Origin of the sequence: Claveliimonas sp., from assembly GCF_037273965.1 — a bacterium.
GTDB classification, from domain to species: Bacteria; Bacillota; Clostridia; order Lachnospirales; family Lachnospiraceae; genus Claveliimonas; species Claveliimonas bilis.
Genome location: NZ_JAYAZJ010000117.1, coordinates 1 through 42,155, shown reverse-complemented (window position 1 = coordinate 42,155; position 42,155 = coordinate 1). Strand labels below are relative to the sequence as shown.

Annotated in this window: 46 protein-coding genes and 1 tRNA gene; 33 read left to right on the top strand and 14 right to left on the bottom strand. The window is 45.6% G+C overall.

Annotated features, from left to right (window positions below):
- Positions 1-99 precede the first annotated feature (99 nt).
- Entirely contained in the window at positions 100-729 is a 630-nt protein-coding gene (locus WJ238_RS10645) for an ECF transporter S component (RefSeq protein ID WP_256195838.1), read from the bottom strand.
- Between the two features lie 97 nt (positions 730-826).
- Between WJ238_RS10645 and coaBC the strand changes: the two genes are divergently transcribed.
- The 14 genes from coaBC (at position 827) to WJ238_RS10575 (ending at position 10,765) form a co-directional block, all read left to right on the top strand.
- Positions 827-2,032: a bifunctional phosphopantothenoylcysteine decarboxylase/phosphopantothenate--cysteine ligase CoaBC gene (coaBC, locus tag WJ238_RS10640; RefSeq protein ID WP_337606920.1), complete on the top strand. Its 1,206-nt coding sequence runs from the start codon at positions 827-829 to the stop codon at positions 2,030-2,032.
- Between the two features lie 123 nt (positions 2,033-2,155).
- On the top strand, positions 2,156-2,794 hold the full coding sequence (locus WJ238_RS10635; protein ID WP_230105016.1) for a lactate utilization protein: 639 nt from the start codon (positions 2,156-2,158) through the stop codon (positions 2,792-2,794).
- A gap of 81 nt (positions 2,795-2,875) precedes the next feature.
- A tRNA-Cys gene (locus tag WJ238_RS10630) sits at positions 2,876-2,946 on the top strand.
- 244 nt (positions 2,947-3,190) lie between these two features.
- Positions 3,191-4,174: a helix-turn-helix transcriptional regulator gene (locus tag WJ238_RS10625; RefSeq protein ID WP_337606918.1), complete on the top strand. Its 984-nt coding sequence runs from the start codon at positions 3,191-3,193 to the stop codon at positions 4,172-4,174.
- Entirely contained in the window at positions 4,095-4,862 is a 768-nt protein-coding gene (locus WJ238_RS10620; RefSeq protein ID WP_337606917.1) for a hypothetical protein, read from the top strand. Before WJ238_RS10625 ends, WJ238_RS10620 begins: the two co-directional genes overlap by 80 nt.
- 229 nt (positions 4,863-5,091) lie before the next feature.
- Positions 5,092-5,265 (top strand): hypothetical protein, encoded by a 174-nt coding sequence (locus WJ238_RS10615; RefSeq protein WP_337606916.1) that lies wholly within the window; start codon positions 5,092-5,094, stop codon positions 5,263-5,265.
- Positions 5,249-6,013: a glycosyltransferase family 2 protein gene (locus WJ238_RS10610; protein ID WP_337606919.1), complete on the top strand. Its 765-nt coding sequence runs from the start codon at positions 5,249-5,251 to the stop codon at positions 6,011-6,013. Before WJ238_RS10615 ends, WJ238_RS10610 begins: the two co-directional genes overlap by 17 nt.
- The gene (locus tag WJ238_RS10605; protein ID WP_337606915.1) at positions 6,010-6,528 is read left to right on the top strand and encodes a hypothetical protein; all 519 of its coding nucleotides are present in this window, start codon (positions 6,010-6,012) and stop codon (positions 6,526-6,528) included. The genes WJ238_RS10610 and WJ238_RS10605 overlap by 4 nt, the downstream gene beginning before the upstream one ends.
- The gene (locus WJ238_RS10600) at positions 6,458-7,012 is read left to right on the top strand and encodes a phosphodiester glycosidase family protein (protein ID WP_337606914.1); all 555 of its coding nucleotides are present in this window, start codon (positions 6,458-6,460) and stop codon (positions 7,010-7,012) included. The genes WJ238_RS10605 and WJ238_RS10600 overlap by 71 nt, the downstream gene beginning before the upstream one ends.
- Entirely contained in the window at positions 7,012-7,263 is a 252-nt protein-coding gene (locus WJ238_RS10595) for a hypothetical protein (RefSeq protein WP_230105021.1), read from the top strand. Before WJ238_RS10600 ends, WJ238_RS10595 begins: the two co-directional genes overlap by 1 nt.
- Positions 7,264-7,433: 170 nt before the next feature.
- Positions 7,434-8,105, top strand: a complete 672-nt coding sequence (locus tag WJ238_RS10590; protein ID WP_337606913.1) for an immunoglobulin-like domain-containing protein — start codon at positions 7,434-7,436, stop codon at positions 8,103-8,105.
- Positions 8,106-8,265: 160 nt separating this feature from the next.
- The gene (locus tag WJ238_RS10585) at positions 8,266-8,880 is read left to right on the top strand and encodes a metallophosphoesterase family protein (RefSeq protein ID WP_230105023.1); all 615 of its coding nucleotides are present in this window, start codon (positions 8,266-8,268) and stop codon (positions 8,878-8,880) included.
- Positions 8,881-9,008: 128 nt separating this feature from the next.
- Positions 9,009-9,452 carry a MarR family winged helix-turn-helix transcriptional regulator gene (locus WJ238_RS10580; RefSeq protein WP_316267622.1) on the top strand — a complete coding sequence of 148 codons (444 nt, stop codon included), beginning with the start codon at positions 9,009-9,011 and terminating at the stop codon, positions 9,450-9,452.
- Positions 9,449-10,765 (top strand): MATE family efflux transporter, encoded by a 1,317-nt coding sequence (locus WJ238_RS10575; RefSeq protein WP_337606911.1) that lies wholly within the window; start codon positions 9,449-9,451, stop codon positions 10,763-10,765. The genes WJ238_RS10580 and WJ238_RS10575 overlap by 4 nt, the downstream gene beginning before the upstream one ends.
- A 7-nt stretch (positions 10,766-10,772) precedes the next feature.
- Here the strand turns inward: WJ238_RS10575 and bilS are convergent, their stop codons facing one another.
- On the bottom strand, positions 10,773-11,297 hold the full coding sequence (gene bilS / locus WJ238_RS10570; protein ID WP_230105026.1) for a flavodoxin family protein BilS: 525 nt from the start codon (positions 11,295-11,297) through the stop codon (positions 10,773-10,775).
- Between the two features lie 17 nt (positions 11,298-11,314).
- Positions 11,315-11,710: a hypothetical protein gene (locus WJ238_RS10565; RefSeq protein WP_230105027.1), complete on the bottom strand. Its 396-nt coding sequence runs from the start codon at positions 11,708-11,710 to the stop codon at positions 11,315-11,317.
- 482 nt (positions 11,711-12,192) lie between these two features.
- On the opposite strand from WJ238_RS10565, the gene srtB reads away from it, so the two are divergent.
- The 11 genes from srtB (at position 12,193) to WJ238_RS10510 (ending at position 19,801) form a co-directional block, all read left to right on the top strand.
- On the top strand, positions 12,193-13,020 hold the full coding sequence (gene srtB / locus WJ238_RS10560; protein WP_230107578.1) for a class B sortase: 828 nt from the start codon (positions 12,193-12,195) through the stop codon (positions 13,018-13,020).
- 22 nt (positions 13,021-13,042) lie between these two features.
- Entirely contained in the window at positions 13,043-13,234 is a 192-nt protein-coding gene (locus WJ238_RS10555; protein ID WP_230105028.1) for a DUF951 domain-containing protein, read from the top strand.
- 140 nt (positions 13,235-13,374) lie between these two features.
- A complete protein-coding gene (gene rpsF / locus WJ238_RS10550; RefSeq protein WP_230105029.1) occupies positions 13,375-13,662 on the top strand; it encodes a 30S ribosomal protein S6 in 288 nt (95 codons plus the stop codon).
- A gap of 18 nt (positions 13,663-13,680) precedes the next feature.
- Complete coding sequence (locus tag WJ238_RS10545; RefSeq protein ID WP_230105030.1) at positions 13,681-14,121, top strand: single-stranded DNA-binding protein; 441 nt, start codon at positions 13,681-13,683, stop codon at positions 14,119-14,121.
- Between the two features lie 43 nt (positions 14,122-14,164).
- A complete protein-coding gene (rpsR, locus tag WJ238_RS10540; protein ID WP_230105031.1) occupies positions 14,165-14,431 on the top strand; it encodes a 30S ribosomal protein S18 in 267 nt (88 codons plus the stop codon).
- Between the two features lie 318 nt (positions 14,432-14,749).
- A complete protein-coding gene (locus tag WJ238_RS10535; protein WP_316265757.1) occupies positions 14,750-15,589 on the top strand; it encodes an aminotransferase class IV in 840 nt (279 codons plus the stop codon).
- Between the two features lie 46 nt (positions 15,590-15,635).
- A complete protein-coding gene (gene pxpB, locus WJ238_RS10530) occupies positions 15,636-16,364 on the top strand; it encodes a 5-oxoprolinase subunit PxpB (RefSeq protein WP_230105033.1) in 729 nt (242 codons plus the stop codon).
- Entirely contained in the window at positions 16,365-17,294 is a 930-nt protein-coding gene (locus tag WJ238_RS10525; RefSeq protein WP_256196109.1) for a 5-oxoprolinase subunit C family protein, read from the top strand. It begins immediately after the preceding gene.
- A 2-nt stretch (positions 17,295-17,296) separates the two neighbouring features.
- Positions 17,297-18,082 (top strand): putative hydro-lyase, encoded by a 786-nt coding sequence (locus WJ238_RS10520; RefSeq protein ID WP_230105035.1) that lies wholly within the window; start codon positions 17,297-17,299, stop codon positions 18,080-18,082.
- A 25-nt stretch (positions 18,083-18,107) separates the two neighbouring features.
- Positions 18,108-18,899 (top strand): LamB/YcsF family protein, encoded by a 792-nt coding sequence (locus WJ238_RS10515; RefSeq protein ID WP_230105036.1) that lies wholly within the window; start codon positions 18,108-18,110, stop codon positions 18,897-18,899.
- A gap of 50 nt (positions 18,900-18,949) precedes the next feature.
- Complete coding sequence (locus WJ238_RS10510; protein WP_230105037.1) at positions 18,950-19,801, top strand: DUF4392 domain-containing protein; 852 nt, start codon at positions 18,950-18,952, stop codon at positions 19,799-19,801.
- A gap of 58 nt (positions 19,802-19,859) precedes the next feature.
- Here the strand turns inward: WJ238_RS10510 and WJ238_RS10505 are convergent, their stop codons facing one another.
- Both WJ238_RS10505 and WJ238_RS10500 read right to left on the bottom strand, forming a co-directional pair.
- Positions 19,860-21,245: a TrpB-like pyridoxal phosphate-dependent enzyme gene (locus WJ238_RS10505; RefSeq protein WP_337606910.1), complete on the bottom strand. Its 1,386-nt coding sequence runs from the start codon at positions 21,243-21,245 to the stop codon at positions 19,860-19,862.
- 127 nt (positions 21,246-21,372) lie between these two features.
- Positions 21,373-21,594, bottom strand: a complete 222-nt coding sequence (locus WJ238_RS10500; protein WP_337606909.1) for a hypothetical protein — start codon at positions 21,592-21,594, stop codon at positions 21,373-21,375.
- Between the two features lie 153 nt (positions 21,595-21,747).
- Between WJ238_RS10500 and WJ238_RS10495 the strand changes: the two genes are divergently transcribed.
- Together WJ238_RS10495 and murD are read left to right on the top strand one after the other, a co-directional pair.
- Positions 21,748-23,136, top strand: coding sequence for a MurL-like N-terminal domain-containing (locus WJ238_RS10495; protein WP_337606908.1), 1,389 nt, complete (start codon positions 21,748-21,750; stop codon positions 23,134-23,136).
- A gap of 1 nt (position 23,137) precedes the next feature.
- On the top strand, positions 23,138-24,535 hold the full coding sequence (gene murD / locus WJ238_RS10490; RefSeq protein ID WP_230105041.1) for a UDP-N-acetylmuramoyl-L-alanine--D-glutamate ligase: 1,398 nt from the start codon (positions 23,138-23,140) through the stop codon (positions 24,533-24,535).
- Here the strand turns inward: murD and WJ238_RS10485 are convergent.
- Positions 24,532-25,446: an AraC family transcriptional regulator gene (locus WJ238_RS10485; RefSeq protein ID WP_316267608.1), complete on the bottom strand. Its 915-nt coding sequence runs from the start codon at positions 25,444-25,446 to the stop codon at positions 24,532-24,534. The genes murD and WJ238_RS10485 overlap by 4 nt on opposite strands.
- 381 nt (positions 25,447-25,827) lie before the next feature.
- On the opposite strand from WJ238_RS10485, the gene WJ238_RS10480 reads away from it, so the two are divergent.
- The 5 genes from WJ238_RS10480 (at position 25,828) to dnaB (ending at position 31,940) form a co-directional block, all read left to right on the top strand.
- Complete coding sequence (locus WJ238_RS10480) at positions 25,828-26,754, top strand: sugar phosphate nucleotidyltransferase (protein ID WP_337606907.1); 927 nt, start codon at positions 25,828-25,830, stop codon at positions 26,752-26,754.
- Positions 26,755-26,872: 118 nt separating this feature from the next.
- Positions 26,873-27,889, top strand: coding sequence for a UDP-glucose 4-epimerase GalE (gene galE / locus WJ238_RS10475; RefSeq protein WP_230105044.1), 1,017 nt, complete (start codon positions 26,873-26,875; stop codon positions 27,887-27,889).
- Between the two features lie 186 nt (positions 27,890-28,075).
- A complete protein-coding gene (locus WJ238_RS10470; RefSeq protein WP_337606906.1) occupies positions 28,076-30,136 on the top strand; it encodes a DHH family phosphoesterase in 2,061 nt (686 codons plus the stop codon).
- Positions 30,137-30,586: a 50S ribosomal protein L9 gene (gene rplI, locus WJ238_RS10465; protein WP_230105046.1), complete on the top strand. Its 450-nt coding sequence runs from the start codon at positions 30,137-30,139 to the stop codon at positions 30,584-30,586.
- Between the two features lie 13 nt (positions 30,587-30,599).
- Positions 30,600-31,940, top strand: a complete 1,341-nt coding sequence (gene dnaB, locus WJ238_RS10460) for a replicative DNA helicase (protein WP_230107579.1) — start codon at positions 30,600-30,602, stop codon at positions 31,938-31,940.
- Here the strand turns inward: dnaB and WJ238_RS10455 are convergent.
- The 5 genes from WJ238_RS10455 to pflB form a co-directional block, all read right to left on the bottom strand.
- Positions 31,923-32,279, bottom strand: a complete 357-nt coding sequence (locus WJ238_RS10455) for a hypothetical protein (RefSeq protein ID WP_230105047.1) — start codon at positions 32,277-32,279, stop codon at positions 31,923-31,925. The two genes, dnaB and WJ238_RS10455, sit on opposite strands and share 18 nt — an antisense overlap.
- 190 nt (positions 32,280-32,469) lie before the next feature.
- Entirely contained in the window at positions 32,470-32,640 is a 171-nt protein-coding gene (gene fdxA, locus WJ238_RS10450) for a 4Fe-4S ferredoxin (RefSeq protein ID WP_022319077.1), read from the bottom strand.
- A gap of 127 nt (positions 32,641-32,767) precedes the next feature.
- The gene (gene pflA, locus WJ238_RS10445; protein ID WP_230105048.1) at positions 32,768-33,511 is read right to left on the bottom strand and encodes a pyruvate formate-lyase-activating protein; all 744 of its coding nucleotides are present in this window, start codon (positions 33,509-33,511) and stop codon (positions 32,768-32,770) included.
- Between the two features lie 3 nt (positions 33,512-33,514).
- On the bottom strand, positions 33,515-33,757 hold the full coding sequence (grcA3, locus tag WJ238_RS10440) for an autonomous glycyl radical cofactor GrcA3 (RefSeq protein ID WP_230105049.1): 243 nt from the start codon (positions 33,755-33,757) through the stop codon (positions 33,515-33,517).
- A 35-nt stretch (positions 33,758-33,792) separates the two neighbouring features.
- Positions 33,793-35,910 (bottom strand): formate C-acetyltransferase, encoded by a 2,118-nt coding sequence (pflB, locus tag WJ238_RS10435; protein ID WP_230105050.1) that lies wholly within the window; start codon positions 35,908-35,910, stop codon positions 33,793-33,795.
- A 252-nt stretch (positions 35,911-36,162) separates the two neighbouring features.
- On the opposite strand from pflB, the gene WJ238_RS10430 reads away from it, so the two are divergent.
- Positions 36,163-37,362: a substrate-binding domain-containing protein gene (locus tag WJ238_RS10430; RefSeq protein WP_316267604.1), complete on the top strand. Its 1,200-nt coding sequence runs from the start codon at positions 36,163-36,165 to the stop codon at positions 37,360-37,362.
- Here WJ238_RS10430 and WJ238_RS10425 read toward each other — a convergent pair.
- Genes WJ238_RS10425 through WJ238_RS10415 form a run of 3 tightly spaced genes read right to left on the bottom strand, consistent with a single transcriptional unit; the run spans position 37,359 to position 41,962 of the window.
- A complete protein-coding gene (locus WJ238_RS10425; protein ID WP_337606905.1) occupies positions 37,359-38,819 on the bottom strand; it encodes an ATP-binding protein in 1,461 nt (486 codons plus the stop codon). The two genes, WJ238_RS10430 and WJ238_RS10425, sit on opposite strands and share 4 nt — an antisense overlap.
- Before the next feature lie 47 nt (positions 38,820-38,866).
- Positions 38,867-39,568, bottom strand: coding sequence for a response regulator (locus tag WJ238_RS10420; RefSeq protein ID WP_230105053.1), 702 nt, complete (start codon positions 39,566-39,568; stop codon positions 38,867-38,869).
- Between the two features lie 15 nt (positions 39,569-39,583).
- Positions 39,584-41,962 carry an endonuclease MutS2 gene (locus WJ238_RS10415; protein WP_337606904.1) on the bottom strand — a complete coding sequence of 793 codons (2,379 nt, stop codon included), beginning with the start codon at positions 41,960-41,962 and terminating at the stop codon, positions 39,584-39,586.
- Between the last annotated feature and the right edge of the window lie 193 nt (positions 41,963-42,155).

Genomic DNA, 42,155 nt, shown 5'->3' with positions numbered 1-42,155 from the left:
GCTGGAAGGAGAACTGAAAGCAAAATTGCTGGAAATCAGACGTTAAAAAAATAACGGGACACGTAGTAAAATTCAATTTTACTACGTGTCCCGTTATTTTTATATCAAACTTCTTTTCATAAATTTTAAAAGTACTTTTCCCAGCGCCAGCACAAGTACAGCTGATGCGACGGCCTCCGGAATGCCGGATGCAGTGATGGTTCCCATGATGAGTCCCCACACGGCAGTCAGTCCTACGTCCTGTGCCTGGGCGTACTCTCTGGCAAAGAACAGATAAATGCTGCCCATGACGGTGATGGTATTTACCATAGATCCTGCAAAGCCCACAATCGGAAGACAGATTGTCTGATTCCAGTGGAAATGAAGGCACAGGCGCCAGAGCCAGCCGGCGGCGACGCCGATCAGGATACGGCATCCGATTGAGATCCACAGCGCTTTGGCAACTCCGGGAAATCCGGTCGTGCTCATAAAAGGTGAAAACGCAAAGGATAAAAGTGTAGGTGCCATGGTGTTGCTGATGACGGAGCAGATGCCGAATACGGCTCCCAAAACGCCTCCCGCAAAAGGCCCTAAAAGGATTGCTCCGATGATGACAGGAATGTGTACTGTTGTCGCCTTAATGATCGGAAGCTGGATCATGCCAAGCGGTGTGTTCGCAAGGACAATGACGATCGCTGCCATAAGTGCAACACAGACCATCCATCTGGTGTCATGTGTTTTTTCTCTCATTATTCAATTCCTCCTTGTTATCATTCCCTCTGTAGGGATATAATACAATTACGATGGAAGTATAGCACGAAAGGAAGGAATTTACAACATGTTGAAACTGTTAAAGGGCAAAACCATACTTCTGGGAGTAACAGGGGGGATCGCAGCTTACAAAAGCGCTTATCTTACCAGTCTTCTGGTAAAGGCAGGGGCTGATGTGCAGGTGATCATGACGGAACATGCGCAGGAATTTATTACGCCGCTGACATTTGAAGGACTGACAAATCAGCGGTGCCATACGGATACATTCGACAGAAACCATGAGTACAGCACAGAACATATTTCTCTGGCAGACCGGGCTGATGCAGTGATCATTGCTCCGGCAACAGCCAATGTGATCGCGAAGCTTGCTCATGGAATTGCGGATGATATGCTGACGACGACGGTTCTGGCCTGCACCTGTCCGAAAATCATTGTGCCTGCCATGAACACACGCATGTATGAAAATGCGGTTACGCAGGACAACCTTAGAAAATTAAAAGAGTACGGCATGGAGATTGTGGAACCGGCGGAGGGAAGACTTGCATGCGGAGATGTAGGAAAGGGAAAAATGCCGGAGCCGGATATTTTGTATCAGTATGTACTGAAGGCATGTGCATATAAAAAAGATATGGAAGGACTCAAGGTCCTTGTGACAGCAGGACCGACCCAGGAGAGCCTGGATCCGGTCCGCTATCTCACCAACCATTCCAGCGGGAAGATGGGATACAGCATTGCGCGTATCTGCGCACTGCGGGGAGCGGATGTGACACTGGTGAGCGGGCGCACCTCCATAGAACCGCCTATGTTTGTCAGCATTGTTCCGGTCGTAAGCGCACAGGATATGTACGAGGCCGTGACCCAAAGGAGTAGCCAGGCAGATATTATCATTAAAGCGGCAGCAGTGGCGGATTACCGTCCCGCCAGCGTCAGCAATGAAAAAATAAAAAAATCGGACAGCGATACCAGTCTTTCCCTGGAGCGTACAGAAGATATTTTGAAATTCCTCGGAGGCCATAAAAGAGAAGGACAGTTTATCTGCGGCTTCTCCATGGAAACCGAAAATATGTTGGAAAATTCCAAAGCAAAGCTGAAGAAGAAAAATGTGGATATGATCGTTGCCAACAATCTGAAGGTGGAAGGAGCCGGGTTTGGAACGGACACCAATATTGTAACCCTGATTACAGAAGACGCGGTAAAAGAACTGGAGATCATGAGCAAAGAGGAGGTGGCCGGATGCATTCTGGATGAGATCCTTGCCCGCCGCGCCGGCAATACCGTGTAAGAATGATAGCAATAGAAAAATAACGATAGAACAAACGGGAAAGGAATATATCACAAAATAAGAACATAGCGTATTTGGGAGAGAAAAAGCGAAACAGACAAAACATAAAGGAGGAGTTTGCAAATGGACAACAACAGAAAAAAGAGAAACCAGATGCTGGCACAAAAAGTAATGAAAGGGCTGGAATCCAGGGGGATGGAAGGCTATTATGCGGAGACGAAAGAGGAAGCGCTTAAGACAGCTCTGGATATGATCCCGGAAGGAAGCGTGATCGGCTGGGGCGGTTCCATGTCCGCACAGGAGATCGGACTGATCGAAAAAGTCTGTCAGGGAAATTATACGGTCTATAACAGGGATACCTGTAAATCTCCGGAAGAAAAACGGGAAGTGCAGCTTAATATTTTCCACAGTGATTTCTTCCTGGCAAGCACCAATGCCATTACAGAAGACGGGATCCTGGTTAATATTGACGGAGTAGGGAACCGTGTGGCCTGCATTGCCTGGGGACCGAAAAATGTTCTGCTCATTGTAGGGATGAATAAAGTTGTCAAAGAAGTGGACGACGCCGTATCCCGCGCAAGAAACGAGGCGGCGCCTATCAATGCTATGCGTTTTGATCTGAGCACGCCCTGCTCTAAGACCGGAGCATGTGCGAATTGCAAATCTCCGGACAGTATCTGCAGCCAGATCCTTGTCACAAGATTTTCCAAAGAAAAAGGAAGGATCAAGGTAATCCTTGTCAATGAAGATTTGGGATTTTAATTGACGAACAAGAAATGCTCTGCTATAATAAAAAAGTGCCCGGCGGTCGGCAGAAATGACCGGAGTAGGGCACTTATATACGGCGCCATAGCCAAGTGGTAAGGCAGAGGTCTGCAACACCTTCATCACCAGTTCAAATCTGGTTGGCGCCTTTTACAAAACCCGGAAAAGTTTATTTTCCGGGTTGTTTTTATTTGCTAAATCTTTTAGGCTGCCGGCTATAATACAATCCCCTCCTCTTTTACATTTTTATAAAATGGTATTATATTTGTAGAATACGCAATACTAAAACTATAAGGGAATCAACAATTGTTTCATTAAAACTTGTATTGTTTCAATATAAATGATACAATAAAAAAACAATGAAACTTATGAGGGATTCAAAGGAGATTGGATATGATGGAGTTTCTGAAATCAATATTTGGTGATAATATTATAATTACATCATATGAATACCCGAGGGATACGCCAGTGTATATTCGGGATAATTATAATGTCCAACTTTTATCGTGGGATGAACACAGATGCGCATTGCTGTCACCGAATAGTAATTCCTGGCGCCTTCCATCCTTAAAGAAGCAGTTTGTAAATTTTTGCAAACTGAGCACTGTTCCGTGTGCGCTGTATTTGGATAGGCTTACTGCGCAGCAGCGCCGAAATTTAGTAGAAAACAGGCTGCCTTTTATAGCTGAATCACAACAGGTTTTTTTACCTTTCTGGGGATGCTTTTTTAATGAAAAATGTGCGTCCGTCTCCCATATAGAGGAAACCATGGCACCGGGTACGCAGCTGGTATTTCTTTATTTATATTACCATACAGGGCACAACAGGACTATGAACCAGACAGAGTTGTCAAAAAAGCTTCGGCTCTCAAAAGCAACCTGCAGTAGGGCGATCAAAGATCTGGCTGAATCAGGAGTCATTGAAATAAAAAATGAAGGTACAAATAAGTGGATTATTTCCCGGTTTGACAAACCAGAATTTTTAAGGAAAGCATATAGTAGGATGAAGTCGCCGGTAAAACGTGTTATATATGTGAAAAACGAGCCACCAGGACCGCACCTTCTTCAGAGTGGTGTAAAAGCACTTTCTTCTATATCAATGGTGGGCGCGAAAGAATACGATAGAGGGATTGCTGTCTCCGCAAGGATAGCATCGACAATTCCTGCAGAATACATCATATCAAAGCGGGAATTTGAAGACTTTGGAGGATCGGTTATCGAAGTATGGAGCTATGCCCCGGAATTACTTTCTGATAATGGACGGGTAGATGATATTTCTCTCTTGCTTAGTCTTGACAATGATCCGGATGAACGGATACAGATGGGACTGGATGAGATCAGAGAGAAGCACGGACTTCCGGTTAAAGATTACGAATGATAAGGAGAAGAATATGGTAAATGGGATCGATCTTTTTAAGGAACACTTCAGCGATTACAAAGAGCAGTATACAATAATCGGCGGATTCGCCTGTGATCTTCTTATGACAGATGCCGGACTGGATTTCAGGCAGACCGTAGATATTGATATGGTTATCATTATAGAAGCACTTACAACAGAATTCGCGTCTGCTTTCTGGACTTTTATTGATGATGGGGGTTACCAGGCACGCCATCGCAGCAGCGGACAACCGGAATTCTATCGTTTTGTCAATCCGACAGATCCATCATATCCGAAAATGATTGAATTATTTTCGCGTCCTCAGAGCAATGTAAAACTGCAGCCAAATACTCACCTTATGCCTCTGCATATCGATGATGAGGTGTCCAGTCTATCAGCGATATTGTTGAATGATGACTACTATCATTTCCTGTTGAATGGGAGGATAGAGAAAGCTGGAATCTCGATTCTGGATGCAGAGCATATTATTCCGCTTAAAATGAAGGCGTGGATTGATCTCAAGAGTAAAAAGGAACAGGGAATTCATGTTCCCTCTTCTGTTTTGGCGGATATTCAAAATTTTATCTTGCAGATGCGGGAAACGGATATACGGTTGTCAGATATTGGTATTTCCCGGTCAAAGGAATCTATCCTTGATATATACAGTAGGATGTACATAGAGGAATAAATGCGAAAATATATTATGAATAGTTTCATTCCTATTTTTTTATTTAATAAAGGAAAGGCAGTGCAGATCAGACGAACAGGTTTATAAACCTCCCAGGCCGATAACCCGCAAACATTGAGTGCAGGTTATCGGTTTTTTAATATTTAAAATTTGTTTAACAAATCTATACGAAGTGATTAGAACTATTCTTCAGACTACATTTTAAAACAAAGATGAAAGAAGGGATAGGATGGAGAGAACTGTTATCATACCGGCGCTGAATCCTGATGAAGGTCTGCGGGAAATTGTGGAAAGAAACTGGGAGTTGGAAAATCAGATTATTCTTGTAGATGATGGAAGTGATAAAAAGTATGAGAGGCTGTTCTGGGAGTTAGGGGGAGAAGTGTATTGTTCTGCATCATGAAGAGAACAGGGGAAAGGGCGAGGCAATCAAAACGGCTTTGAAATATATCAAAGAAGAGCTATGGGAATGCAGAGTCGTTGGGATTATGGATGCAGATGGGCAGCATCTGCCTGATGATATGGAAAAGCTTCTGATGAAAGCAGCGGCAGAACCGATGGCGCTGATCGTGGGGAGCAGGACTATTGACAGGAATGTTCCCTGGAAATCCCGGATGGGAAATTTGATCACCCGAAGAATATTTCGGATGAAAACCGGAGTGGAGGTGTCAGATACACAGACCGGGCTTAGGGCCTTTTCGACGAGACTTCTTGATTTTATGCTGGATATAGAGGGGGAGCGCTATGAATATGAGATGAATGTACTGGTGACTTGCGCAAAAGCAAATATACCGATCATCGAAGTACCGATAGAAACGATTTATCACGATAAGGGAAATAGCTGTTCTCATTTTCGGAAAGTAAGGGACTCGGTGCGGATTTACAGGCAATTATTAAAGTTTTCTTTTGTTTCATTTTCCAGTTTTCTGCTGGACTATGTCATGCTTGCAGGTTTGATCCTGGTGCTGAACAATATACTGCTTCAGATTTTTCTGGCAGTGTACATTCCGCTGTATCCGGCAAAGATACTGACAGAATGCACGCTTTTCCTGATCAGCTGGCTCATCCAGAAAAAACTGATCTTCAGTGTGAGAAAAAGTGTCGGCATAAAATATCCTGTACTTATAAAGAAAAGTGGTGAACGCATATGAAAGGAAAAATAAAAGGGAGAATAAAAGGGAGAATACTTGCCTTTGTATCGGATCTGCTGATTGCAACGCTTCTGCTGGGAGGAATTTACGGTGTGAATTATCTGATTCCGCAGAAAGGCATTTCGGCAAGGCCAATGGAAGTGCGGGCAGCAGACGGCCAAAAAGAAAGCCGGAGGGACAGTCAAAGAGAAAGCCAATTGGCGAGTCAGAAAAAACTCAATGGACTTCCCACAACAAAGGTGTCTCTGGATACACAAGACTGGCATGAGAAGTTTGCAGATAAGTTTACAGACCGGATCGTTTCCACGGATACTTCATATACAAGTCCCAATGTATCGGTAAAACTTACCTATTATTCGTGTGATACCAATCGGCTGGATAAGACGCAGGACGGCAATCATGAAAAATACGGGACGAATATTTCCTATGTGCTTGCTGATATTTATGTCGGCGCGGATGAAATCTGTTCTTGCGGTAAACGGGGATTCCTACAGCAACAGCAGACACTGGGATAATGGAACGATCATCCGCAATGGAGTGATCTATCGTGCACAGCAGACAGACATGGAGACCTGTGTCCTGAATTGGGACGGAACAATGAAAATATATAATCCGGAGGAAATGGATACTCAGAAACTTATTGACAGCGGCGCCTATCAGAGCTGGATCTTCGGGCCAAGCCTTTTGGACGGGAATGGAAAAGCAAAAACAACGTTCCGGACATGGCCTTATATTGAGGAATCTCATCCGAGAACAGCTATCGGCTATTACGAGCCAGGACATTACTGTTTGCTGGTTGTAGACGGAAGGAAGGATAATTCAAGAGGAATGTTTCTGGATGAAATGGCGGGCCTTTTTGAACAGCTGGGATGCAAGGCGGCTTATAACCTGGACGGAGGACACTGTTCTTTTATGACATTAAAAGATCAGGTGGTGAATCATCCGTATAAGTCAGAGCATAAAGTAGAAGACGGAATATTTATTACGGAGGGAGTATAATGAAAGTAGTCGATCTTTTAAAAATTATAGCAGGGCATATTTGTATCATCTGCAGTATTTCATTGATGGTCATACAGATCCTGGACTGGTTCAATCCGTTAATGAATTTTATGGGTAACTCTATGTTTCTTTTATATGCTTTGTGTGCAGCGTCCGTCTTTCTCGGAGTATGTGAAATTTATCTGAGGAAGCCGGCGGAAAAACAGGGAGAGTATGGAGCAGGAGGATACGGAAAAATGAACCGGAGATAAATAAGAAAAAAGTAAGGGGATGGCCCCTTCTTTTTTATGCTTATTATTTATGAATCGTTTAAGAAATCGGAACCTGGTATGTCAAGGCGGCTGTAGCTGGCAACGAGAACTATACGGAACTGGAAGAAGTAAAGAGCTTTACCATCGCAAAAGCGATTCCGTCTTACACATTGCCGGAAGATCTGATCATCAAGCAGGGAGAGGCATTGTCAACAGTAGAACTCCCGGCGGGATTTACCTGGAACGACGAGACGCAGACAGCCGATGATCTTGGCACACATACATTCAAAGGAGTCTTCATGCCGGAAGATACAGCCAACTACCAGACGGTAGAGGTAGACATCTCGATTGAAGTTGTACCTGCTGTTACGCCGGTAAACCATGTACCGGTGATTACAGCAGAAGACAGGACTCTGACCGTGGGAGATACCTTCAACCCGTTGGAAGAAGTAACGGCAGCTGATACGGAAGACGGCGACCTTACGGAAAAGATTGAAGTCATCAATAATGAAGTGGATACTTCCAAGGCCGGCACATATGAAGTGACTTACGAAGTAACAGACAGCCAGGGAGCTGGCGCTGTGAAGACCATCACCGTTACCGTGAAGGAGAAAGACAACGCCCAGGGCTCAGGTGATTCAGGCGATACGGATTCGAGCGATACGACTACTGGAAGCAGTGCGGATAAAGGCAGCGGAGAGAAGGCAACCGCAAGCGGTGAGAAACAGACCGGTGTGGAGACGGGAGACAGCAGCAACATGATCGTGTGGGCTGCTCTGATGTTCGTATCTGTGCTGGGAGCAGCATTGTCCGTACGATCCAGGCGCAGGATGAGGAGATAATTCCGGGATAATTCCACAGATGGACGGCTGACAGAGAAAATTTTTGACAAAATGTGCGAAGCGCAAATATAATAGAAAAAGGACTATGGCAGAATTTATTTCAAGATGAAAGTCATAGTTCTTTTTCTGTGTACAAGGAAAAAGGCAAAGGAGTGATCTTATGAGATACTATATTGCAGACTGCCATTTTTTTCATGAAGCCCTTAATGAAAAAATGGACAAACGCGGTTTTGAAAGTGTTCAGGCAATGAATGAATACATGATAGAAAAGTGGAATCAGAAAGTACGACGCAATGACGAGGTTGTTATCCTTGGGGATTTTTCCTGGGGAAATGCAGAGGAGACAAATGATCTTCTGGACAGGCTTCACGGGAAACTATATATGATCCGGGGAAATCACGACTACTTTCTGCAAAAATCAGATTTCCGGGCGGAGCGGTTTGTGTGGATAAAGTCCTATGCGGAAATGCAGGACAATCAAAGAAAGGTAATCCTCTGCCATTATCCGGTGATGTGCTATAACGGTCAGTACCGGCTGGACAGAAAGGGGAATCCCAGAACCTATATGCTTTACGGACATGTGCATGATACGATGGATCAGAGACTGCTGGAACAGTTTCAGGAAATAACAAAAAGAACGACTGTACAAAGTCCGGATGGAGAGGAGAGGCCGATTCCCAGCAGCATGATCAATTGTTTCTGCATGTATTCGGACTATACGCCCCTTACGCTGGACGAGTGGATTGCCCTGGACAGAGAGAGGAGAAGTATTTAGTATTACGGATCCATTCAGATGTGTATGTCCGGTCAGGGTGATACAGCTCAATCAGATGCCACTTGACATAGTACGAAATAAAATATAAAATAGTACGACAAAAGACTAATTGGGAAGGGAGAAGGGAAATGGAACAGCTATTTAGAAAGCAGCAGAAAGATTTTTCTTCTGTGTGGAGCCATACAAATATTCTTTATCAAAAGTGGGCGGAATATATGGGGATCAGTTATGCGGCGTTTATGACGCTGTATGGGCTTGATGTCCGTGGAAGCATGACTCAGAAAAATATTTGTGATTTCTGCGGATTTACAAAACAGACGGTCAACGGGGTTGTCCATGACTTTGTGAAGCAGGGCTATGTATCTCTGGAAGCGGGCAGGAGAGACAGAAGAGAAAAGCTGGTTGTTTTTACAGAAAAAGGGGAAGCGTATGCGAAGAAACTGCTTGCATCGCTTTATCAGGCGGAACAGTATGTCTTTTCAACAATTGGAGATGAAAAGATTTCGCAGATGATCGATACGATCGATGCGTTTAATACCTTGCTTGAAAAGCGCCTGGAGGAAGCAAAATGAATCGGTATAAAGTATTTGCTTCATATGTAATTCCATCTGTTCTGGCATTTGCCTTATCAGGGGTTTATGCGATCGTGGACGGATTTTTTGTGGGAAGGAGCACAGGAGATGCAGGACTGTCTGCTATCAATATCGCCTTTCCGGTTGTATCGCTGATGCAGTCTTTGGGAACCGGAATTGGCATGGGAGGTTCCGTTTTGTGGACAGTAAAAAAAGCCTCCGGAAGCGAGGAGGCTGCGGGGAAATATGTCAGGGGGACACTTCTTTTGCTGTTGCTGGTAAGTGTGGCAACGACCGCGGGTATTTATTTTGTAACGGAGCCCATTTTGAGACTGTTTGGCGCTGAAGGAGAAATCCTGATTTTCGGGAAAGATTATCTTGATGTCATTGTTGTTGGCGCGGCTTTCCAGATTTTTGCAACAGGAATTGTCCCGATCATCCGCAATAATGGAAGCTCTCTTTTTGCGTTGGTAGTTATGGTGTCGGGATTTCTGACGAATATCCTGCTGGATTATCTGATGGTATGGGTGTTTGATATGGGAACAAAGGGAGCGGCGCTGGCTACTGTCCTGGGGCAATTGGTGACAACTGTGGAGGCGCTTTTCTATCTGATTTACCGGAAACTGCCGGTCATTGGCTCTCTGCCCGGATTCGGACGAATGTCATGGAATATTTTCAGGATTGGTATCGCCCCATTCGGCCTGACACTCTCTCCCATGATATCTCTTATGCTGATCAACCGCTTTTCTATGATGCACGGCAAAGAAGCGGCAGTAGCCTGCTATGCCTGTATCGCATATGTGCTTTCTGTTGTTCAAATGCTGATGCAGGGCGTTGGAGACGGAAGTCAGCCGCTTATGAGCAGGTATTATGGTGAAGGGAAAAGAGAAGAGGTCAGAAAAGTACAGAATATTGCGTATATCAGCGCGGTGGGGCTGGCGCTCATCAGCAATGCAGTACTGTTTTTTACCAGAACCAGCCTGGGAGAACTGTTTGGAGCGTCAGAAAGTACGGGGCGCTTAGTAGCGGATATACTGCCGGTATTTCTTGTCGGATTGATCTTTTATGCTTTTTCAAGAATTACAACATCTGGGTTTTATGCAACAGAAAATAACATTTATTCTTATCTGTGTGTCTATGCAGAACCGGTTCTGCTATTGATATTATTGTTTATCCTTCCGGGAATCTGGGGCCAGACCGGCGTGTGGTGGAGCGTGGTTGCTTCCCAGATTTTAACGGCATTTCTCGCCCTGATACTGCGAATATCCGAAGACAGATGCAGAAGGAGAACAGAGATGCACCTTCCCGAATAAAAACAATTTAAATGGAACTGTCAGCAGATGAAATACAGGCAATGGCAAATTCCTGGGCCTTCTGATAATCTTCTGTATCAGGATGGGTCATAGCCATATCGAAATTTCGGATGAACATATCAATTTGTTCGGAATTTTCATCAGTGCGCATAGTTTCATATTTGTTACGCACCTGAAGAGGCATTTTCCCCTGGCAGAGGTACGCGCCCAGATAGCGGCAGGTATCGTTGATCCAGATACTGACATTTTGCTCGATCATTTTATAGTATTCGGGAGAATTTCCCATACCGCAGGTGCCGAACAGAGCGATATCTTTTCCGGTGAGACTTTGGATAAAATTGCTCACTTCTAAAGCGCATGTGCCCCGGTGGACACAGAAGCCGATGAAATAAAGGCGCGCCTCTGGTATACTTTTTTCTGTCGTAATGTCGATGAGATCTTTTGAGTTCCCCGGCAGAGCAGAGAAGACAGAGGCCGCCAGATTTTTTGTATTGCCTGACTGGCTGTTATATAAAACAAGGTATTCCAGCATTTGTGAATCTCTCCTTTCTAACTCTTTTTAATAAAGCGTGTCTGACATTTGGGACAGCGGATTTCGATCTTTCCTTTTCCTTTCGGTACACGGATTTTCTGGCGGCAGGTGGGACATTTGTAGATATGATGTGTCTTTCTCTGTGCCAGAAGATTTTTCTGTGTAGAAAACCAGGTGCGGAGCCGGCGCGTTTTGGCAAGGTATGTCTGGTTTTCAGCAGAACGTTTGTAAATATTACGTGAAAACATACGGAAATAAGCATAAATAATCAGCGCCCAGGCCAGCCAGGACAGAACCGGAACGTCAAAAAGACTGGCGAGAACAACAGCAGCAAGAGCAGCAATTATAGTAGCTTTTCCTAAAGAATCAAAGCCGTAACGGCCTGCCATAAAACGGATCAGTTTTTCTTTCATGATATTATCACCCTCCTAACAGGAATGATACACTTACCATCGTCAAAGTCAATAAACTCCCCATTAAAAATATATAAAATAATAGAAGACCTCTTCGGGAATGTGGTATAATATCCGCGTAGGCATTGAGTCATGCAGAAATACAAGAGGGACAAATGCATGCTTGCATGCAATTTGGACGTCTTGCATTTCTATAGGGCGAAAGCCCGCGAGCGAGACCCCCGGAGGGGGCGAGCTTGCATGGCGAATGAGGGGAAAGAAAGCCTGGCATAGGGCGAAAGCCCGCGAGCGAGACCCCCGGAGGGGGCGAGCTTGCATGGCGGATGAGGGGAAAGAAAGCCTGGCATAGGGCGAAAGCCCGCGAGCGAGACCCCGGAGGGGGCGAGCTTGCATGGCGGATGAAGAGAAGGAGTATAAAAATGGGCGAACGGAAACATTATCATAGAGGAAGAAGAAAACCAGTATCGGAAAAGCGGACGGCAATGAGGGATGAGGATACAAAAAGAACCAACAGTACCGGCAGCAGAAGTAAAAGGAAAAAGAAAAAGTCGGCAGGGAAAGGAAGACTGATAAGCAATATTGTACTGGTAGTTGCAATTATTGTATTCTGTGTGTCGGGATTTCAACTTTACCGGATCATATCCGGATATCAGGAAGGGCGTCAGGAATATGACCAGGTTCGTGAGATGGCAGTGACACAGGAAAAGGCAGAAGATGGGGAAGAGCAATTTCAGGTAGATTTTGATGCACTGATGGAGATCAACCCGGATACAGTGGGATGGATACGTTTCGATCCGGAACCGTCACAGATCAACTATCCGGTGGTGCAGACAACAGATAACAGCACATATCTGGACAAGACATTTTCTGCAAATGATAATACGGTAGGTGCAATTTTTGTAAACACATATAATAATCCGGATTTTAATGACAGAAATACTATTATTTACGGACACCGCATGAATGATAATTCTATGTTCCATGATCTGGCAAAATATGAAGAAAAATCTTTTTGGGAAGAGAATCCTTATTTCTATATTTACACGCCGGACGGACGGGAGATTACTTATCATATTTATGCGGCAGGAGTAGTGACAGATACTTCTGATACATATCTGACAGAATTTGCAGACGACGCTGCCTATGAGGCTTTTCTTGATTATACAAAAGAGGCGTCCGAATATGACACCGGCGTCGAAGTTACGGCAGAGGATACGGTGGTGACTCTGTCTACCTGTACCAGGGCAAGTGATGAGCACAGGATGGTAGTTGTGGGAGTAAAAGAAGAAGAAAAGCAGATAGAAGAATAAAAAAGTGTGTAAGGAGGAGATTATGCCGCAGTATACTTATGAAGTGGGAGACATTGTGAAAATGAAAAAAAAGCATCCCTGCGGTAGTTTTGAGTGGGAAATCCTGAGAGTCGGAGCAGATTTTCGACTGAAATGTATGGGGTGCGGACATCAGATCATGATCGCCAGAAAACTGGTGGAGAAAAATACGAGGGATTTAAGAAAAAAAGCTTGAAATCACCGGGGCGTTATGGTATTATTTTAAATCGTGATATATTAGTATTCGTCTGGTCATGCAAGGCGCATGACAGAAGAATATCCTTGCTCCCCGCAGGAAAACAGGGGGCCAAAAGACCAAAAGGAGGTGCACACTACATGAACAAATATGAGTTAGCTGTTGTAGTCAATGCAAAAATCGAAGACGATGAAAGGGCACAGGTAATCGAAAAAGTAAAAGCATTAATTACTCGTTTCGGCGGAAATGTGACTGACGTTGATGAATGGGGTAAGAAGAGACTGGCTTACGAAATTCAGAAAATGAAAGAAGCATATTATTACTTCATCCACTTCGAATCTGATGCTACAACTCCAGGCGAGATCGAACAGAGAATCCGCATCATGGATAACGTACTCAGATATTTATGCGTAAAACAAGAGGCATAGAAGAAGAGAGGTAAAAGAATGAATAAAGTAATTTTGATGGGACGTTTGACAAGAGACCCTGAAGTAAGATATTCACAGGGAGAAAATCCCCTGGCTATTGCCAGATATACACTTGCTGTAGACCGCAGATTCAGACGTGACGGAGAACAGAGCGCTGATTTTATCCAGTGTGTTGCTTTCGGCAGACAGGCTGAACATGCGGAGAGATATTATCGTCAGGGACTTAAAGTCGTTGTCAGCGGACGTATCCAGACAGGAAGCTACACCAACAGAGATGGCGTGAAAGTATATACAACAGAGGTAGTAGTGGAAGAACAGGAATTTGCCGAGAGCAAAGCGTCCAGTGATGCAAATGCAGGCGGCTTCCAGTCAGCTCCCGCACCGGCACCGAGCGCACCAGCAGGTGACGGCTTCATGAACATTCCGGATGGAATTGATGAAGAATTACCGTTTAATTAGGCTGAAGGCAGCTTAATAAACTTGATAGAAAGGAGAAATTATCATGGCTTTTGAAAAAGGAAATCGTCCGGAAGGCGGTTTTAAGAAAAGAGGCGGCGGACGCAGAAGAAAAAAAGTATGCGTATTCTGCGGCAAAGAAAATAACGAAATCGATTACAAGGATGTAGCAAAATTAAGAAAATACATCTCTGAAAGAGGAAAAATCCTTCCGAGAAGAATTACAGGAAACTGTGCAAAGCATCAGAGAGCTCTTACAGTTGCAATTAAAAGAGCAAGACATATTGCTTTGATGCCATACGTTCAGGAGTAATCAGAAAGAATAAAAGGCCCGTCGGTAGGGAAATCACCCTGCCGAAGGGTCTTTTTTTACTCTGGGAAGCCGCCTTATTTGATCCGGCTTTGAAATGAAAAATTCATGGCTGAAAGAAATGAAAATTTCCTTGACATATAAATTAGAAAGGAATACAATACAGACAGATTGTGAAAGAACGCAGGCAAAGATGTCAGCAGACAGCTTTTTTGCGTTCTTTTTTATTTAAATAGGAAACTTCGTTCCCTATTAAATAAAACGCTCTGCAAGATGCGAGCGGGGCATTGAAGAAAATTAAGAATGAAAAGGAGAGTTTGTATGAAAACACTGGGTTATTACAATGGGAGATATGGGGAACTGGATGAAATGATGATTCCTATGAACGACAGAGTATGTTGGTTTGGGGATGGAGTATATGATGCAGGTCCTTCCAGAAACTACAAAATTTTTGCCCTTGATGAACATATAGACCGTTTCTTTAACAGTGCCGGACTGCTTGATATTAAGATGCCGGTTACCAAGGCAGAGCTAAAAGAAATTCTGCAGGAAATGGTAAATAAAATGGATACAGGCAACTTATTTGTGTATTATCAGGTGACAAGAGGAAGCGGAATCAGGAACCATGCTTTTACAGAAGGAGCGGGGAATCTGTGGATCATGCTGAAACCGGCGGAAATTTCTGACGGCACGCAGCCGATCCGTCTGATCACGTTGGAAGATACCAGATTTTTGCACTGTAATATCAAGACGCTGAATCTGATCCCTTCCTGTGTGGCGACAGAGAAGGCGAAACAGGCCGGTTGCCAGGAGGCGGTCTTCTACCGTCCGGGAGGCAGAGTAACAGAATGTGCACACAGCAATGTTCATATTATCAAAGACGGAAAACTGGTTACAGCGCCTACCGATAATCTGATCCTTCCGGGAATTGCCAGGGCACACCTGATCAGGATGTGCAAAAAGCTGGAAATTCCGGTTAGTGAGACACCGTATACTCTGGAAGATCTTTTCGCAGCTGAAGAAGTAATTGTTACCAGCTCAAGCAATCTTTGCCTCTATGCAAACGAGATTGACGGAAAACCGGTAGGAGGAAAGAATCCTGAGCTTCTGGAAAAGCTTCGAAAAGCTTTGCTGGATGAGTTTTATGAAGCGACAAAATAAGAAAGATAACAGATTTTGATGAAAGAAAAATTTGAAAGGTGAAGTCATGGGAGAAGTAAAATTTATGCCATCCGGTGACAGAGCAATGGTTGTAGAATTCGGTAATGCGATCGATACCAGGATTAACGATCAGGTACATACACTTGCAAGAAGGATTGAAGAGGAGCAGATCCCGGGAATTGTGGAGCTTGTTCCAACCTTCCGTTCACTGATGGTCTATTATGATCCGTTCCTGACAAGCTATGCGAAGCTGAAGGCGGTGCTTGAAAACAGCGGGGAGATAGGAGCAGGATCAGGGGAAAAGAAGAAAAGAATTTTAAAAATTCCTTGCTGCTATGGGGCGAGATTCGGCCAGGATCTGGCAGATATGGAAGCTTACACCGGGCTGGACCGGGATGAAATTATCGCAATCCACAGTTCGGTAGACTATAAAATTTATATGATGGGATTTCTTCCCGGATTTGTATATCTGGGAGGATTGGATAAAAGAATCGAGATCCCGAGGCTGAAAACTCCGCGGGTGAAAATTCAGCCGGGAGCAGTAGGGATCGGGGGAAATCAAACAGGTGTGTATCCGCTGGCATCGCCGGGAGGCTGGCGCCTGATGGGAGGCACTCCGGTGGATTTTTACGATCCTGACCGGGAGGAGCCGATCCTTTGTAAGGCGGGAGAATTTATCCGTTTTATTCCGATCACGATAGATGATTATTATGATATCCGCCGTATGATCGTAAACGGCACATATCAGGTAGAGGTTTTGGAGGAGGATGCATAGATGTCTGTAAAAGTTATTATACCGGGTGCACTCACGACAGTGCAGGACGCCGGGCGTTATGGATATCAAAATTCCGGTATCCAGACTTCCGGAGTAATGGATCAGAAAGCCTATAAACAGGCCAACGAACTGGTGGGAAATCCTGCAGGAGAAGCAGTGCTGGAGGCCACTTTGTTTGGCGGAATGATGGAAGTGGATGAAGATACACTGATCGCCTTTACAGGGGCGGACATGGAACCGCAGATTAACGGGGAAGCGGCTGAAATGAACCGCCCGTATCTCTTGCAGGCGGGAGATACGGTTTCTCTTGGTATGGTGAAAAGCGGATGCAGAACTTATATTGCCTTTGGCGGAGGTATTGACGTCCCGATCGTAATGGGAAGCAGGTCCACGAATCTGAAATGTGCCATGGGAGGCTATGAAGGACGGGCGCTAAAAGCGGGAGATGTGCTGAAGACGGGAACGCCGCATGCCTCTTTTGAAGAAGTAAAAGAGCGGCGGGCGAAAGCGGAATTTTATGGTTCTCCCATTGAGGTGAGAGTGATTGAAGGTCCCCAGGCAGAATATTTCAGCGACAAAGGCAAAGAAACCTTTTACGGCGGAACTTATACAATTTCTGATCAGAGCGACCGTATGGGTTACCGCATGGAGGGAGAACCGATCGAGAGCGTAAACGGGACGGATATCATTTCTGACGGCATTGCTTTTGGAGCGATACAGGTGCCTGCAAGCGGGAAGCCTATTATTTTGCTTGCTGACCGGCAGACAACAGGCGGATATGCCAAAATCGCCGTAGTGTGTTCCTTTGATATTCCCAAACTTGTACAGGGCAAGCCGGGAGATCAGGTTCGTTTTGTAAAGATCAGCGTGGAAGAGGCGCAAAGAATCAATGAATCGCAGCAGACAGACTGCATGAAGAGGGGGAAATAGTTATGGATTACAGTACAATGACGCCCGCACAGGCGCGGGCACTGATAAGAGAAGAGAAGATAACCGGACAGACTTCCGGGATGTGTGCCGGATACGCACAGGCAAATCTTGTGATCCTTCCGAAGGATCTGGCTTATGATTTCCTTTTATTTACACAGAGGAACCCAAAATCCTGCCCGGTTCTGGAAGTCAGTGATGTGGGAAGCAGGCAGCTTCATTATATTGCAAAAGATGTGGACATTGCCAGAGATATTCCGAAATACAGAATTTACAGAAAAGGAGAGCTGGCAGGAGAATATACAAATGTGGAGGAATTTTGGCAGGATGACTTTGTCAGTTTTCTGATAGGATGCAGCTTTTCCTTTGAATCAGGGCTTCTGGATGTGGGCGTTCCGGTGCGGCAGATTGAAGAACACTGCAATGTCCCTATGTTTAAGACAAATATTCCCTGTACTCCGGCGGGAATTTTTAAAGGCAACATGGTGGTGAGCATGCGTCCCATGCCTTACGATCAGGTAGTGAAAGCGGTGCTGGTAACCGGAGAGATGCCGAGGGTGCATGGCGCCCCTATCCATATCGGGGATCCGTCAGTGATCGGCATTTCAGATATCCATAAACCGGATTTTGGAGATGATGTTACCATCAAAGAAGGAGAGGTTCCGGTATTCTGGCCTTGCGGTGTTACGCCCCAGAATGTTGTTATGAATGTAAAACCGGAGATTGTTATCACACATTCACCAGGGCATATGCTGATCACAGACATAAAGAATGTAGAGCTTAAGTATTAAATCAGAGTGAAACGAGGAAGAAACGATGTATTTTGTAGATTTAAACTGTGACCTTGGAGAAAGTTTCGGAAATTATAAGTGCGGGATGGATGAGGAAGTGATCCCCTTTATTTCATCTGCGAATATAGCCTGCGGTTTTCATGCATCAGATCCGCTTGTTATGATGAAGACAGTAGCGCTGGCAAAGGAAAATCAGGTATCTGTGGGAGCGCATCCAGGTTATCCTGATCTGGTTGGGTTTGGAAGAAGAAATCTTTCAGCTTCTCCTGCAGAAGTAAAAGCGATGGTGCAGTATCAGGTAGGAGCGCTTCAGGCTATTGCAAAGGCACAGGGAATGTCGGTGCGGCATGTAAAGCCTCATGGGGCTATGTACAACATGGCAGGGAAGGATGCAAAACTGGCAGAAGCTATTTGCGAGGGGATTTATGAAGTAGATCCCGGGCTTATCCTTCTGGGACTGTCCGGCAGTGAAATGTTGAAGGCGGCTGAAAAGACCGGGCTTCGGTCAGCGAAAGAGGTTTTTGCAGACCGGGCTTACGAAGAAGACGGTTCACTGGTGGCAAGAAGCAGGCCGGGCGCAATGATCACAAATGAGGAAGAAGCAATTGAAAGAGTTGTCCGTATGATAAAAGAAGGAAAAGTAACGGCCATTACAGGAAAAGACATCGAAGTGCAGGCGGATTCCATCTGTGTCCACGGCGATGGGGAAAAGGCATTGGCTTTTGTGGAAAAGATCAGGAAAACCCTGGTGCAGGAGGGAATAGAGATCGTTCCTCTTGAAAAAATCGTAGGCCAGAGACAGGCGCATTCATTTTAAGCCGGCGCCTGAATGACAGAAGAAATGATAACAGAAAGGAAGAGATGCAATTGGGAGCGGCAGCGCAGGTAAAAAGTGAAACAATCGAAGATGTAGTACTTCGCCATTCGAAACGGGGAATGACGGTGCTACGCAGCTACATGTCCAGGGATTACTGCAGACAGGCTGCAAGAAGGATTCTGGAGTTGGAAAAAGGGACGATCCTTTTAACGACCGGATTTTATGTAGCGGGACATGCGGAAACAGATGGACCTCTTGGGACGGTTGTATTGGCAAAAGCATTGGAAAAACAGGGTTTTTATCCGGTTATTATCACAGATGAATTTTGCCGGGGATTTTTTGAAGCGGCAGATCTGGAAGTATGTTATGTCGATGTAGAGGATGGAGCAGAAAAGTATGAGGCGTTGTTGGAGAAATTTGCACCGACAGCACTGATTTCCATTGAGCGCTGCGGCCGAAATGTAAAGAATGATTATGCCAACATGCGCGGAGTCAGCATTAAAGAATATACAGCCCGGACAGACTGGCTGTTTATTCAGGCAAGAAAGCAGGGAATCCCGACATTTGGAGTGGGCGACGGCGGAAATGAGATTGGCATGGGCAATTTAAAAGAGGTTATTTCCGGTAAACTGGAACTTGTTCCCTGTAAAGTGAAGGTAGACACTCTGGTCATTGCGACGGTTTCCAACTGGGGTGCATATGCAATCGCAGCCTATATTCAGAAAATGACCGGAACAAAAGTTTTACCCGGGTTTTCCGAAATCAAAGAGTATCTCTCCCTGATCGTAAATATGGGAAGCGTGGACGGCGTGACAAAGGAACAGACGCTGAGTGTGGATGGTTTTTCACTCGATGTGGAAAAAGAAATCCTGGATGGATTGAAAACGCTGGCTGCAGTGTAGAAGAAAGAAGATGTCCCCAACTATGAAGAGAAAATCCATAGTTGGGGACGTTTTTTGTCTATTTGATCTCATTTCCCGGGAATTTCGGAATCCCGTCGAATCCGATCTGAAGGTCAGCGTCGGTCGGAATGTAGTCGCTCATCTGCCCGTTGTGGTATTTTTCATATGCAACCATATCAAAATATCCGGTACCTGTAAGCCCGAAGAGAATGGTTTTTTCTTCTCCGGTTTCTTTACATTTCATTGCCTCATCAATGGCAACGCGGATAGCGTGACTGCTTTCAGGTGCAGGAAGGATTCCTTCTACCCGTGCGAACTGTTCGGCAGCGGCGAAGATAGAGGTCTGCTCTACAGAGCGGGCTTCCATGTAGCCGTCATGGTCAAGCTGTGACAAAATAGAGCTCATGCCGTGATAGCGAAGGCCGCCGGCGTGATTGGGAGAAGGAATGAATCCGCTTCCGAGAGTGTACATTTTTGCAAGAGGACAAACCATTCCGGTATCGCAGAAATCGTATGCGTATACGCCTCTTGTGAGGCTGGGGCAAGAGGCCGGTTCTACTGCGATAAACTGGTAATCCGCTTCGCCCCGCAGCTTTTCTCCCATAAATGGTGAAATCAATCCGCCCAAGTTGGAACCGCCGCCGGCGCACCCGATAATGATGTCTGGTTTAATGCCGTATTTATCCATGGCGATCTTGGTCTCCATTCCAATGATGGACTGGTGGAGCAGTACCTGATTCAGCACGCTTCCCAGGACATAGCGGTATCCGTCTGTATGTGTAGCAACCTCTACTGCCTCAGAAATGGCACAGCCAAGGCTTCCGGATGTGCCTGGATGTTCAGAGAGGATTTTGCGTCCGATTTCTGTTGTTTCCGAAGGGGAGGGAGTGACGGACGCGCCGTAGGTCCGCATGACTTCCCGGCGGAACGGTTTCTGCTCATAGGAACATTTAACCATAAATACCTTGCAGTCCAGATCCAGGTAGGAACATGCCATGGAAAGAGCGGTTCCCCACTGCCCGGCGCCGGTTTCTGTTGTCACGCCTTTCAGTCCCTGGTCTTTGGCATAAAATGCCTGGGCGATGGCAGAATTTAACTTGTGGCTTCCGCTTGTATTATTGCCCTCAAATTTGTAGTAGATTTTTGCGGGAGTCTGGAGTTTTTCTTCCAGGCAATAAGCTCTTACCAGGGGAGCGGGACGGTACATTTTATAAAAATCCTGAATTTTCTGCGGAATAGGAATATAGCGGTTGTTATTGTCCAGTTCCTGTTTTACCAGTTCCTCACAAAATACAGTGCCCAGTTCTTCGGCAGTCATTGGCTTTAAAGTCCCGGGATTTAAAAGGGGAGCCGGTTTGTTTGTCATATCAGCTCTGACATTGTACCATTCTTTTGGCATTTCGCTTTCTTCCAGATAAATTTTGTAAGGGATTTTCTTTTCCATGTGTCTGTTCTCCTTTCTGAATAAAATAAACTTGAAATGTGATGATGCTTTTCTGCAGGGAGAGAAGAAAAAAAGCTCCTGCCCCTGCAGATAAAATGCAGGGACAAGAGCTTGTTATACTGAAAAATCAATGATAAAACTCCTGCGGTGCCACCCGGCTTGATGTAAAACATCCTCTCATGCATACTGACATATGCTGTCTTTGATAACGGAGTTCTCTCTCCGGCTTGCATACTACTGTATTCCGCTCGCCCTCAGAAGCCCATTCCTTTTTGGTTTGATCTGCCGCAATCTCACCGCCTGCAGCTCTCTGTGAGACAAATGTCAAAAAGTACTTACTCTTCTTCACTGGTTTATAGAAACTTTATCATGGAAAGGTGAAATTGTCAATTATTTTCTTTCCGGGAAAAGTGACATTTTCCCCAAAGACCTGGAATGACTTGAGAAAACGCTGAAAATGAGATAATATATACAGAAGAACATATACAAGGAAGGTATCATAATGTTTTCATATACACAACTGCGTAAAGATTACCCGGAATTTATTTATCACGGGTATCAGATAAAAGAAGAAAAAGAGAGGATATGCCTGGAATATGATTTCGAAATCCCGGGCCTGTCCTCTTTTCATCCCACCTGGGAATTTCCCAAAAAAGATGAGGAGAATAGAAAGTATGCTGATGACAGTACATTTCGTAATCTGGCATTTTCCCTGGGTATGGTAGAGCTGATCAGCTATTGGAAGACTGCATGTCCGCCGAAAGTGATCGTGGAAGCCGGGGCTTTGACGGCGGAGCAGATCCTGTGGTGGAAGGATCTGTATTTTAACGGACTGGGAGAATTTTACTATACAAATGGAATCAGTGAGAATCAGGAAGATTTTATGGAAATTGTTTCTGCAGGGCAGGAAATCAGCGCCGACGCTTTATCTGACCGCCGGCTGGAAGGATGCCTTGTGCCTGTCGGAGGAGGAAAGGATTCTGCCGTAACTCTTTCGCTTCTGAAAGGAGAAAAGGAGACAAACTGCTGTTATATTATCAATCCCAGGGGAGCGACACTGAAAACGGTAGAAAGAGCCGGCTATGGAGAAGCGCAGATGTGCTGTGTAAAGAGGACGCTGGATAAAAACATGCTGGAGCTGAATAAGCAGGGGTATCTGAACGGCCATACGCCTTTTTCGGCAATTGTGGCATTTTCTGCAACGATCGCAGCATATATGGAAGGGAAAAAATATATTGTCCTTTCCAATGAATCCAGCGCTAATGAAAGCACGGTGGAGGGAAGCACGGTAAATCACCAGTATTCCAAGAGTTTTCGTTTTGAGAAGGCATTTCATGACTATGAGGCAGAATATATCGGAAGCGGAACATATTACTTCAGTATGCTGCGCCCGTTAAGTGAGTTTCAGATTGCCGGGTATTTTGCAAAATGCCGGGAGTTTCACGATATTTTCCGAAGCTGCAATGCGGGGAGCAAAGAGGATAAATGGTGCGGGCACTGTCCGAAATGTCTCTTTGTGTGTCTGATTTTATCACCTTTCCTTTCCGGAGAAGAAATCATCCGCATTTTCGGAAGAGATATGCTGAATGATCCGGATATGACAGAAGATTTCCGCAAGCTTACAGGCATGGAAAGGGAGAAACCTTTTGAGTGTGTGGGAAGCAGAGACGAGGTGAATGCGGCAATTTCCCTGACTATTGACCGGATGATGGGGCAAGAGAAAGATCTGAAAAAACTGCCCGGACTTTTCCGTTATTACGTGCTGAATGGGCTGTACAGAGAAAACGACCCCGCGTCCGGAAGATTTTTCCGGTATTTCGATGAAGAAAATCTCCTTCCGGAGAGGTATCTTGAACTGGTAAGGAGAGAATGCACGAAAGGGGAAAGGTAACATGCTGGAAAAAATACGCCAGACCGTAGAAAATAAAAAAGTTCTGGTTCTTGGACTTGGAAGAGAGGGAAGATCCAGTCTGCGTATGATCCGGAAGGCAGGAGGATATAAGGAGCTGGCAGTGGCGGATCAGAATCCGGTGGAGGTGAAGGAATCCGGAGAAGAGAAGATTCCGGTCATATCGGGAACGCATTATATGGACAAGGAGCTCCTTGATTCCTATGATATTGTCTTTAAGACTCCGGGTATTGTTCTGCCGGAAAAAATAGAAAATTATAAGTGTCAGTTTGTGTCGCAGACCGGACTTTTTATCAGTAAATTCCGCAGTCAGATCGTGGGAATTACCGGGACAAAGGGAAAGAGCACCACATCCACTCTTTTGTATCATGTTTTGAAAGAGAACGGAGAGGACGTCGTGCTTGCAGGAAATATCGGTATCCCGGTGTTTGATATTGCGGAAGACATTACAGTGGGAGAGGTCATTGTACTGGAATTATCCTGCCATCAGCTGGAATATATCACTGTTTCTCCTCATATAGCGGTGCTTCTGAATCTTTATGAGGAGCATCTCGATCATTATGGAACGATGGCGGCGTATGTCCGGGCAAAACAGAATATCTATGCATGGCAGGAAAAGGAGGATCTTCTTTTCTGCAATATGGAATTTCTTCCCGGACATGAAGTGGAGGGGGCAGGCCCGGAAAGCGCCGGCGTGCCATGTAAAGGTGAAGTGATCTCGGCGGTTTTGATCCCCGAGGGAGAAAGTCCTTCCGGCAGAGGAGATATTGAAGTGGCTGGAAATGCAGTGCGCTACAGAGGCAGCGGTCTTCGCATTCCGGAACAGGGGATTTCCCTCATCGGTCAGCATAATTATTTTGATATTGCCATGGTTTATGGAATATGTAAGGAATTTTCTCTTACGGATGAACAGTTTCTGAAAGGACTTCGCAGTTATCAAACCCTTCCCCACAGGCTTCAATATCTGGGGATAAAAGACGGAATCCGCTTTTATGACGATTCCATTTCCACAATCGGGGAAACGACGATCCAGGCGCTTGAGAGTATTAAAAACGCAGGAAGCATACTGATTGGCGGTATGGACAGAGGTGTGGATTATGATCAGCTGGAAGAATATCTTGCCGGCAGCAGTGTAAAACACATTATTCTGATGGAAGCAACAGGGAAACGGATCTACAGTGAAATAGAAGAGCGATATCCGACGCTTTTCGGAAGTGGAAAACTTTGTCTTGTAGATCACCTGAAAGATGCTGTGGAACTTGCGGGAAAGCTGGGAGAGGAGGGCAGCGCCTGCATACTCTCACCAGCGGCGGCAAGTTATGGAATCTTCAAAAATTTTGAAGAGCGGGGAGAAGTTTTTAAGAAATATGTTTTCGGTTAAAACTTTCTGTCTGCCATTGCCTTAATGGAAGAGGCATATTCGGAAGGTGTCATGCCGGTTACTTTTTTAAATTGCCGGGAAAAATAGTGAATGGATGTGTAGCCAAGCTGCTCGGAAATCTGCGTGAAATTCATTTTGTTTGTGCGGATGAGCTGCTTGGCTGCGTTGATTTTCATAAGAGAAAAATATTCAATGATACCAAGGCTGCTCTGTTCCCGGAAAATTTTCTGCAGCTGTGAACGGCCGATCAGGTTTTCGCGGCAGATCTGCTCAATGGTAACATGACTGTCCAGATGAGCCTCCAGATAGTCCACCACGCGATTGAAAAGTTCGATATCACTCCTCTTTTTGGTCGCTTTGAGAGGAAGAGGACGAAGGGAGCTTTTGGGCAGTATCATAGGATTGGAGTACCGGCGGAGCATGTGGATGAGAAAATGCTCCAGGTAGAGGCGGATCATCTGCTGAGCGCCAAAAGCGTCAGGCTCTTTTGTAGGCATATTTTGCAGATAGGGATCATCCAGGCGGCAGTCAAAGCAGCGTCTTGCTTCAATGACGATATCGGCCAGGATCATCCGTTCTTTCTCATCGATCTGAAGGATACGGTTTCTGAAAAAATCCATGGCGGGATCCGTGCATCCAAAAGAAATAACGACCAGATTGGGTGCGATTCCCCGCGTTGCCTCTACGCTGTGGAATTCATTGGGCTGATGGAAGGCGATTTCGCCCCGTTTCAGGACAAACTGCCGATCCCCGCCCGTGACGGATACCTCCCCTTTATCTACACACACAAACTCCCAGAAATCATGGGTTTCCCCTGGAAATTTAAAATCACTCATATATTCAAAATAGTGAATGCTGTAGAGCTTTTCGATCGATATGGAATTTTTTAGTTTGATACCGTCATATGCCATAGAATATTGTTCTCCTGATTTTTTGTTTGCTTCCGTGCAGCGGCGTATAGCGCATTCGCTATACGAAAAACGAGCTCTCTCAAAGAGCCCTGCAAGCTCGAGGCAGAGCCTCTCGCTCACGGGCATTCGCCCTATAGAAATACAAGATACCAGCAGTGTCTGCAAGCAGCCTCTGCTGATCTCTTGTATTTCTGCATGTCTCTTTGCTTACGTGAACATTATACCCTGATTTTGTAAAAAAAGCAAAAAGAAAGTGCAGATTGTACAAATCAATTAAAAAATAGGATAAAGATTTTTTTGGCTCTTTATACTACAATAAGCGTAAATGTACAAAGGACAGCAGCGGACAGGCTGTGTAATTTTGGAAAGGAAATGAAAGTGATGAAAAAACCAGTTTTAGTAATTATGGCAGCAGGAATGGGAAGCAGATACGGCGGCTTAAAGCAGATCGATCCGGTAGACAAAGAAGGGCATATTATTATGGATTTTTCCATGTATGATGCGAAAAGAGCCGGATTTGAAAAGGTTGTCTTTATTATTAAGCATGAGATAGAAAAGGATTTCAAGGAGAATGTAGGAGAACGCATCAGTAAATATATGGATGTTGCCTATGCATATCAGGATATTCAGAATATTCCGGAAGGCTTTGAAGTGCCGGAAGGAAGAGTGAAACCATGGGGAACTGCCCATGCGGTATTAAGTGCGATCGATGAGATCGACGGACCGTTTGCGGTAATCAATGCTGACGACTATTACGGACGGGAAGCATTTGAACTGATCTATGATTATCTTGCATCTCATGAGGATGATGAGAAATATCGTTATACTATGGTAGGGTATGAACTGGGAAATACGGTTACAGATAACGGACATGTGGCCAGAGGTCTGTGCGACATAAATGAAAAGGGCGAGCTGACAGGTATTCATGAAAGAACCAGGATCGAGAAGAGAGAAGGCGGAATTGCCTATTCCGAGGATGAAGGAGCAACCTGGACATTCGTTCCGGCAGACACAACAGTTTCCATGAATATGTGGGGATTTACAGCCAGCATTTTGAAAGAGATCAAGGAAAGATTCCCGGCATTCTTAGAGGAAGGCCTGAAGAGCAATCCGATGAAGTGCGAATATTTCCTTCCTACTGTTGTCAGCGATCTGATCGGAGAGGAAAAAGCGACGGCAGCAGTCCTGAAATCCAGGGACAAGTGGTATGGAGTGACTTATAAAGAGGACAAGCCGGTTGTTATGGAAGCGATCCAGAGAATGAAGGATGAAGGAGTTTATCCGCAGCATCTCTGGGAAGAAGCATAAAACGCAATATTTTTATAGTTTTCACCATGATGTTTATAGTATTTATAAGATGTGATGATTATAATCAAAGTATAGTTGATCCATCAAAACATAGTCCGTATATGAGGAGGTAATTAAAATGAAAATATTGATCACAGGCGGTGCAGGATACATCGGAAGCCACACAGCCCTGGAACTTCTGAATGAAGGTTATGAGGTTGTTGTGTATGATAATCTCTGTAATTCCTCTAAAGAATCCCTGAAGCGTGTGGAAGAGCTTACAGGAAAAAGCGTTCAGTTTTATGAAGGAGATGTTCTGGACGCAGAAGCGTTAAAAGCTATGTTTGAGGCAGAGAAGATCGATGCAGTGATCCACTGTGCGGCCCTTAAGGCAGTAGGAGAATCTGTGCGCAAGCCTCTGGAGTATTATCAGAATAATATTACCGGAACTTTAACACTGATGAACGTAATGAGAGAAGTCGGCGTAAAGAATATCGTATTCAGTTCTTCTGCAACTGTATACGGAAGCCCGGAAGAAATGCCGATCACGGAGGCATGCCCGAAGGGACAGTGCACGAATCCGTACGGATGGACAAAATCCATGATGGAACAGATCATGACAGATCTGCAGAAAGCGGATCCGGAATGGAATGTGATCCTTCTTCGTTATTTCAATCCGGTGGGAGCGCACAAGAGCGGCCGTATCGGAGAGGATCCGAAAGGAATCCCCAACAACCTTATGCCGTATATTTCACAGGTGGCAGTAGGAAAACTGGAAAAACTGGGTGTATTTGGAGATGACTATGACACGCCGGACGGAACAGGAGTGCGTGATTATATTCATGTAGTTGACCTGGCAATCGGTCATGTGAAAGCCATCAATTATATTTTCACTAATCCGGGACTTGATGTGATCAACCTTGGAACAGGGCAGGGATATTCGGTTCTTGACATGGTAAAAGCATTTTCCAAAGCATGCGGGAAAGAGATTCCCTATGAGATCAAACCGCGCCGTGCAGGGGATATTGCAATGTGCTATGCAGATCCTGCAAAGGCGGCGAAGGTGCTTGGCTGGAAAGCGGAAAGAGGACTGGATGAAATGTGCGAAGACACATGGAGATGGCAGTCACAGAATCCTAACGGATACGAATCATAAAAGCAAGGAAGGGCTGCTGTTTCAAGAAAAGCAGACCGGGCTGAAAAGGGGGACGAAGATTTTCGGAAAATCTTTGTCCCCCTTCTTTCGTGCAAAAAAAACTGCCGGCATTTAAAATTCTTCCCTTTTACTGGCAAAAGTGGTATAATACAGTGTGCAGTTGTATTGTTTTTGAGGGATATAAATATGAAGAAGAAAGAAAAACAAAGTGTACGATTAAAAGGACAACTAAGAGTATACATGCAATGGCCGGCTGTTATGTCCATTTTGCTGATCGCAATGAATATATGGATCTATCGTCTTGATCGCAAGGCAGGGATGCTGATGTGTCTTTTTGTTGTGATCTATATTGTCATCGTGGGCGTAATGTATTTTTATAATAAGTCCCTTGTTATGAAAGACCTGGTGGAATTTGCAGCCCAGTATGGAATCGTACAGAATACTCTTTTGAAGAAACTGGCAGTACCATATGCTCTTCTTCTGGAAGATGGGAAGCTGATGTGGATGAATGATCAGTTCCGTGAGATACTGGGGGGCAAGCTGAAGGGAGAAAATGTCCTCAGTCGTTACATTCCGGAGCTGAACCGCAGCATTTTCCCGAAAGAAGAAAATCAGACGGTAGAGATGGAAGTCTATTATAAAGATAAAGAGTACCGGGCAGAACTTAGGAAGGTGCCTGTGGAAGGCTTCAGTAATTCAGAACAGCTTCTGGAAATGCCGGAAGAGAAGGAATATTTTATTGCGGTCTATCTCTCCGATGTGACAGAACTGAATACTGCTCTTCGTCAAAATGAAGAACAGCGGCTGGTAGCAGGTCTGATCTACATCGACAATTATGACGAGGTGATCGACAGTGTAGAGGAAGTGCGCCAGAGTCTTCTGGTAGCGCTGATCGACAGGAAGATCAACCAGTATATTGCCCGTCTTGACGGAATCGTAAAGAAGATGGAGACAGATAAATATTTTATCGTTATGAAAAAACAGTGCTTCAAGGAACTGGAAGCGGATCGTTTTTCTCTTCTTGAGGATGTAAAATCCGTAAATATCGGGAATAATATTCCGGCCACATTAAGTATCGGTCTCGGACTTAGTCAGACTGCTTACGTGCAGAGCTATACCTATGCCCGGGCAGCCATTGATCTGGCTCTGGCAAGAGGAGGAGATCAGGCGGTTATTAAGGACAGCAGCGGCATTACTTACTACGGAGGCAAACGGGAGCAGACCTCCAAAAATACGAGGGTAAAGGCCAGAGTAAAAGCAGAAGCACTCCGCGAATTTATTACTGTCAATGACACGATCCTTGTTATGGGGCATAAGATGATGGATATGGACTGCCTGGGAGCGGCAATTGGCATCTACCGCGCTGCGGCAGCTCTTGAAAAGAAAGCGCATATTGTAGTGGATAATATTTCCGCCTCTGTCCGCATCATGTATGAGGAGTTTGTCAATCATCCCAATTATCCTGATGATATGTTTGTGACTTCCGGTGAGGCCAAGGAAATGATTGATGACAGTTCCATGGTGATCGTAGTGGATACCAACCGTCCCAAGATGACAGAATGTCCGGAACTTCTGACTATGACAAAGACTGTGGTTGTTTTTGATCATCACAGGCAGAGCAGTGATAATATTGAAAGTGCATTGTTGTCCTACATTGAGCCGTACGCATCGTCGGCGTGTGAGATGGTATCAGAAGTTCTGCAGTATATTGTAGATGATGTCAAAATACCGGCCATGGAAGCCAACAGTCTCTATGCAGGAATTATGATCGATACGAATAATTTCCTGAATAAGACAGGAGTCCGTACTTTTGAGGCGGCGGCCTTCTTAAGAAGGTGCGGCGCTGATATCCCGTTTATCCGGAAAATTCTTCGGGATGATCTGAAATCCTATCAGGCGAAAGCGCGGATCATCAGCGGAGCGGAAGTATATATGGATGATTTTGCAATTGCAACAGGAGAAAATCTTAAGATCGAAAGTCCGACAATTATTGGGGCTCAGGCAGCCAACGAACTGCTTGACATTGACGGAATTAAGGCGACGTTTGTGCTCACAGTGTATAACGGCAGGATCTATGTCAGCGCCCGCTCGATTGATGAGATAAACGTGCAGGTGATCATGGAGCGGCTTGGCGGCGGAGGTCATATGAACGCGTCAGGAGCCCAGTTTGATCATACGGATCTGGATGAAGCCGTGGCGGATCTGAAGAAAGTGCTTACTGAAATGAAAGAAAAAGGAGATATATAGATGAAAGTAATTTTATTGGAGGATGTAAAGTCTCTCGGGAAAAAAGGGGAGATTGTAGAGGTAAATGACGGATATGCAAGAAACTTTCTGCTGAAGACAAAAAAGGGAGCAGAGGCAAACAAAAGTAATATGAATGACCTGAAACTGCAGAAAGCAAATCAGGAGAAGATTGCACAGGAACAGCTGGATGCGGCAAAAGAACTTGGAAAGAAGCTGGAGGAAGGCAAGGTGACCATTTCCATTAAAACCGGAGACGGCGGCAAGGCTTTCGGATCTGTATCTTCCAAGGAAATTGCGTCGGCTGTGGAAGAGCAGATGGGACTGAAAGTGGATAAGAAAAAGATCCAGCTTAAGGAACAGCTGAAAACCCTGGGAACTCACATGGTTCCTGTAAAACTTCACGCGAAAGTGACTGTAGAGCTGAAAGTAAATGTAACAGAGGAGGCATAGAACGATGCCGGAGATGGAGGAAGCTCTCATTAAACGTGTACCGCCTCACAGCATAGAGGCGGAACAGTCTGTCGTAGGCGCCATGCTGATGGACAAGGATGCGATCATGACCGCTTCTGAAATCATCAGCGGCAAAGATTTTTATCAAACTTCATACGGCGTTATATTTGATTCTATGACAGAGCTTTTCAATGAAGGGAAGCCGGTGGACCTGATCACTCTTCAGGAGAGGCTGAAGGAAAAGGATGTACCGGATGAAATTTCCAGTCTGGAATTTGTCCGCGATCTGGTTGCCGCAGTTCCCACTTCAGCGAACGTTAAATATTATGCGGATATTGTGTTTGAAAAATCTATGCTCCGCAGGCTTATAAAGACAAATGAAGAGATTGCAAATTCCTGTTATGCAGGAAGCGATTCAATGGAAGCGATCCTGGAGACAGCGGAAAAGAGCATTTTCGAGCTGGCCCAGAAAAGAAGCACAGGAGATTATGTGCCCATCAAGCAGGTTGTCTTAAATGCCCTGGACCGGATTGAGAAGGCGGCAAAGACGAAGGGGACTGTCACCGGTATTCCTACCGGATTCCTGGATCTGGATTACAAGCTGTCAGGACTGCAGCCGTCGGACCTGATCCTTGTAGCGGCAAGGCCTTCTATGGGAAAGACAGCCTTTGTTTTGAATATTGCACAGCATGCGGCTTTTAAAAGCAATAAGACCGTAGCCATTTTCAGTTTGGAGATGTCCAAGGAGCAGCTGGTAAACCGATTGTTTTCCCTGGAGTCACAGGTGGATTCTCAGGCCCTTCGTACCGGAAACTTAAAGGACGATGACTGGGAAAAATTGATAGAAAGTGCGGGGATTATCGGAAAGTCCAACCTTATTATTGATGATACGCCGGGAATTTCCATTTCCGAATTAAGAAGCAAATGCAGGAAGTATAAGCTGGAGCAGGATCTTCACCTGATCATCATTGACTACCTGCAGCTGATGACCGGAAGAGTAGGCGGGCGTGCGGAGTCGCGTCAGCAGGAAATTTCTGATATTTCCAGATCCCTGAAGGGCGTGGCAAGGGAGTTGAATGTTCCCGTAATCGCATTATCACAGCTCAGCCGTGCGGTAGAGCAAAGGCCCGATCACAGACCGATGCTTTCCGACCTTAGAGAGTCGGGAGCCATTGAGCAGGACGCCGATGTGGTAATGTTTATTTACCGTGACGATTATTATAATAAAGATACAGAGACGCCTAATCAGGCGGAGATTATTATCGCAAAACAAAGAAACGGCCCCATAGGGACCGTTCATCTGGCATGGCTGCCGGATTACACGAAGTTTGCCAATTTATCCTGGCAGGAGTAGGCGTTTCAGCCGTTCTGCCGGTCCTGCTTTGGCAGCTTCTTTCCGAAAGGACTGCTGCTGGCGGATCAATTGATCCAGCCGTTTGAACTGTTCTTCTTCCTGCCGCTCTTTGGCATCCAGGAGGAAGGACAGTTCTTTTGTGATCATAGCTGTCAGCACTTCGTTATTATTTTCCAGCATACGCTTCATGCGGAGCTGTTCTCTGGTGCGTTTCATATCGGGAATGAGAGCTTTCAGCTCGTCAAATGGAACGCCCTGTTCATATAGCTCTTTAATACAATTGTATAGTTTGGTATCTTCTTTTGTTGCACTGCTTAATGTGTTAAGTGCGTTTCCCATATTCATACCCCCTTTGCAATTCCAAGTATAGCATGTACACAGTGAAGATATTGTCAAAAGGAGGATGTGCCCGGGGAATCTTAGTTACATATTCCGCCGGAAAATACAAAAAGAGGCGAAAAAAAGACAGTCTGTCGAACCAGCCTGTCTTTTTTGCTTTCTTTTTTGTTTTTATGTTTCCAGAGATGAATTAGCCCTGGGAAATTGCTCCTGTTGGACACTGAGCTGCACAAGCTCCGCAGTCAACACAAGCGTCTGCATCGATTTCATAGTGGTCAGCGCCCTGAGAAATAGCTCCTACTGGACATTCTGCTTCGCAAGCTCCACAGCTTACACATTCATCACTAATTACATGTGCCATTGGTATATCCTCCTTTATCATTATAGAACATAAGTCTACTTGGTTTATACATATCATAATACAAAAAAAACAAATATACAAGAGAAAAAGATGTTCTAAATTTAGGACAAGAAATTGAATGTCATTTTCAACTTTTAGCCTTTTTGTAGGCGGATAAAATAATGTGTTTTGCCATAGCCGCTTCTTCCCTGGTGGCTTCCCTGGTATTTTCCAATGGGTAGGAAAGATGTAGGGTTTTATATTTTATTTTTCCCATGGAATGATAGGGAAGCACATCCAGGGCTTTCACGTTATTTAAAGTCCCCATAAATGCTCCGAGCTGTTCCAGATATTCCCGGAACAGTGTAATGCCGGGGACGACAACGTGACGGATCCATACAGGGACACCCCGTTCATCCAGATATTTGGCAAAAGCCAGAATCTGGCGGTTGGAATGTCCGGTCAGAATCTGATGCTGTCTGTCATCTATATGCTTGATATCCAGAAGGATGAGATCAGTCATGGATAAAAGTTCATCCAGCCGTTTCATAAAGGCATCATTGTGAGGATTAAACATGATTCCCGAAGAATCGATGCAGGTGTGGATGCCGTGTTTCTTTAGATCACGGAAAACCTCGATCAGAAAATCCATCTGCATCATGGGCTCCCCTCCGGTGACAGTCACTCCTCCATTTCTGTAGAAAGGAAGATTGGAATAAAAGCCTTCCAGAACTTCCTGGACAGTCATTTCCGTTCCTTTTCCATACTCCCATGTATCCGGATTATGACAGTACTGACACCGCATGGGACAGCCCTGAAGGAAGATCACATAACGGATCCCGGGACCGTCCACAGTGCCGCAGCTTTCTATCGAATGCACAAAACCTTTCATAGCTTAAAGATTTTCGTGGAATGTCCTGGCAATAACGTCATCCTGCTGCTCTTTCGTCAGTTTGATGAAGTTTACGGCATATCCCGATACACGGACAGTGAGCTGCGGATATTTTTCGGGGTGCTTCTGGGCATCCAGAAGAGTTTCCTTTGTGAATACATTTACATTCAGATGGTGTCCGCCCTGTTCAACATAGCCGTCTAACATGGATACAAGATTATCTACCTGCTGTTTATTTACTGTCATAATGATTCTCCTTTCTATTTACAATACCAGTTAAATTACTCGCGGTCAATGCTCTCTTCGATATTTGGAATATTGCACGCCATATTTCCGCACTCTGCCTCCAGCCTGTCAAGATCCAGGTCCCCGGCAAAGATCATGTCGTCCTTTCCGAGCGCTCCCGGAATGATGGAGAAGGTATTTGAGATACCATCCTGTGCATGGCGGAATGGGATCTTTGCAACAGAGGCAAGAGAAGCCAAAGCCCCGTGAGTGTCTCTTTGATGCATCGGGTTTGCACCCGGCGCAAGAGGCTCGCCCTGTTTTCTGCCATCCGGTGTATTTCCGGTCTTTTTACCGTAAACAACATTGGATGTGATGGTGAGGATAGACATAGTAGGAATGGAATGACGGTAGGTGTGATGCTTGCGGATCTTATCCATGAAGTTTCGGACAAGCTCTACTGCGATTTCATCTACGCGGTCGTCATTGTTTCCGTATTTCGGGAAATCACCTTCTACTTCGTAATCAACCACCAGACCATCCTCATCACGTACAGCCTTTACTTTGGCATATTTGATGGCGGACAGGGAATCGGCCACAACAGAAAGGCCGGCGATACCGGTTGCAAAGTAACGTTTCACTTCTCTGTCGTGAAGGGCCATCTGAAGCCTTTCATAGCAGTATTTGTCATGCATATAGTGAATGACGTTCAGTGTGTTGACATACAGGCCTGCCAGCCATTCCATCATATCGTCAAACTTCTGCATGACATCATCGTAATCCAGATATTCTGTTTCCACCGGGCGGTATCTCGGACCCACCTGTACTTTCAGCCGTTCGTCCATACCGCCGTTGATAGCGTACAGGAGGCATTTTGCCAGGTTGGCTCTGGCTCCGAAGAACTGCATTTCCTTTCCGACACGCATAGAAGATACACAGCATGCGATCGCATAGTCATCTCCATGGGTAGCACGCATCAGATCATCATTTTCATATTGAATGGAAGAAGATTTGATAGACATCTTCGCACAGTATTCTTTAAAAGCCCGTGGCAGCCTCGTAGACCATAATACGGTCAGGTTCGGTTCCGGAGCGGTTCCTAGGTTGTCCAGTGTATGGAGATACCGGAAGGAAGTACGCGTCACGAGCGGCCGTCCGTCGATGCCCACTCCTCCGATGGATTCAGTCACCCAGGTCGGGTCTCCGGAGAAAAGGGAATTGTATTCCGGAGTACGGGCAAATTTTACCAGGCGAAGCTTCATAATAAAGTGATCGATATACTCCTGCGCCTGTTCTTCCGTGATAAGTCCGCGGTCAAGATCTCTTTGAATATAGATGTCGAGGAAGGTAGAGGTGCGGCCCAGACTCATGGCAGCGCCGTTCTGCTCTTTGACGGCTGCCAGGTAGCCGAAGTAGAGCCACTGAATTGCCTCTTTGGCATTTTTGGCCGGCTTACTGATATCGAATCCGTAAATCTCTCCCAATTCTTTCAATTCGCCGAGGGCCCGGATCTGTTCTGCCAGTTCTTCTCTTAAACGGATGTTATCTCCGGTCATACGGACAAGGGAGGTGGCAAGCTGCTGCTTTTTGTCCTCGATCAGCCAGTCAGTTCCGTACAGAGCTACGCGGCGGTAATCGCCGATGATGCGTCCCCGTCCGTAAGCGTCCGGAAGACCTGTGATGATCGCTGACTTTCTGGCAAGGCGCATCTCCGGCGTGTAGACGTCAAATACCCCCTGATTGTGAGTTTTCCTGTATTTGGTAAAGATATCCACCACTTCAGGATCTACTTCGTATCCATTCTCGTGGCATGCATTCTGTGCCATACGGATTCCTCCGAAAGGCTGCAGGGAACGCTTGAAAGGTTTGTCTGTCTGGAAGCCTACGATCTGTTCCAGGTCTTTGTTGAGATAGCCCGGTCCGTGTGAAGTAATGCTGGAGATGATCTTCGTATCCATATCAAGGACGCCTCCTGCCTCACGCTCCTTTTTAGACAGATCCATAACCTGCTCCCAAAGTTTTCTGGTGGCCTCTGTGGGGCCTGCAAGAAAAGCTTCATCTCCCTCATAGGGAGTATAATTATTCTGAATGAAGTCGCGCACATTGACGGATGTACGGTTCCATCTACCGGGGCGGAAGCCGTCCCAGCTTTCAGAGATCCAATGTTTTTCCATAAAAGGTTCCTCCTTAAATGAGCTGTTTGATCAATTACCAACCGGTCAAACCTGATACAGACCGGTTGAGATTATTATATGAGAACGAATATCATTTAGTCAATAAGAATATTGTACTAAATTGAATACAGTATACAAAAATAATAGAAAGTTCTCAGTAAAATTTAAGAAAAATTTTTTACATTTTCCCGCTGTTTTGGTGTATAGTGTTTGTAGTTACGTAAAAAAATATGATGCAGGGAGAGGAAAGTAATGTGTAAAAAGTGGAAATTATCAGCAATCGTATTAAGCACAGCTTTACTTTTTTGCAGCTGCGCTGTTCAGTCCAATGACGGAGAAGAGCGGGAAACAACCGTTAATAAAACAGAAGAAAAAGTGGACAAAGAAAAGATCAGACTGGATGCCCTGAATCCGACAGCCTATGGAAATGTAGAAGGGCTGAATCTGGAGCCGGGAACATATTTTTCCCTGCTCGGCAAGGCTGCCTCGGGAGATTATTGGGATAATGTACAAGAAGGGGCACAGCAGGCCGTGGATGATATAAATGAAGCGCTTGGATATAAAGGGGACGATAAGGTACGTATGGTATACAGCGGCCCCGGTGAGAATGGAAACGTAGATGAACAGGTGAACATCCTGGATGAAGAGCTGGCAAGATATCCTGCCGCAGTAGCGATTTCGATCATTGATTCACAGTCATGTGATGTCCAGTTTGACCTGGCAGCAGAGAATGGGATTCCTGTTGTAACCTTTGATTCAGGCAGCAACTATCAGAATATCATGGCAAGAATCAGCACAAACAATACAGCGGCAGCAGAGGAGGCGGCCGTACATATGGCAGAAGCGCTGGAGAACAAAGGAGAAGTCATGGTCTTTGTCCATGATTCCAGATCTATTACCGCAAAAGAGAGAGAAGAAGCTTTTGTCAATAAGATAAAGAATGATTATCCGGAGATGGAAGTGAAAAACATTTATTATCTGGAAGATCTGGATAGTTTGAAGCAGACGATGGCAGATGAGATAAATGGAGGAACTTATGCAAAGGCAGGAGAAGAGGCCAGAGTGAATGAGGATCCGGAAACGCAGGTTCAGGCAGCTGATATCACAGATGACGAACTGATGGATTATATTTTTGCAAAGAATCCGGATGTAAAAGGGATATATGGTACAAGCGGAAATGCAGTCATGACAGCGGCAGAGCAGTCCGCCCGTCTGGAAAAAGATGTGAAGATTGTAGGCTTTGACGCTACCGAAGAAGAGGTTCAGGCTTTGCAGGACGGCAGTATATACGGACTTGTAGCTCAGAATCCTTACGGAATGGGATATGCAGCCATTGTGGCAAGCGCCCGTTCTATTCTGGATATGGGAAATGAAGCGGAAATCGATTCCGGATACGTCTGGGTAGACGCAGATAACATGGAGGAAGGCGAAATAGCAGCTATGCTGTACTAATTTGCTTTCTTGGGAAGAGAGAAGATAAACTCAGTTCCCACACCTTCAGTACTGATGACATTAATATTTTCACCATGGGCCTGGAGAGCTTCCTTAACAATGGCGAGCCCCAGGCCTGTGCCTTTTTTGTCCTTTCCGCGGGAGTTGTCGGTTTTATAGAAGCGCTCCCAGATTTTATTCAGGGCATCTCTTGGAATCCCTATCCCGTAATCTTTTACAGAAATGTGGATCCGGTCGCCGCGATCGGTTGTCTCTACAATGACGGTGGACTCCGGCTCGCTGAATTTAATGGCATTGTCGATCAGATTATAGAGAACCTGCTGGATCTTACGTTTATCTGCATAGACATTCACATGTTTTGTGGCGAGAACAAGCTCGATAGAAATTTTTTTGTGGGTGCATGTTCCCTCGAAAGAGGCGGCCGTATTTTTAATGACTTCGTGAATATCAAAATTTTCCCTGTTTAAAAGAAGGTTATTTGTGTCAAATTCATTCAATGTGAGGAGATCCTGTGTCAGATCCGTCAGACGTTCTGTTTCAAAGAGAATGATCTTCAGGTACTTTTCCTGCATTTCGGGCGGAATCGTTCCATCTGCCATGGCTTCCACATAACCTTTAATGGATGTAAGCGGAGATCGGAAATCATGGGATACATTAGCGACAAACTTTTTCTGATAATCTTCCATATCTTTGAGTTGTGATGACATATAGTTTAAAGAGGCGGACAGGTATCCCATTTCATCTTCCGTGGTGACAGGAATCTCGTAGTCCAGATTTCCCGAGGCATACTGAGTCGCCGCCTCTGTGATCTTGCGCAAGGGACGGTATACGAGAACCTGAAAGGCCAGCAGTACAATAAAAGAGAGAAGGTAAATGATGATGACAGTAATGTATACAAACTGCATCAGCATGTCTCTCGACTGGGTGATATCTGATACGAATTTGTGGATCAGAAGATATCCGTCTGTGGAAAAACCGCGGATCACCGGGACCATGACGGTAAGAACGGGTTCTGAAAAGTAGCCATGATAATTTCCCTCCTGATAAGTAGAACTTCCGTTTTCGGCCGGGTTGAAATTTTCAATCGCAGAGGGGGCGGATGGATAGATATCCGGATGGGCAGAAAACAAAAGAGTACCTTCCCGGTCTACCAGCCAGACAGAAGCGTCTGTGTAAGAACTCATTCCCTCCAGCTGCATACGAACTTCAGAAGAAGATAAGAATTCGTTGAAATAATCCGGAAGATAATCATTGGCAAAGACAGTAGCTTCGGAATACAGTCTGCTGGCAGCAGATTCCTTGAGACTTGTGTAAGTCAGACTGGAAGTCAATGTGGCAGCAGTGAAAAGGGCCAGAAAGCCAAACACAATATAAATAACAATAAATTTCAGATATAGTGTGCTGTTAAGCGGAAGGGTAGCCTTCCGCTGATTTTGTTTAGAACGGTGAAAGATCATGACTGTTCTCCATAGAAGATTTATTTCATAAAAGATTTACTTAGCCGTTACTTTACTTCAAATTTATAGCCGATTCCCCATACTGTGCTAAGACTCCAGGATGGATGATCCTTGATCTTTTCACGGAGCCGTTTGATATGGACATCTACTGTTCTTGTGTCGCCGATGTATTCATAGCCCCAGATCTGATCCAGAAGCTGTTCTCTTGTAAATACCTGATTGGGCGAGGAGGCAAGGAAATAGAGAAGCTCCAGCTCTTTGGGAGGCATATCCACATTTTTGCCGTCTACAAGAACAGAATAGTTTGTAAGATTGATCGCGATACCGGGGTATTCCACGTATTTCCCGCGATCTTTTTCCGGTTCCTCTGTCTTGACAGGATGATACCGCCGAAGGACAGCCTTCACACGAGCCACCAGTTCTTTGGAGTCGAATGGTTTCAGAATATAGTCATCGGCACCCAGTTCCAGCCCCAGCACCTTGTCAAAAACCTCACCTTTTGCGGAAAGCATGATGATAGGCGTCTGAGAACGGCTGCGGATTTCCCGGCACACCTGATAGCCGTCAATACCGGGCAGCATCAGATCAAGGAGAATCAGATTAGGCTGATAAAGATCAAAGGTTTTTAATGCTTCTTCTCCGTCGTGGACCATCATTGTGTCAAAACATTCCTTTGTCAGATACAGCGAAATCAGTTCAGCAATATTTTCGTCATCGTCTACAATTAAGATTTTCTGTTTCGTTACCATAGTTCTCCCCCCTGGTTACTTAAATTCTACAATAGTTACGCCGGCATCTCCCTCGCCGAAAGCGGCAAGGTGATAATTTTTCACATGTTTTTGACGGCGAAGATAATTATGGATTCCATTGCGGAGCGCTCCGGTTCCTTTGCCGTGAACGATCCGCACCTGGTTAATATGCGCAAGGTAAGCGTCATCCAGATATTTATCCAGTTTGGCAATCGCCTCATCCACTGTATTTCCCAGAAGATTGATCTCCGGGCTGACAGAAAGGGATTTGCCCATCTTCATTTTGCCCTGGGATGTATTACGTCTGTTCTTGGCAGCAGTATATACCGGCTTTTCCTCAATGATCTCCAGATCGGAAATATTAACCTGTGAGCGGAGTATTCCCATTTGCACTGTTACATTTCCGCGGGAATCGGGAAGAGAGGTAACAGTACCGTTTAAGTTCATGCTGAGGACACGGACAGATTCCCCTAATTTGAAATCGCCTGGTTTGTGAACCTTGGCAGGCTTCCTTGTCTGCAGGGAATTTCCGGACTCTGATGCGGCGATCTTGCGGCGGAGGCGTTCCCTTTCTTTCTCCATCTCGGAGGCGGAAATGTTTTCCTTGCCGAAACGCCGGAAATTTTTCATTGTTTCATCGGCCACATCCTTGGCTTCCTGCAGGATAGTGCGGGCCTTTTCGTTGGCTTCATTGATGATGCGTTCCCGCTGCGCATCCAGTTTTTCCTGTTTTTGTTTCGCTTCGGATTTCAGTTTTTCCAGCTCCCGCTTGTAAGCGGCAATCTCCTCCTGCTCCCGGGCAATGGTGCGCCGGCTCTGTTCCAGATTGCTTAAAATGTCCTCAAAGGATTCATCCTGGGAGGAAAGCTGACGGCGGGCGTCCTCAATAATGTAGTCGGGAAGCCCCAGTTTGCTGGAAATGGCAAAGGCGTTGCTCTTGCCGGGAATACCGATCAAAAGACGATAAGTGGGACGGAGAGTTTCCACATCAAATTCACAGGAGGCATTTTCCACGCCCTTCTCCGAAAGGGCAAATACCTTCAGCTCACTGTAATGGGTGGTTGCCATGGTGCGGATTCCCTGCCGATGAAGATGACTTAGGATGGCAATGGCAAGAGCTGCACCTTCTGTAGGGTCTGTTCCGGCGCCCAGCTCGTCGAAGAGGACGAGAGAAGACGGGGTGACCTTTTTCAGGAAGGAGACAATATTTGTCATATGAGACGAGAAGGTACTTAAGCTCTGCTCAATACTCTGCTCATCTCCGATATCTGCATAGACATTTTCAAAAACACCCAGTTCAGAGCGGTCCAGGGCGGGAATATGAAGTCCGGCCTGTCCCATGAGGGTGAAAAGTCCCACTGTCTTCAGGGAGACAGTTTTTCCCCCGGTGTTGGGACCGGTAATGATCAGAAGATCAAAGGTATCCCCCAGCGTCACGGTGATGGGAACTACCTTTTTCCGGTCAAGGAGAGGATGGCGGCCCTCACGTATATGGATGCGCCGGTCCTGATTGAAGACCGGACGGCTTGCGTTCATGGACAGTGCAAGACTCCCCTTTGCGAAAATAAAATCAAGGGTAGTCATGATCTGGTAATCGGCGCGTATGGCATCGATGTGCTCGGCGGCAGCGGCGCTAAGAGAGGCCAGGATCACCTGGATTTCCTCCTGTTCCTTGCCGTACAGCTCCTTTAGGTCGTTATTCAGCTTTACAACAGACATTGGTTCGATGAAAAGAGTGGATCCGGTGGCCGACTGGTCGTGGATCATACCGGGAACCTGGCTTCTGTATTCTGCTTTGACAGGGATGCAGTAACGGTCTCCCCGCATGGTGATCAATGCGTCCTGAAGATAACTGCGCATGGAACCATTTACAAGGGAGGTGAGGGTGGAATGGATCCGGTCATTTGCAAGGCCGATCTGCCGGCGTATCTGCTTCAGGGCAGGGCTTGCATCGTCGCTGATCTCCTCCTCGCTGATGATGCACCGTTCAATCTCGGACGACAGAACGGTAAGGGGTTCGATCTGTTCAAAATACGGATCCAGACAATCTGCAAGATCGTCCGTTGTCTCGTGGCGTCCGTAGGATTTCGCGCGGTTTGCAGCCGAGAGAAGCTTGCAGATGCGCAGCAGTTCTCCGGCTCCTAAAGTTCCGCCGATTTCCAGGCGTTTCAGAGAGTCGGATACAGGATAACAGCCGCTAAGAGAAAGTTTTCCCTTGCGGACAATCCTTGAAAAAGCGGCTTCTGTTTCCGCCTGTGCTGTTTCGATGGCAGTTAAGTCGGCAGACGGTTTTAAAGCCCGGCAGGCGCGTTCGCCTCCGGGACAGGTGGCCTGCTGTGCCAGAAGTTCGATGATTTTGTTGTATTCAAGTTTATTCAGTGTTTTTTGATTCATATATTCACCTGGTTGTTGGATTGTTGTTTGTGTAGTGTGCCCGGTGGCTTTGTGAAAGACAAGTCTCCGCAAAGAGCCATGCGAGCTCGAGACAGAAGTCTCTCGCTCACGGGCATTCGCCCTAAGAAAGACAAGCCCCCGCAAAGAGCCATGCGAGCTCGAGACAGAAGTCTCTCGCTCACGGGCATTCGCC

Coding starts and splice junctions, on each gene's coding strand:
- WJ238_RS10515 (WP_230105036.1), top strand. CDS start 18,108: ATGTATTTTGTAGATTTAAACTGTGACCTTGGAGAAAGTTTCGGAAAT.
- WJ238_RS10525 (WP_256196109.1), top strand. CDS start 16,365: ATGTCTGTAAAAGTTATTATACCGGGTGCACTCACGACAGTGCAGGAC.
- bilS (WP_230105026.1), bottom strand. CDS start 11,297: ATGCTGGAATACCTTGTTTTATATAACAGCCAGTCAGGCAATACAAAA.
- WJ238_RS10625 (WP_337606918.1), top strand. CDS start 3,191: ATGATGGAGTTTCTGAAATCAATATTTGGTGATAATATTATAATTACA.
- WJ238_RS10555 (WP_230105028.1), top strand. CDS start 13,043: ATGCCGCAGTATACTTATGAAGTGGGAGACATTGTGAAAATGAAAAAA.
- rpsF (WP_230105029.1), top strand. CDS start 13,375: ATGAACAAATATGAGTTAGCTGTTGTAGTCAATGCAAAAATCGAAGAC.
- WJ238_RS10585 (WP_230105023.1), top strand. CDS start 8,266: ATGAGATACTATATTGCAGACTGCCATTTTTTTCATGAAGCCCTTAAT.
- murD (WP_230105041.1), top strand. CDS start 23,138: ATGCTGGAAAAAATACGCCAGACCGTAGAAAATAAAAAAGTTCTGGTT.
- WJ238_RS10495 (WP_337606908.1), top strand. CDS start 21,748: ATGTTTTCATATACACAACTGCGTAAAGATTACCCGGAATTTATTTAT.
- WJ238_RS10575 (WP_337606911.1), top strand. CDS start 9,449: ATGAATCGGTATAAAGTATTTGCTTCATATGTAATTCCATCTGTTCTG.
- pflB (WP_230105050.1), bottom strand. CDS start 35,910: ATGGAAAAACATTGGATCTCTGAAAGCTGGGACGGCTTCCGCCCCGGT.
- WJ238_RS10485 (WP_316267608.1), bottom strand. CDS start 25,446: ATGGCATATGACGGTATCAAACTAAAAAATTCCATATCGATCGAAAAG.
- WJ238_RS10535 (WP_316265757.1), top strand. CDS start 14,750: ATGAAAACACTGGGTTATTACAATGGGAGATATGGGGAACTGGATGAA.
- grcA3 (WP_230105049.1), bottom strand. CDS start 33,757: ATGACAGTAAATAAACAGCAGGTAGATAATCTTGTATCCATGTTAGAC.
- WJ238_RS10505 (WP_337606910.1), bottom strand. CDS start 21,245: ATGGAAAAGAAAATCCCTTACAAAATTTATCTGGAAGAAAGCGAAATG.
- WJ238_RS10480 (WP_337606907.1), top strand. CDS start 25,828: ATGAAAAAACCAGTTTTAGTAATTATGGCAGCAGGAATGGGAAGCAGA.
- galE (WP_230105044.1), top strand. CDS start 26,873: ATGAAAATATTGATCACAGGCGGTGCAGGATACATCGGAAGCCACACA.
- WJ238_RS10595 (WP_230105021.1), top strand. CDS start 7,012: ATGAAAGTAGTCGATCTTTTAAAAATTATAGCAGGGCATATTTGTATC.
- WJ238_RS10430 (WP_316267604.1), top strand. CDS start 36,163: ATGTGTAAAAAGTGGAAATTATCAGCAATCGTATTAAGCACAGCTTTA.
- WJ238_RS10455 (WP_230105047.1), bottom strand. CDS start 32,279: ATGGGAAACGCACTTAACACATTAAGCAGTGCAACAAAAGAAGATACC.
- WJ238_RS10580 (WP_316267622.1), top strand. CDS start 9,009: ATGGAACAGCTATTTAGAAAGCAGCAGAAAGATTTTTCTTCTGTGTGG.
- fdxA (WP_022319077.1), bottom strand. CDS start 32,640: ATGGCACATGTAATTAGTGATGAATGTGTAAGCTGTGGAGCTTGCGAA.
- WJ238_RS10420 (WP_230105053.1), bottom strand. CDS start 39,568: ATGGTAACGAAACAGAAAATCTTAATTGTAGACGATGACGAAAATATT.
- WJ238_RS10520 (WP_230105035.1), top strand. CDS start 17,297: ATGGATTACAGTACAATGACGCCCGCACAGGCGCGGGCACTGATAAGA.
- WJ238_RS10600 (WP_337606914.1), top strand. CDS start 6,458: ATGTCGGCGCGGATGAAATCTGTTCTTGCGGTAAACGGGGATTCCTAC.
- WJ238_RS10620 (WP_337606917.1), top strand. CDS start 4,095: ATGATCCGGATGAACGGATACAGATGGGACTGGATGAGATCAGAGAGA.
- WJ238_RS10635 (WP_230105016.1), top strand. CDS start 2,156: ATGGACAACAACAGAAAAAAGAGAAACCAGATGCTGGCACAAAAAGTA.
- rpsR (WP_230105031.1), top strand. CDS start 14,165: ATGGCTTTTGAAAAAGGAAATCGTCCGGAAGGCGGTTTTAAGAAAAGA.
- WJ238_RS10605 (WP_337606915.1), top strand. CDS start 6,010: ATGAAAGGAAAAATAAAAGGGAGAATAAAAGGGAGAATACTTGCCTTT.
- dnaB (WP_230107579.1), top strand. CDS start 30,600: ATGGAGGAAGCTCTCATTAAACGTGTACCGCCTCACAGCATAGAGGCG.
- WJ238_RS10645 (WP_256195838.1), bottom strand. CDS start 729: ATGAGAGAAAAAACACATGACACCAGATGGATGGTCTGTGTTGCACTT.
- WJ238_RS10545 (WP_230105030.1), top strand. CDS start 13,681: ATGAATAAAGTAATTTTGATGGGACGTTTGACAAGAGACCCTGAAGTA.
- WJ238_RS10425 (WP_337606905.1), bottom strand. CDS start 38,819: ATGATCTTTCACCGTTCTAAACAAAATCAGCGGAAGGCTACCCTTCCG.
- rplI (WP_230105046.1), top strand. CDS start 30,137: ATGAAAGTAATTTTATTGGAGGATGTAAAGTCTCTCGGGAAAAAAGGG.
- pxpB (WP_230105033.1), top strand. CDS start 15,636: ATGGGAGAAGTAAAATTTATGCCATCCGGTGACAGAGCAATGGTTGTA.
- WJ238_RS10565 (WP_230105027.1), bottom strand. CDS start 11,710: ATGAAAGAAAAACTGATCCGTTTTATGGCAGGCCGTTACGGCTTTGAT.
- WJ238_RS10415 (WP_337606904.1), bottom strand. CDS start 41,962: ATGAATCAAAAAACACTGAATAAACTTGAATACAACAAAATCATCGAA.
- WJ238_RS10615 (WP_337606916.1), top strand. CDS start 5,092: ATGGAGAGAACTGTTATCATACCGGCGCTGAATCCTGATGAAGGTCTG.
- WJ238_RS10470 (WP_337606906.1), top strand. CDS start 28,076: ATGAAGAAGAAAGAAAAACAAAGTGTACGATTAAAAGGACAACTAAGA.
- srtB (WP_230107578.1), top strand. CDS start 12,193: ATGAGGGATGAGGATACAAAAAGAACCAACAGTACCGGCAGCAGAAGT.
- pflA (WP_230105048.1), bottom strand. CDS start 33,511: ATGAAAGGTTTTGTGCATTCGATAGAAAGCTGCGGCACTGTGGACGGT.